38 protein-coding genes and 1 tRNA gene (1 of these 39 running past the window's edge) are annotated in these 57,671 nt (G+C 57.8%); 28 read left to right on the plus strand and 11 right to left on the minus strand.

Going from position 1 to position 57,671, the window contains the following annotated elements; translation table 11 throughout:
• Positions 1-2,064: the 3' portion of an FG-GAP-like repeat-containing protein gene (locus K227x_RS20160; protein WP_145172340.1), read on the plus strand. Its footprint begins 978 nt before the window's first position; only the last 2,064 of its 3,042 coding nucleotides appear in the window; the start codon falls outside the window, past its left edge; it ends in the stop codon at positions 2,062-2,064.
• A gap of 25 nt (positions 2,065-2,089) precedes the next feature.
• Here K227x_RS20160 and K227x_RS20165 read toward each other — a convergent pair whose 3' ends face one another.
• Positions 2,090-5,068, minus strand: a complete 2,979-nt coding sequence (locus K227x_RS20165) for an FG-GAP-like repeat-containing protein (protein ID WP_218933401.1) — start codon at positions 5,066-5,068, stop codon at positions 2,090-2,092.
• On the opposite strand from K227x_RS20165, the gene K227x_RS30730 reads away from it, so the two are divergent.
• Complete coding sequence (locus tag K227x_RS30730) at positions 5,067-5,213, plus strand: hypothetical protein (RefSeq protein WP_218933402.1); 147 nt, start codon at positions 5,067-5,069, stop codon at positions 5,211-5,213. The two genes, K227x_RS20165 and K227x_RS30730, sit on opposite strands and share 2 nt — an antisense overlap.
• A 1-nt stretch (position 5,214) precedes the next feature.
• On the opposite strand, the gene K227x_RS20170 is transcribed toward K227x_RS30730, so the two are convergent.
• Positions 5,215-8,199 carry an FG-GAP-like repeat-containing protein gene (locus K227x_RS20170; protein ID WP_218933403.1) on the minus strand — a complete coding sequence of 995 codons (2,985 nt, stop codon included), beginning with the start codon at positions 8,197-8,199 and terminating at the stop codon, positions 5,215-5,217.
• 458 nt (positions 8,200-8,657) lie between these two features.
• Here K227x_RS20170 and K227x_RS20175 point away from each other — a divergent pair, with 458 nt between their 5' ends.
• Both K227x_RS20175 and K227x_RS20180 read left to right on the plus strand, forming a co-directional pair.
• On the plus strand, positions 8,658-8,843 hold the full coding sequence (locus K227x_RS20175; RefSeq protein ID WP_145172345.1) for a hypothetical protein: 186 nt from the start codon (positions 8,658-8,660) through the stop codon (positions 8,841-8,843).
• A 374-nt stretch (positions 8,844-9,217) separates the two neighbouring features.
• Positions 9,218-10,429: a DUF1559 domain-containing protein gene (locus tag K227x_RS20180; protein ID WP_145172347.1), complete on the plus strand. Its 1,212-nt coding sequence runs from the start codon at positions 9,218-9,220 to the stop codon at positions 10,427-10,429.
• A gap of 222 nt (positions 10,430-10,651) precedes the next feature.
• On the opposite strand, the gene K227x_RS20185 is transcribed toward K227x_RS20180, so the two are convergent.
• Positions 10,652-10,725 (minus strand) — tRNA-Arg (locus K227x_RS20185).
• Between the two features lie 1,656 nt (positions 10,726-12,381).
• On the opposite strand from K227x_RS20185, the gene K227x_RS20190 reads away from it, so the two are divergent.
• From K227x_RS20190 to K227x_RS20210, 5 genes are all read left to right on the plus strand, one after another.
• Positions 12,382-15,384 (plus strand): DUF1553 domain-containing protein, encoded by a 3,003-nt coding sequence (locus K227x_RS20190; RefSeq protein WP_246145990.1) that lies wholly within the window; start codon positions 12,382-12,384, stop codon positions 15,382-15,384.
• Positions 15,374-16,831 (plus strand): DUF1501 domain-containing protein, encoded by a 1,458-nt coding sequence (locus tag K227x_RS20195; RefSeq protein WP_145172349.1) that lies wholly within the window; start codon positions 15,374-15,376, stop codon positions 16,829-16,831. Before K227x_RS20190 ends, K227x_RS20195 begins: the two co-directional genes overlap by 11 nt.
• A 20-nt stretch (positions 16,832-16,851) precedes the next feature.
• Positions 16,852-18,312, plus strand: coding sequence for a sulfatase family protein (locus K227x_RS20200; protein ID WP_145172351.1), 1,461 nt, complete (start codon positions 16,852-16,854; stop codon positions 18,310-18,312).
• Positions 18,313-18,468: 156 nt separating this feature from the next.
• Positions 18,469-19,698, plus strand: a complete 1,230-nt coding sequence (locus K227x_RS20205; RefSeq protein ID WP_145172353.1) for a glucuronyl esterase domain-containing protein — start codon at positions 18,469-18,471, stop codon at positions 19,696-19,698.
• A gap of 97 nt (positions 19,699-19,795) precedes the next feature.
• Positions 19,796-20,890: an anthrax toxin-like adenylyl cyclase domain-containing protein gene (locus K227x_RS20210; protein ID WP_145172355.1), complete on the plus strand. Its 1,095-nt coding sequence runs from the start codon at positions 19,796-19,798 to the stop codon at positions 20,888-20,890.
• Between the two features lie 1,377 nt (positions 20,891-22,267).
• On the opposite strand, the gene K227x_RS20215 is transcribed toward K227x_RS20210, so the two are convergent.
• From K227x_RS20215 to K227x_RS20225, 3 genes are all read right to left on the minus strand, one after another.
• Positions 22,268-22,906 carry a hypothetical protein gene (locus K227x_RS20215; RefSeq protein ID WP_145172357.1) on the minus strand — a complete coding sequence of 213 codons (639 nt, stop codon included), beginning with the start codon at positions 22,904-22,906 and terminating at the stop codon, positions 22,268-22,270.
• Positions 22,907-22,933: 27 nt separating this feature from the next.
• Complete coding sequence (locus K227x_RS20220; RefSeq protein ID WP_145172359.1) at positions 22,934-24,070, minus strand: HlyD family secretion protein; 1,137 nt, start codon at positions 24,068-24,070, stop codon at positions 22,934-22,936.
• 160 nt (positions 24,071-24,230) lie between these two features.
• Entirely contained in the window at positions 24,231-24,560 is a 330-nt protein-coding gene (locus K227x_RS20225; RefSeq protein WP_145172361.1) for a DUF3302 domain-containing protein, read from the minus strand.
• A gap of 420 nt (positions 24,561-24,980) precedes the next feature.
• Here K227x_RS20225 and K227x_RS20230 point away from each other — a divergent pair, with 420 nt between their 5' ends.
• Positions 24,981-26,288, plus strand: a complete 1,308-nt coding sequence (locus K227x_RS20230; RefSeq protein ID WP_145172363.1) for a homoserine dehydrogenase — start codon at positions 24,981-24,983, stop codon at positions 26,286-26,288.
• A 70-nt stretch (positions 26,289-26,358) separates the two neighbouring features.
• On the opposite strand, the gene K227x_RS20235 is transcribed toward K227x_RS20230, so the two are convergent.
• Positions 26,359-27,153, minus strand: a complete 795-nt coding sequence (locus K227x_RS20235; protein ID WP_145172365.1) for a rhomboid family protein — start codon at positions 27,151-27,153, stop codon at positions 26,359-26,361.
• A 105-nt stretch (positions 27,154-27,258) separates the two neighbouring features.
• Positions 27,259-28,326, minus strand: a complete 1,068-nt coding sequence (locus K227x_RS20240) for a tRNA dihydrouridine synthase (protein WP_145172367.1) — start codon at positions 28,324-28,326, stop codon at positions 27,259-27,261.
• 319 nt (positions 28,327-28,645) lie between these two features.
• Between K227x_RS20240 and K227x_RS20245 the strand changes: the two genes are divergently transcribed.
• From K227x_RS20245 to K227x_RS20280, 8 genes are all read left to right on the plus strand, one after another.
• A complete protein-coding gene (locus K227x_RS20245) occupies positions 28,646-29,683 on the plus strand; it encodes an aldose epimerase family protein (RefSeq protein ID WP_145172369.1) in 1,038 nt (345 codons plus the stop codon).
• Positions 29,684-30,504: 821 nt separating this feature from the next.
• Positions 30,505-31,833, plus strand: coding sequence for an IS1182 family transposase (locus K227x_RS20250; RefSeq protein ID WP_145169287.1), 1,329 nt, complete (start codon positions 30,505-30,507; stop codon positions 31,831-31,833).
• A gap of 428 nt (positions 31,834-32,261) precedes the next feature.
• A complete protein-coding gene (locus K227x_RS20255; protein ID WP_145178178.1) occupies positions 32,262-33,056 on the plus strand; it encodes an OmpA/MotB family protein in 795 nt (264 codons plus the stop codon).
• Positions 33,057-33,388: 332 nt separating this feature from the next.
• Entirely contained in the window at positions 33,389-34,588 is a 1,200-nt protein-coding gene (locus K227x_RS20260) for a hypothetical protein (protein ID WP_145172370.1), read from the plus strand.
• Positions 34,504-36,267, plus strand: coding sequence for a dockerin type I domain-containing protein (locus K227x_RS20265; RefSeq protein ID WP_145172372.1), 1,764 nt, complete (start codon positions 34,504-34,506; stop codon positions 36,265-36,267). The genes K227x_RS20260 and K227x_RS20265 overlap by 85 nt, the downstream gene beginning before the upstream one ends.
• A 157-nt stretch (positions 36,268-36,424) precedes the next feature.
• Positions 36,425-38,491, plus strand: coding sequence for a phenylalanine--tRNA ligase subunit beta (pheT, locus tag K227x_RS20270; protein ID WP_145172374.1), 2,067 nt, complete (start codon positions 36,425-36,427; stop codon positions 38,489-38,491).
• A gap of 78 nt (positions 38,492-38,569) precedes the next feature.
• Entirely contained in the window at positions 38,570-39,658 is a 1,089-nt protein-coding gene (locus K227x_RS20275) for an ROK family protein (RefSeq protein ID WP_246145992.1), read from the plus strand.
• Positions 39,659-39,670: 12 nt separating this feature from the next.
• Positions 39,671-41,596 (plus strand): glucosamine-6-phosphate deaminase, encoded by a 1,926-nt coding sequence (locus K227x_RS20280; RefSeq protein WP_145172376.1) that lies wholly within the window; start codon positions 39,671-39,673, stop codon positions 41,594-41,596.
• 48 nt (positions 41,597-41,644) lie between these two features.
• Here the strand turns inward: K227x_RS20280 and K227x_RS20285 are convergent, their stop codons facing one another.
• The 3 genes from K227x_RS20285 to K227x_RS20295 all read right to left on the minus strand — a co-directional run bounded on the left by K227x_RS20285 (position 41,645) and on the right by K227x_RS20295 (position 45,120).
• Positions 41,645-43,471, minus strand: a complete 1,827-nt coding sequence (locus K227x_RS20285; protein WP_145172378.1) for a biotin/lipoyl-containing protein — start codon at positions 43,469-43,471, stop codon at positions 41,645-41,647.
• Positions 43,472-43,624: 153 nt separating this feature from the next.
• Positions 43,625-44,791: a sodium ion-translocating decarboxylase subunit beta gene (locus K227x_RS20290; protein ID WP_145172380.1), complete on the minus strand. Its 1,167-nt coding sequence runs from the start codon at positions 44,789-44,791 to the stop codon at positions 43,625-43,627.
• Positions 44,791-45,120: an OadG family protein gene (locus tag K227x_RS20295; RefSeq protein ID WP_145172381.1), complete on the minus strand. Its 330-nt coding sequence runs from the start codon at positions 45,118-45,120 to the stop codon at positions 44,791-44,793. The genes K227x_RS20290 and K227x_RS20295 overlap by 1 nt, the downstream gene beginning before the upstream one ends.
• Before the next feature lie 213 nt (positions 45,121-45,333).
• On the opposite strand from K227x_RS20295, the gene K227x_RS31470 reads away from it, so the two are divergent.
• The 10 genes from K227x_RS31470 to pckA all read left to right on the plus strand — a co-directional run bounded on the left by K227x_RS31470 (position 45,334) and on the right by pckA (position 56,445).
• The gene (locus K227x_RS31470; protein WP_261343409.1) at positions 45,334-45,456 is read left to right on the plus strand and encodes a hypothetical protein; all 123 of its coding nucleotides are present in this window, start codon (positions 45,334-45,336) and stop codon (positions 45,454-45,456) included.
• Entirely contained in the window at positions 45,453-45,779 is a 327-nt protein-coding gene (locus K227x_RS20300) for a hypothetical protein (RefSeq protein WP_145172383.1), read from the plus strand. The genes K227x_RS31470 and K227x_RS20300 overlap by 4 nt, the downstream gene beginning before the upstream one ends.
• Positions 45,776-48,298: a hypothetical protein gene (locus K227x_RS20305; protein WP_218933404.1), complete on the plus strand. Its 2,523-nt coding sequence runs from the start codon at positions 45,776-45,778 to the stop codon at positions 48,296-48,298. Before K227x_RS20300 ends, K227x_RS20305 begins: the two co-directional genes overlap by 4 nt.
• A gap of 10 nt (positions 48,299-48,308) precedes the next feature.
• Complete coding sequence (locus K227x_RS20310) at positions 48,309-49,334, plus strand: ABC transporter ATP-binding protein (RefSeq protein ID WP_145178182.1); 1,026 nt, start codon at positions 48,309-48,311, stop codon at positions 49,332-49,334.
• Positions 49,331-50,902: an ABC transporter permease gene (locus K227x_RS20315; protein WP_145172387.1), complete on the plus strand. Its 1,572-nt coding sequence runs from the start codon at positions 49,331-49,333 to the stop codon at positions 50,900-50,902. Before K227x_RS20310 ends, K227x_RS20315 begins: the two co-directional genes overlap by 4 nt.
• Positions 50,903-51,206: 304 nt before the next feature.
• Positions 51,207-51,848 carry a DUF3467 domain-containing protein gene (locus K227x_RS20320; RefSeq protein WP_145172389.1) on the plus strand — a complete coding sequence of 214 codons (642 nt, stop codon included), beginning with the start codon at positions 51,207-51,209 and terminating at the stop codon, positions 51,846-51,848.
• 9 nt (positions 51,849-51,857) lie between these two features.
• The gene (locus K227x_RS20325) at positions 51,858-52,562 is read left to right on the plus strand and encodes a Maf family protein (protein WP_145172392.1); all 705 of its coding nucleotides are present in this window, start codon (positions 51,858-51,860) and stop codon (positions 52,560-52,562) included.
• 63 nt (positions 52,563-52,625) lie between these two features.
• Positions 52,626-53,645: a DUF1573 domain-containing protein gene (locus K227x_RS20330; RefSeq protein WP_261343410.1), complete on the plus strand. Its 1,020-nt coding sequence runs from the start codon at positions 52,626-52,628 to the stop codon at positions 53,643-53,645.
• A 107-nt stretch (positions 53,646-53,752) separates the two neighbouring features.
• Positions 53,753-54,796 (plus strand): NHL repeat-containing protein, encoded by a 1,044-nt coding sequence (locus K227x_RS20335; RefSeq protein ID WP_145172394.1) that lies wholly within the window; start codon positions 53,753-53,755, stop codon positions 54,794-54,796.
• A gap of 62 nt (positions 54,797-54,858) precedes the next feature.
• Positions 54,859-56,445: a phosphoenolpyruvate carboxykinase (ATP) gene (gene pckA, locus K227x_RS20340; protein ID WP_145172396.1), complete on the plus strand. Its 1,587-nt coding sequence runs from the start codon at positions 54,859-54,861 to the stop codon at positions 56,443-56,445.
• Positions 56,446-57,671: the final 1,226 nt, after the last annotated feature.

Genomic DNA, 57,671 nt, shown 5'->3' on the forward strand with positions numbered 1-57,671 from the left:
TTCGGCGAGGCGTTGCGCCGCGACCCAACCGACCGCGGTTCGCTGCGGGGTATCGCCCAGCACTTGGATTCGCTCGGACGTGACGAGGAAGCGGTGCCGATCCGCAACCGCCTAGAAACTCTCGACAAGATCTTTCGAATCGCGAAAGATGCCGACCAAGAACAGGCGGGATGGATTGCCGAACAGTTGCAGACCCTGGTTCGCCCTTGGGAATCCGCCGCATGGTTCATGCAAGCCGCTCGGCTGGGCGGCGATTTCCAACAACAAATCCCCGAACTGAATCGACGCCACGCATCGATCGTGGCATGGGAAAGCCAGCCAGGGGCGACCGCCCAAAAAATCGACAACGCTCGCCTCGTAAGCCTGCTGTCGTTCGAGGTGGACGATTGGCCGATGCCAAAGTTTGGAACGGATCCCACGGGTGCAAATTCGAACCAGGTTGCCCAAACCGATCGCGTGTCACGATTCGAAGACATCGCGTCGAAGGTGGGGCTGGTAGCAGCCTTCCAAAGCGGCTTCCCCGACAACGGGCACGGTTTCTATGCGCATCAAGTCAACGGTGGCGGCCTGGCCGCGGTGGACTACGACCTGGACGGACGCTGCGATGTCTATATCGTCCAGTCCGGTGGGTCCCCCAATGACCGCACCGGGTCGGCCGCCAACCAATTGTTTCGTTGCCTTCCCGACGCAAAATTCCAAGAAGTGACCGAACCGTCGGGCAGTGGCGACCGCAGCCTAGGCCAGGGCGTGTGCGCCGGCGACATCAACCAGGACGGATTCCTAGACCTGGTGATCGCCAATATCGGTGCCAATACGGTCCTGATCAATCAAGGTGACGGAACCTTTCGCGAACAGTTCGTTGCCAACATCAGCAACGTCGATAACTGGACTTCGTGTCTGGTACTGGGTGACCTCAGTGGCGACCACTTGCCCGAGCTGATCGAGATCAATTACATCGACGACCCCACGGCCTACACCGTTCGATGCGAAGACGACTACTTGGCCTGCCAACCGCAAAAGTATCAAGCAGCCGCTGACCGAGTTCACCAGATTTCAGCGGACGGTCAATTCCATCCCTGGCAGGCCGCCGAATCGATGACCGAACATCCGAAACTTGGCTTTGGCGTGGTGATCGCGAACTTCGATCGCAAGGACGGCAACGACATGTTTATCGCCAACGATGGTGACCTGAATCATTACTGGACCAGCATCGCGGCGGCGGATGCGGACAACGATCGGTTTGGGATCCATGAATCCGGCATCGTCCGCGGCTGCAGCACTGGGCGCAGCGGCAACAGCCAAGCCTGCATGGGAGTCGCCGCGGGGGATTTCAATCGTGACGGAACTCTTGATTTGCACGTAACCAATTTCTTACGCGAATCAGTCAACCTGTTCATGCAATCAAAGTCCGGTTACTTTTCCGATGAATGCCTTGCGTATCAGTTGGTCGAACCGTCCTATGGTGTCCTGGGTTTTGGAACTCAATCGGCCGACTTTGACAACGATGGATGGCTCGACTTGGCGGTGCTGAACGGCCACGTTTTCAACGCCGATGACGATGCGATTGCGTACAAGATGCAACCGCAAGTGTTGCAGGGCCAACAGGGACGCTTCACCGCATTGGCATCCGAACAGATTGGCCCCTATTGGCAGGAAGATCGGCTGGGACGAACCTTGGCGATGCTGGACTGGAACCACGATGGAAAAATGGATCTGCTGGCCAATCACTTAGATGCGCCCATCGCACTGCTGGAAAACGAATCCGATTCCCAAAACTGGATCCAACTGGAACTGGTGGGAACGACCAGTGAACGCGACGCCATCGGGGCCGAGGTCCAGGTCCGCTGTGGTGATCAGCAATGGACGGGATGGCAATTCGGTGGCGATGGCTTGATGTCGACCAACCAGCCCATCGTTCACTTTGGGCTTGGCAGCAACGAGACGATCGACCAAATCGAGATCCATTGGCCGTCGGGGGATCATCAGACCTTCCAAAACCCCAAGCCAGCACAGCGATACTTGGTCGTTGAAAATGACGACCAGATGTACCCGCGATTGGATTGATCATCGCAGTCGCGGTGGACCGGAATCATTCGACAACGTGGGCGATTCCATGGCCTTCGACCAACAGGTACTGCTGATTCACGCTGAGCCCAGAATAGGTTTCCGTTGTGCCGGCCGGCCACCGCACGGTCACCTCGTCGATGGCATCCGCCTGACCTAGACCGACGTCCAGCACCGATTCGTTGCTGCACAGCAAACCGTCCCCTCCGGTCTGCCATGCAGACCATAGCTGATCACCACAGCGGACCTGAACCTCGGCCCCGATGGCGTCTCGTTCACTGGTCGATCCCACCAATTCGAATCGGATCGCGTTGCCCGTCGCTGTCACGTTCTGAAGCAACGCCGCCGGTCGATCCAAATGATTGACGATCAGGTCAGGTCGGCGATCGCCATTCCAATCGACGATCGCCATCGTTCGCCCCAGTGCCGACGTCGACCAGTAGGGACGATCAGCCGAATCCTTGTCCAACAAATCAAATCCACGCGACGATCCGGCAAAGTACTGGGGCAACATCTGATAGGGCTTCCCACGATGCCGGTGGTCGACAAGGTGACCGTTGACCATGGCAATGTCCAGCCATCCGTTGCGATCAAAATCGACCGACTGTGCGCCCCACCCCACGGTTTGACGCGTGTCTTCGTAGAGCCCCAGTTTGACGCTGGAATTGGTAAAGAAACCACTTGCGTCCAACAGGAACAGATCGGCCGCTTGATCCCAAAAGTTGGTGACCAGCAGATCAAGCGTGCCGGTGCGATCAAAGTCTCCCTGGGCAACTCCCATGCATCCCTGGCGTTGACCAAGCAGCCCCAAACCACAACCTTGCAGCACCGCGTTTTCTCGCAACTGGACGGAACCGGATTCGTCGTCTCGCTGGCTGGTCCAGTATTGGTTCTGTAGCGTATCGTTGGCGACAAACAAATCGTTGCCTTCCTTGCGATCGAAATTCGCAATCACGGCGGCAAAACCGTAGCTAGGCTTGTCGGGCAAAGACTCGAACCCATCCCAATCCACCACGCTTCCGTCGACGCCCACGCGATACACGCGATCGGCTGCCGGACGAAACTTGGATGGGCTGCACAGATCTTCATCAGGCGTACAGGGTGCCGTTAGAACACTGGGATCGTCGATGTAATTGACTTCGAAAATCTCAGGCAATCGGTCACCATCTAGATCTCCACAGGCGATCGAGGTTGTCCAAGATTCCCCAAACGCAGCCGACTCCCGCTCGCCACGACGGAAGGTGCCATCGCCGTTGTTGATCAAGACCACATTCACACCGATGTTCGCGACGACCAAGTCCGCAAATCCGTCTTGGTTCAAATCCGCCACCGCGACACCTTGCCCGTACCCCTGATCCCCCACACCCGCCATGGCCGACACGCTCACGGCCGCGCCGTCCACGTTGCGGAACATTTCATTCGCAAGCGAACCATGCGGATCGTACGCATCGCCACCACCTTGGGTCAGATACAGATCCGATCGTCCGTCCAAGTCAAAGTCGATGACGCCAATCCCACCGCCGGTCAATTGATGAAGAAACCGCTGGTCGCTGGTTGGATCGGTGCCCGAGTCGTACTGAAACACCATCCCGATTTCGTCCGTTACGTCCTGTAGCGGAATGGACGCGGGGTTGGCGGATGCGGGCGATTCCAAGTCGCGGCCAGAAGCCGAGTCCCGGATAGATCGCACAAGCTTGTCCCTGGTCGGTGCGGGCCAATCAGCCAATGAAATTCCGCATACGGTTGCCGTCACGGGGTCACCGAACATGAATGCGGGCCCCGGTTCAGCGGCAACCAGCGCCGATCGCTGTTGCTGGACCCGTTGCAGTTCGCGGTCCGTGCTGCCATGTGTTCGCAGTGCGACTTCACGCCACGCGACCGATTCCCAGGGTCGCCCCAGTTCATCCAATATCGCCGCAACGCGATTGAGTTCCGACCGAGATCCTCGCTGGCGTCCGATGATTCGCATGATCCCAGCCATTTCGTTCAACCGATCGAAATGCTCTGCCACGCACTGCGATGTTTCGGCTTGACCTTGGATCTGCAGCGATCGAGACATTGCGATCATGGAAAACCGATCGGTGGGATCACGTGCAACGGCCTCGGCAAAACAACGGATTGCCATCGGATGTTCGTCGCGGCGCTGCAGCCACATGCCCAACGCGTGCCAGTACTCGGGCTGGACCTCGATCCCTTCGGGCAATCGCGTGGTCCATTCTTCGATGGCACGATCGTCTTCCAGATCCGAATAGATTCGGCCTTCCATTGCGATGATTGCTGTCGAATCGGGAAACCTGCGAGCTAACGTTTCGATCAAACGTCGGGCCTGATCCAAGTGCCCATCGGATCGCACGAACCGGACAAGAGTCAGCAACCCTGGTGACCACTGATCTGGGTTGGTTCCCTGCATCGGCGGCTGATTGCCAAATGCGTCCCCATAGCAGTTCATTGCGAACAGTTCTTTTTCGGTGACATCGCCGCTTCGGGCCAGAGCCCGCAGATGGTCAGCGGCCTCGACGCGACGCCCCTGCTGATTCAACAACGATGCCAGTTGACGATGAACCCGTTTGACGCTGCCCTGCAGATTAAGAATCTCGTTGAACCGCTGCTCGGCGGCTTCGACATTCCCCTCGTCGGCCAACCACTGGGCGGCCAACCAATTTGCTTCGCAGCGAACCTCCACTTCGGAAACCGGAACGGATTCCAGCAACTGTGCCGCTGCCAACTTCTCACCAAGAGCCGCTTGGCACTTTGCAAATAACACGACGGCGCCGAGATCCAACGGCTCGGCGATCAACAACGGTCGCAACAGGTCTTGCGTTTCGGTGTAGTTCGTCTTGCTGAAACTGGCCTGCGCACGCTCCAGAACTGCGGCGGGTGACGAATCTTGGTTGCGATCCGCGATCTGCTGCTGGACCTGACGCTGGCGCAGCTTGGCGTAGGCCGAATCATCATCACCGCCACCGCACCCAACGACAGCCAACACCACCACCGAACCAACCATGCCCCCTGCTCGTTTGACCGAGGCCAGTGTAACCGAGGCCAGCGTGATCGAAGCCTGTTTGACCGAAGCTCGCTTGATCGAAGCTCGCGATATCCAAGCCATCGATTTCCAGCCCGGCCCCATCGTCCAATTCCGCATCGTGTAGGTCATCTTTCCCTCGTCTGGAACGCCGTGTCGAATCCCTCGACAAGGACATAATTCTTGCCCGTCGGCAGGTCCCCAATCTCTTGGACATTGCCCCGCCCCCAATCCACCGACACGTCGCGAACGACCGTTTGATTCCCCACCCCGAATCGAACCCTGCGTTGGTTGCTGGCCATGTAACCATCCCCGGAAAGCAATTGGCCAGCCACCTGACGATCACCGACTTTGGCTCGCACGACCGCGCCGATCGCATCACGCTGGCCGCTGGTCGATTTCAGTTCGAACGTAACCGATGCTCCCGCGCCGTCGGAATCGTTGACAAGCAACGCAACCGGTTCGTACAGATGCGACACGATCGCGTCCGCCTTGCCATCAACGTTGATGTCCGCAATGGCAAGTGCGCGGCCCAGATGGTCTCGTTCAAAGAACGGGCCCAATTGCTGTCGATCGATTTCGTCCCACGATCCGTTTCGGCTGCGATGAAAAACTTGTGTGGGCATGTAGTACGAAACGTCATCGCGGCCGACGTCGTCCACATGCCCATTGGTCAGTATCAATTCCAATTCGCCGTCGTTGTTGAAATCTGCCCACTGCGTTCCAAACCCAAGCAGCTTGATCGATGGCTGGGCAAGCCCGACTTGATGGGATCGATCGGACCAAACACCGGGGCCCACTTGTTCATAGAATGTGTTGTGATCATCGGCAAAGTGGGACAGAAAAAAGTCGATGTCACCGTCGCCATCGGGATCGCCTGCCGCCATCCCCATCGAAGCTTGCGACAGCGACCTAGCGTTCAGCCCAAGTCCGCGGATCGCGCCGATTTCGACCAGTTCGAATTGCCCGGATTGCTGGCTCGCCGACCACAGGTGGTTCACGGTCATGTCATTGGCAACGTACAAATCCAGTCCGGGTGTTTCGTCCAATTGGCCCGCCACGATCCCCAACCCGCGTCCCGGGCTGCGTTGATCCATCCAGCGCTCCGTCACATCGACAAAGGTCCCATCGCCAACTCCTTTCCACACACGGTCGGTCGCAGCCTCGAAATGCAATGGTGGACAAGTCGAGATGCCCTGCGCGTTGTGGCACCCGTCACGGAAAGGCGACTCGCCATCGCAATACGCGACTTCGAATAGGTCTGCGATCCCATCGCTATCGATGTCCGCAATCACAACCGACGTGGTCCACTTTGCACCGCTCAACTTTGCCTGTTCTGTCACATCCGTGAACGTGCCATCGCCATTGTTTCGATACAGACGGTTGCCACCGATGTTGGCGTCGAACAGATCCGGAAATCCATCGTCGTTGTAGTCACCCACAGCAATGCCTTGGCCAAAACCGTGATCCAGGTATCCGGCTGAAACGGTCACGTCGACGAACTGTCCCGCGATGTTCCGATGCAATCCGTTCAGCGATGAATCGGTTGCCAAGGGTTGCCCATCGAGCACTGCCGCTGCGACGTCGGGGTATCCGTCCAAGTCAAAATCGATCACCGCCACACCGCCACCGACGGTCTGGTAGATCCAGTGTCCGTCTTGCTGTGCATCGGGCGCAATGGCACAGGTGTGGTTCAGCCCGCGTTGCTTGGACTGGTCATCGAATCGGATTGGAGTGCTGTCCAGCCGGGCCGCCGAGGCCGCGACGGCAGGCAAAACACCGGGGGATCCCGGGGTCGGATCGACCAGCGCCAGACCGCTTAGATCGATTCGTTGGGCGATATCGAATCCGGACAGTTGCCATGGCGTCTGTTTCGACAATCCCTTTCGAATGGCCAAATAGCGATCTCGCAAATCATCAACGTGATCATCGGGCAACACGGTTGCCAACCTAGCCCAGCCCTCGGCCTCCCAAATCCTTCCCAGTGCGACCAGAGCCTCGGCAACCTTCAAGGCACTCTTTTGCGAATTGCTTTTTCGTTCGAAATGAATCGCCAAGGCATCACGAAGACTGGTTTGCCGGACAATCTGATCGGCGACCAATTCAGCGTCGCTATCGCGCCCCATCTGTTTCAGGCAAACCAACAAAGAGGTCAGCGTTTCGGGGTACCGCATCTGGTCGTGATTGAGGGCCTCCCAGAACGAGCGTGCGGCACTTTCGTATCGCCCCTGGGACTGTGCCCATAACCCCATAGCAATCCAATATTCGGGGAACGTCGGGGCACCATCAGGCATCTGCTTTGCCCAATCCGGAATTTCGTCGTACCGGCCGCTCCTGGCTAGCGCTAACCCGAGCCATGCATACGCCGGTACAAATTCAGGGTGGCGCAGGGATACCTTTCCCAGCCGATCGGCGGCGGCCTGCCAATCCATCTGGGATGCATCCCGTTGCGCCAGGCAAAACTCTGGCCTCCGATCCGTCGGTTCCCGCTGCATCAAATTCAGACACATTTCACTGTCCGGTTCGACACGGCCCGGGTCGGCAAGCACGGCCAATGATTCCGGATCACCATGCCCATGCATCAACAACCATTTCAACGATGGGATGGCTAACTGGGGCAACCCAACCATGGCCGATAACCCGACCAGATCGTAATGACCTTGAATATCATCCGGGTACAGCTCGCTGCTTCGTCGCAGCGTTTCCACCGCCTCGAACGGTCGGTTCGACTTCATCTGCAGTTCGCTGTGCTTTCGAAGCAGAGCCAGCGATGGGCGATCCGACAGGTCGACCGCGGACTGGTACATCGACGAAGCTTCTTGGATGTCGCCTCGCGCAACCGCGATGTCGCCCGCCAATTCGATCGCCACCGCGTCGCCAGGCTGCTGCAGCAAATGTTGGCGAATCGAATTTTGTGCGTTGCCGAGGTCTCCGCGGCCTAGCGCCTGGGAAGCGATCACACGATAGTTTTCAGGCTGCGGGCGGACATCGACTGTTGCATCTCCGGGCGACAACGATCGCACCGGATCGGATGGCGGATCTTCCGAGCCGCAACCAACACACACCAGTGCCAACGCAATCCAAAGGCAATGTATCGTACGACAACGGGTCACTCTTAGATTCTCCCTACCGAACATTCTGGATCCAACATCGCAGGCCGGCTGCACCGCACAAACAACGCAGGTCCCCCCTGCGCATCCAAACCAACTCAACCGTCTGCAAATCGCCGGGGGTCCCAAGCAGCCGGACGAACGCGACCAGGCTTGTTGATCATACTACAGCCACCGCCGCAGTCGCGCTCATCACTGGCCATCCTTTGGGCGTGTTGCGAATTCGCCCACCGCCGGTTTTCTCGCTAGGCGGTGCAGCGAGTTCCCCGGCGCTTTCTCCACCATCGGATTCACTTTTCCAGGCGACCGATCGGGACAGGCCATTGAACCGGATCGAAGATTTTGCTGAAACCCTTGACGATCAGATGCGAGACAAGGACACTCAATTGAGATGCGTTCAAGCGAGCATTTTCATTTGGTAACTTTTCTTAGTATCCCGCGACCTTTCTGAGGACCTATCTATGACGAAATCGATTTTCTGCGTTTTGGCGTTTTGCTTTTGCCTGATCAGCACCACTGGTTGCGGCGGCGGCGGCACCGAGCCTGAATTCAACGAATCGGAAGCTCAAACTGAGACCGAACAAGCTGCTGCAGACGATTACATGAAGCAAATGCAGCAACAGCAAAAAGAGCAGTACGGCAACTAGCTGAACCTCTGCACCGTCAACGACCATGGACATTTTGTCCACCTGCCGGCCACGGATGGCCGCGTCGTTGGACTGGAAACCTCTTGTAGGCTGACCGGAATTCTACCGGCACAGGACCACCCCAATTGCGATATCTACGCTGCGAATGGTGCTCGACAGGCGGATAAGCCGCCATCGGGACCACCATCCGTGGGGGGGTTGGTTCCAGGCACAAACGTCGTAAAAACACAAAAGCAATGAGATCAATTGCATTGACGGATGATTTTGCTACCCTTATCGTTCAGTTATTGTCATACTGAGTGGCAATGTCTGCGGTCCCGGGGCTTCCAGGGCCCGCAATTGCGGTCTTTTCCTCATTCTTAAGGTCTTTGTAAATGAAACGAACAGGCAACTCGCATTCGCGAGCTGGGTTCACGTTGGTAGAACTGCTGGTGGTTATCGCCATCATCGGGGTTTTGGTGGGGCTTCTGTTGCCTGCCGTACAAGCCGCTCGTGAAGCCGCACGCCGAATGAGCTGCAGCAACAACTTCAAGCAAATTGGCTTGGCGCTGCATAACTATCATTCTGCTTACAACATGCTGCCCATGAATCGTGGCGGAACGGCAGACAAGGGACTCGGCGGCGATCACTCCAACTACATGAGCATTAGCTGGTTGGTCGGCATTTTGCCGTACATCGAACAGCAAGGCTTGTGGGAACAAGTTTCAAATCCTTTGGACCTGAAACGTGATGGCCGGACTCGTACCGAGGCCGGGCAGCCGATCTTTCCAGCCATGGGTCCAAACCCGTGGCACGAAGATTACCAACCTTGGTTGACTCAGGTTCCTGGTTACCGCTGTCCAAGCGATCCACCGATTTCGGCGCCTAACCGCGTTGCGTTTTCGAACTACGCTGCCTGTGCTGGCGATGCATACTTCGAACAGCACCACGGTGGGATCAACGACCAAGGTGTCTCCAGTGGCGACGGCACCTGGGGTGACGAAGCTGGTTCCCGTTGGGGTCGGGGTGCATTCCGCAACCGTCACTTCACACGGTTCCGCGACTTCACCGACGGATTGTCCAACACGATCGCCGCTGGCGAGAACGCTGTCGACGATTTGCAACGATCGGCTAAGACGACACCGTATCGGGACAACACCAGCAACATGGCGTTGCCTCCGAACAACTGGGAACAGTACTTGGATCCATTGCGACCCGGTTGGTGGCTTTCCACCGTTGCCAGCAACGCAACGCCTGGACTTGATGACCCAGAAAACCACGGTCGCGGCCGTCGCTGGTCAGACGGACGTCCACAGTTTTCGCAGTTCCACACCATTCGTCCGCCAAACAGTTACAGCGTATTTCGTAACCACGGCGACTTTGGCTATGGATCGGCATCCAGTCGTCACCAAGGTGGCGTCCATATCCTGATGGCTGACGGTGCGATTAAGTTCATCACCGACTCGGTAGACGCTGGTGACCAGAACATCGTTCCTTTTGGCCAAGGGGCCAACGGCAAGGGCGACTCCGGCAAGGCCAGCCCTTACGGCGTCTGGGGCAAGATGGGCACCAAAGCGAACGGCGAAACGTTTGAAGACCCGTTCTAGTCAACGGAATCATCGTTAGTTCAACCAATGCAAAACGGGCGTGACCCAAAAGTCACGTCCGTTTTTTTCGTTGACGCTCAGTGGTTCGGGTGATCACAGTGCTCTGATGCCACGGCGCTCTGACGCCACAAGTGCACTGGTGCCACAGAGGGATGGTCACGGTGGCTTTGAATCTGAAAATTAAATCTCAGACAAAAAAGCCAAAAGGGCCATCCGACAAGATACGCCCGGGAGGACTCGAACCTCCGACCGCCGCATTAGAAGTGCGATGCTCTATCCAGCTGAGCTACGGGCGCAAGACGTCTTTGCGATGTCGTTTACAACCGGGACACAACTTTGAGCCCAGTTTGACGGCAAAAACTTCCCCGACGACGCAAAACAGGCCGAACGGGCATCCAAACCGGGGCTGCTGGGCAGCATCCGGAATGACTAACCACAGTCTATCGGAATCCAAGGCATCCGCGAAGCCGGATAGCCACCCCTCCCCCAGATCCCGCGGAGCCAAGTCCCGCGGAGCCAGATCCCCCAGAGCCCGCGAACGTTTCAAGATGCAACGTTCGCATCGCTGTCGGGATCCCCAGCGGAATCCGGGGATGCCCCCCCAAAAATAACGCAATGAAGAGCCGGGCAAGAACATCGCCCACGCCAGGCAAGCAGGAACAAAGTAGGCCGGATCAAGGAGCGAAGCGACACAAATCCGGCAATCCCCAACAACCAGTCGCGTAGTCCGGCCAACACCCCCATACCCAAACGCGCCGCAGGCAGGGCACAAGGCCAAACGACAGCGGCAGTCATGCACAACGCATACGATCCGTGCGCAAAATCGTTTCACCGCGAGGGCAACGCCCCGTGCGTCCACGTGCTTAGAGCGCGCGGTCAAATGACCGAGGAGCTCATGCACCGAACACGCGATCCGTGCGCAAAATCGTTTAACCGCGTGGGCATCGCCCCGTGCGTCCACGTGCTGAAAAGGCGCGGTCAAACGACTGGGGAGCTCATGCGCCGCGCACGCGATCCGTGCGCTAAATCGTTTACCCGCGAGGGCATCGCCCCGTGCGTCCACGTGCTGAAACGCGCGGCCCGATGGGCACGCGGTTAAACGACAGGGCAACGCACCGGACGTTCACGTGCTTAAAGCGCGCGGTCAAGCGACTGGGGAGCTCATGCGCCGCGCACGCGATCCGTGCGCTAAATCGTTTAACCGCGTGGGCATCGCCCCGTGCGTCCACGTGCTGAAACGCGCGGCCCGATGGGCACGCGGTTAAACGATAGGGCAACGCACCGGACGTCCACGCGCTGAAAGCGCGCAGCCAAACGACTGGGGAGCTCATGCACCGCGCATGCGCTCCGTGCGCTAAATCGTTTAACCGCGTGGGCAACGCCCCGTGCGTCCACGTGCTGAAAACGCGCGGCCCGATGGGCACGCGGTTAAACGATAGCGCAACACACCGGACGTTCACGTGCTTAAAGCGCGCAGCCAAACGACTGGGGAGCTCATGCACCGCGCATCCGATCCGTGCGCAAAATCGTTTAACCGCGTGGGCATCGCCCCGTGCGTCCACGTAACCAAACGCGCAGCCAAACGACTGGGGAGCTCATGTACCGCGCACGCGATCCGTGCGCTAAATCGTTTAACCGCGTGGGCAACGCCCCGTGCGTTCACGTAACCAGACGCGCGGCCCGATGGGCACGCGGTTAAACGATAGGGCATCGCCCCGTGCGTCCACGTGCTGAAAACGCGCGGCCTGGATGGGCACGCGGTTAAACGACGGGGGCATCGCTCCGTGCTCGTGATCGCCATAACGGTTGCCCCCTTGGTTCACCGAACCGGAAATCACCTATCGCACTTCTCGCGACTCCCCCCCACGATCCAGCAAACGACGGTGCCAGATCGCTTGTGTTATGATGGGGCCCCCTCCCCCACCTTCCCACCTGTTTGCCAGGAGTGCCTTGTGCTTCAGGTCTCTCGCCGATGGTCGCTAATTGCGGTGACTCTCCTGTCGGCTCTAAGTTTCATTTGCTGCTCCGCACGATCCGATGGAGCGGAACCGGTTTCTTTCCAGGATGCGATTGCACCTCTGCTTGAAAACCGCTGTCTCCAGTGCCATAACGATGATCTGGCCGAAGGCGGACTGTCGCTAACCACCGCGGCTGACTTGATGGACGGCGGCCATGTCCAACCGGGCGACGCCAGTTCCAGTGATCTGATCCGGTTGGTGACTCCGCACGGGCCACGCGCGGAGATGCCCAAAGACGAACAACCGCTCAGCCAAAACCAGATCGACGTGCTGTCGAAGTGGATTCAAGAGGGAGCCGACTGGCCGGCACAGATCAGGTTGTCCGTACCGGTTGTCAGCGATATGGATTGGTGGTCTCTGCGACCGCTAACCCGTCCGCCCCTGCCGACCGCTGCAACCGCGAAACATCCGGTGGACCAGTTCCTAGAATCGGGTTACGCATCCAAAGGATTGACGCCTGTCGGCACAGCATCGGCACGGAATCTTGTGCGGCGACTGTTTTACGACCTGACCGGGTTACCACCGGGCAGCCAAGAAGTCGACCGCTTTCAAGCTGCCTGGAACCAAGATCCCGACACCGCTTGGACGGAACTGGTGGACCGATTGCTGGCCTCGGTCGAGTACGGTGAAAAATTCGCACACCATTGGCTCGACCTGGCTCGCTATGCCGAAACTCACGGTTACGACAAAGACAAGTTGCGGAACAACGCCTGGCCCTACCGCGATTACGTGATCGATAGTTTCCATGCCGACAAGCCGTATTCTCGGTTCATCCAGGAACAGGTTGCCGGGGACGTGCTATTCCCCGGCCAAGCGGACGGGATCGTGGGATTAGGATTCCTGGCCGCCGGGCCGTGGGACCTGATTGGACACGTCGAAGTCGGCGAAGCCAAACAGGACGGGCGAATTGCCAAACACCTGGATCGGGACGAAATGCTGGCGGCCTGCTTCAACGTGTTCATGAGCACAACGATCCAGTGCGCCCAGTGCCATAACCACAAGTTCGATCCGCTGACGATGCAGGATTACTACCAGGGGCAAGCGATTTTTGCGGCAGTCGACCGTGCCGATCGAATTTACAGCGGACTTTCATCGGACCAGCAGCAGGCGATGGCGGACCTACGAAACGAACTTGCCGACCTAAAAACTGAAACGCAACGACTAACCACCGAAGCGAACAACCGCTTGCCACCCAAGGTCGCCGACATCGATCGGCGGATCGGTATCTTGCAAGATCAGTTTGCCCGGCAACCACCTTCACAGCATGGCTACCACAGCCAGATTTCGAAGTCGCCAACAGCCCCCAAATGGGTCCAGGTCGACTTTGGACAACCGGTCTCGGTCCATCAGATTCGGTTGCGTGCCGCCTTTGACAACTACAATCAGATCGGAGCGGGATTTGGGTTCCCGGTCCGCTTTCGCATCGAAGGATCCCTGGCCCCTTCGTTCGATGATGCATCCGTTCGGTTGCTGCACGACGCAACCCAGGCCGACCAACCGAACCCCGGACTAAAACCCGTTCCGATCTTGGTCGATGATCCTCCTGTGCGATACGTCCGCGTGACAGCCACGCATTTGGCCGAGCGAAATCGTGATTTCATCTTTGCGCTAGCGGAACTGGAATTTGATCTCGACCGTGATGTGAAGGCGTCGATCACCGCATTGGATTCGATTGAATCGGGCGATCGGTGGCGACGAAGCAATCTGATCGACGGGATCTACCACCAAGAACTGAGCGATCCCGCCGCACAACAGGAATTGCGGGAACTGCAACTCACACGGCGGCAGTTGTCCGCCCAAGCCGAAGACCGGCATGCCACCGCTCGACTGTCCGAAATTCACAAGCGCCGCTTGGAACTGGAGACAAAGATCAGTCAGTTTCCCCAGGGCGAATACGTCTACGCCGCGGCCACACAATTCAAATCCGCGGGGAAATTCATCGCGACCGACGGGGCACCGCGAACGATCCGTCTGTTGCATCGAGGCGACATTGGTTCGCCCGGCGACACGATGTTGCCGAACGGACCGAAGTTTTGGACAAACGCGGCGGAACCCTTCGCGGACATTGCCGCCCAGGACGAACAAGCCGCTCGTGCGGCACTCGCGACGTACCTGTCGTCACCCGACAACCCGCTGGCTTGGCGGACGATTGCTAACCGTCTGTGGCAATGGACTTTCGGACAACCACTGGCCGGCACTCCCAACGATTTCGGACGAATGGGAATGCAACCGTCCAACCCTGAATTGCTGGATTACCTTGCCGCGAGATTGCGAGATGATCCACAGCACTCGTTGAAATCAATCGTTCGTTTATTGGTCACCAGCGACGCCTATCGCCTAGCGACGGACACCGATCAAGCGAATGCGAACATCGATGCGGACAATGCCTTTCTTTGGCGATCCAACCGCCGCCGTCTGAGCGCCGAGGAACTGCGTGATTCGATGCTGTCGCTGGCCGGGGTGCTGCAAATGGAACCGCGGGGCGGGCCAAGTTTCCAGGATTTTGTTGTCGAGAAACCTCAGCATTCGCCACACTTCGAATACCACTTGCACGACCCACTTGACCCACGCTCTCATCGCCGCAGCATCTACCGATTTGTGGTCCGTTCCCAGCCACAACCGATGCTGACGACCCTTGACTGCGCCGACCCATCGATCAGTGTTCCAATGCGTGACGAATCCACAACGTCGCTGCAAGCACTGACCCAGTGGAACAGTCGGCTGTCGATCGCGATGGCGGACCAATTCGCCACTCGCCTGGAATCCCAATCGTTTTCGTCTGCACCGTCGGCTGTCCAGTGGGCATGTCGCGAAGCTTGGGGCCGCGGTCCGACGGACAGTGAACGGTCCGTGTTGGTGCCACTGCTTCAGCAACAAGGTGGTTCAACCCTGGGCCGCGTTCTCATGAATTCAAGTCAGTTTACCTATGTCGAATAACTTGCAACCCAATCGACGAACTTGGTTGAAACAGGGCATCGGCGGATTCGCTGGACTTGCGTTGTCGGACATGTTGCGCAAAGAGAAGGCCGTGGGGGCCGGTGCATCCACCGCGTTCCATCACCCGCCTCGCGTGAAGCGGGTCGTGCAGTTATTCATGGCGGGGGCCGCCAGCCACGTCGACACGTTTGACCACAAACCTTATCTGACCAAGAACCATGGCGACCCTTGGGATCCGGGCGAACAGGTCGAACTGTTTCAGAGCACGCCGGGGGCGACCATGGGCAGCCCATGGAAATTCCGCCCCTATGGCGATCAGGGCAAGATGTTAAGCGACATCGTGGCTCCGCTTGGGAAAGTCGCCGATCAGATTGCCTTTGTCCACAACGTGGTCGGCAAGACCGGTGTCCACAGCCAAGGCACGCTGTTGCAGACCACCGGTTTCAACCTGCCCGGATTCCCAAGTGCGGGGTCGTGGGTGTCGTATGGGCTGGGAAGTGAAAACGACAACCTGCCCAGTTTTGTCGTCTTGCCCGACCACCGTGGACTGGCATCCAACGGCGCCAAGAATTGGGGCAGCGCGTTTCTGCCCGCCGAACATCAAGGGACCGTCATCCGACCGGGGCGTGATGATCCCATCGCCAATCTGTTTCCGCCGGCGGACGCCAACATCGATTCCGCCACGGAACTGGCCGGCCGAGACGCGTTAGCCAACCTGAACCAACAATACGCTCAACACCGCCCCGAAGATGACCGATTGGCGGCTCGCGTTCATGCGTACCAATTGGCCGCTGCGATGCAGTTGTCGGCTACCGATGCGTTGGACGTGTCCGCAGAACCTCAATACATCCATGACATGTACGGTCTATCGCCGCATGGGCCCGGAGTCGCTGATGACCAGATCAACGTTGCCGCAGAAACCGAATTCTTTGGCCGCAAGTGTTTGATCGCACGGCGACTACTGGAACGCGGGGTGCGGTTCGTGCAAGTCTGGAGCGGGAACGACAATGGCCACCCACGTCGCAACTGGGACAGCCACGAAAACGTCAAACGGGACCACGAACCGCTGGCGATGGGGATGGCACAAGGAGCATCGGCATTGATCCAGGATCTAGAACAACGCGGACTGCTGGAAGACACGCTGATTTTGTGGACGACCGAGTTTGGCCGAATGCCCTGTTCGCAAGGCAGCCTAGGTCGCGATCACAATCCGTTCGTCTTCACTAACTGGATGTGCGGCGGCGGGATTCGGCCGGGGACTTACGGCGAAAGCGACATCTGGGGCTACAAACCGCAAGAACGAAACAACAAAACCGAGGTCTACGATATCCACGCCACCGTGATGCACTTGTTGGGTGTGGATCACACTCGGTTATCCGTCCGTCACAACGGCATTGATCGTCGATTGACGGATGTCCATGGGCGTGTCCTTACCGACCTGTTGTAGATCTTTCGAAGAGCAAACTGATGAACCTTCCTTGTCGATTCTTGACATCCTATTTACTGATCACCGCGACTGTGATCGCCACGGTGGCCGAAGTTCGTGCCGCTGGTCCGCCCAACATTTTGTTGATCGTTTCGGACGACCAGGGATACAACGACCTGGGTTTACTCGGCAACGGCATCATCACGCCTGCGCTTGATCGACTTGCCAATCAGGGAACTCGGCTAACGAACTTCTACGTTTCTTGGCCAGCCTGTACACCGTCGCGAGCCAGTCTATTGACCGGCCGGTATCCGCAACGCAACGGCATCTATGACATGATCCGCAACGAGGCTCCCGATTACGGACACCGTTATACGCCCGACGAATACGCGGTAACCTTCGAACGAATCGGCGGAATGGACGATCGTGAAATCATCATCCCGGCCGTGCTGAAACCCGCTGGCTACAAGAGTGGCATTTACGGAAAGTGGGACTTGGGTGCACTGCGGCGGATGCTGCCCACGTCGCGCGGCTTCGACGACTTCTACGGCTTCGTCAACACTGGCATCGACTATTTCACGCACCAACGGTACGGCGTGGACTGCATGTTTCGTGGCCTTTCGCCAACGGCAGCCGACAAAGGCACCTACTGCACCTACCTGTTCCAACGCGAAGCCCTGAGGTTCCTGGACGAACACGCAGGCCGTGAACCGTTCTTTCTGTATGTTCCCTTCAACGCCCCACACAATTCATCGTCACTGGATCCCGAAATCCGTTCATCGGTGCAGGCGCCCGATGAGTTCAAAACGTTGTACCCAGCCGTTGACGTGCAGACGAAGGTCACCGACAAGTATCGATACGGGACACCGGCAACGGTTGCGACATCCCAGGCGCGTCGCCGCGACTACCGCGCGGCGGTCACCTGCATGGACGCTGCGATTGGCGAAATGTTGGATGTGTTGGAACAAAGACAGATCCTGGATAACACGATCGTGGTCTTTTTCTCGGACAACGGCGGCAGCGGTGGCGCGGACAATTCACCGCTGCGGGGCCACAAGGCGCAGACTTGGGAAGGAGGCATCCGAGTGCCCTGCATCGTGCGTTGGCCTGCTGGGGACGTAACAGCGGGCGTGGTCAATGACGAGTTGTTGACCAGCCTGGAACTGTTGCCCAGTTTCGCGTCGGCCGCCGGTGCCGAATTACCAGCCGATGTCGTGCTGGATGGATTTGATTGGTGGCCGACGATTCGTGGCCAAACCCCCTCGCCCAGAAAAGAGATGTTCTGGAAACGCCGCGATCAGATCGGTGCGCGAGTGGGCCGGTGGAAATGGGTCAAGATGGGCAACGACACTGGACTGTACGATCTGAGCACCGACATCGCCGAGAAGAATGACCTATCGGAATCACGCCCCGAAATCCTGGCGATGGTCCAAGATCGATACGCCCATTGGCTTGCTGAAATGGACGCCGCCGAACCACGCGGCCCGTTCCGTGACTTCTAAGCCCATCGGCAGCAACGAACAAGCAAGAAGACAAACATGCCTGCTACCGTTTCCCAGACCAGACTTACGAGTTATCTCCCCGGCCGCAAAAACGTAAATGCTTTGAAAGAAGCCGGACAACTTTCTTTCTGTCACCATCGATTGAGTGAGTGAATCATGTTGCGATCCTTCTGTGTGTTTCTTGGGTTGATGACCGGGTCTGCGGCGTTGGCTGCCGAGCCCGCGGACACCAATTACGACGAGAGCAAGGTCCCGCAATTCACGTTGCCGGATCCATTGGTCGACAACGCCGGACAGGCGGTTGGACCAGAGGAATGGGTTGACCATCGCCGCAGCGAAGTGCTGCGAATGTTCGAAGAATCCGTGTACGGAAAGACCCCGGATCAAAAACTGGATGTCCGATATGAAATTAGCGAGTCCGATGCGGATGCACTGAACGGAAAAGCAACTCGAACCCAGATCGCCGCGTACTTTGGAACCGATCCGTACCGCATCGATCTATTGGTCTACACGCCCAACGGTGTGGACGAGCCAGCGCCGGCGTTCGTGGGCATCAACTTCAATGGCAACCACACCGTCCATGCGGATCCTGCGATTCTGCAGCGAGACACCGAATTCGAACGTGGGTCATCGTCGGATCGGTGGCAGTTAGAAACGGTCATCGATCGCGGCTATGCCGTTGCAACACTGGCTCGACATCAGATCGATCCCGACCGTTACAAAGTTAATTTCAGCGACGGCGTCCATCCGCTGTTCTACTCCGATGGGCAAACGTCTCCGCGGGATGACCAATGGGGATCGATCGGAGCCTGGGCGTGGGCTCTGTCACGAACGCTGGATTACTTGGAAACGGTCCCACAGATCGATGCATCGCGAGTGGCGGTGATTGGGCATTCGCGAATGGGAAAATCCGCCTTGTGGGCCGGTGCCCGCGACCCTCGGTTCGCGATGGTCGTCAGCAATGATTCCGGTTGCGGCGGAGCGGCACTCTACCGGCGATGTTATGGCGAACGGATCCACCACATGATGAAACCGATCTCGTATTGGTTCTGCAAAAACCATCGCCAATACGAAAATCGCGAAGACGAATTGCCGGTGGACCAGCATATGTTGTTGGCTCTCATCGCGCCTCGACCGCTCTACGTCGCCAGCGCCACCAACGATCGCTGGGCCGATCCCAAAGGCGAATTCTTGGCTGCAAAGCATGCCAGCCCGGTGTACGAAATGTTCGGCAAGCCGGCCCTGTCCACGCAATCGATGCCCAAGCCGGACCACCCCATCCACACGACGATCGGGTATCATCTGCGAACCGGCGACCACGCGATCACGGCCTACGATTGGCAGCAATACCTGGCTTTTGCCGACACTCAAATGGGAACCCAATGATGGGATCCCCTAGGCCGGGCGTGGGAGTGAGCCCTTCACAAAAAGGGGAAGGGGGCTGGATTGCGGCAGCCTATAACAGCGAATTCACGGATGAAAAATGATCGAAAACACGTTCACAGCGTCCCAGCGGTCCGGGATGCCCCTGTCACACGCTGGGTGCTTTCAGCAAATCGCCAATGCCCTGAACTGCATGATCGCGTCTCGATCGGTGGGCATCTACGCCACCGGATTGATCCTGGAAAATTACGCATCGAAGGGGTTCCAGGTCAAAACGAAATCCTGCAACTGGGGACCAATGGCGGGGTTCGTGCTGAGCGATCCGAGGTTTAGCAAGAACGGCGCCAAAGCGGTTGTCTCGCAGCGCCAATCCACTCACAAGGCCCTGTCGCACGGCGCGGGCGAGATGCCTGTCTACATCACTGACCGGCGACGACAGGAATTGGAATCCTTGGGGTGCATGAATCGCATTGGCGGGAACATCAATGCGATGGTGTACTCGGCCCACCCGCGGGACAGCAGGAATACGATGCAGTTCGTGCTGCAACGAAAAATCAGTGGTGTGCCTGGTTCCAACGGATTGCACATGTGGGCAGTTTGCTACGACCGCAACCAAACGGCGATGCCCAGCTCACCAACGGCCCGATCCTCCGCTGGCAACGACGGTGCGTTGCTACCGGTGATGGCACTGGTCGACCCCGATTGTCCCGCCGGCGTTCGCGGAACCTACCGTTCAGCGATGACGGGCGATTATGACCTATGGGGAATCTGGCCAGCCGCTTCCGATTACAAGCCACGCGGTCTGGACCGTCGACCGGTTCCTGAATCCGAACGAAGGCCCCTTTCGTACAAAACATTCGCAAAGCACGAAGACGCCAACCTGGGAAACATCACCGGCCGCGGGATTCAGGTCAAGGATCGTCTGAACGCGGCGATTCGAGCAGCGGGATACACCGGTGGCAACATGGTTCACCACAGCGACGAGACGGGACGCCCGCAGGTATTCGAAGTGGAGATGGAATTCATCGCTTTCATCCCAGGCCAGGACGGGCAAGCCAGATTCGTGGAAACGATGACGGACTTTCGCGTCCTGATGAAACAGTGCGTCGCCGATTATTCCATCAGCCTAAACGGTGCATGGCAACGAGCACTCGGGTTCGGCGCCTCGGTGGGCGGCAGCTACGAATGGCCCTAGCTGGAAAACGGCTTGTCGCTTTCATGAGCCGATAGGCGATAGCCTCGGTTTCGTCGCGCAATAACCGGGGCTATCGCCCATCGGCTCACCAACCGAAAGAACCCTGGCTAGCTTCAACCAACTTAAACTCGAACTTAAACTCGAACTCGAACTTCTTTTCCACTCCCCAAAAGACGTGGGAGCTCACCTCGATCCGCATCGGCATTCGCGATGCCAATCAAACGGTCGGGTTGCGCGCATCGACGCTGCAATAGGACGAGAGTTCGAGTTTAAGTTCGAGTTCGAGTTCGAGTTTAAGTTTTGGAACTGCTGATTCAGGTCGACCAGGAATGATGAGGGATGCCCCCATTTTGCCGTTTGCCGCTTTCATGAGCCGTTAGGCGATAGCCTCGGTTTCTTCACGCAATAACCGGGGCTATCGCCCATCGGCTCACCGACTGAAAGAACCCTGGCTAGCTTCAACCAACTTAAACTCGAACTTAAACTCGAACTCGAACTTCTTTTCCACTCCCCAAAAGACGCGGGAGCTCACCTCGATCCGCATCGGCATTCGCGATGCCAATCAAACGGTCGGGTTGCGTGCATCGACGCTGCAACAGGACGAAAGTTCGAGTTTAAGTTCGAGTTCGAGTTTAAGTTTTGGAACTGCTGATTCAGGTCGACCAGGAATGATGAGGGATGCCCCCATTTTGCCGTTTGCCGCTTTCATGAGCCGTTAGGCGATAGCCTCGGTTTCTTCACACAATAACCGGGGCTATCGCCCATCGGCTCAACAACTGAAAGAACCCTGGCGACCTGCAACCAACTTAAACTCGAACTTAAACTCGAACTCGAACTTCTTTTCCACTCCCCAAAAGACGTGGGAGCTCACCTCGATCCGAGTCGGCATTCGCGATGCCGATCGAACGGTCGGCTTGCGTGCATCGACGCTGCAACAGGACGAGAGTTCGAGTTTAAGTTCGAGTTCGAGTTTAAGTTTCGGAACGGCTTATTCAGGTCGACCAGGAATGATGGGGATGCCCCAATCGATGTTTGTCGCTTTCATGAGCCGTTAGGCGATAGCCTCGGTTTCTTCACGCAATAACCGGGGCTATCGCCCATCGGCTCAACAACTGAAAGAACCCTGGCGACCTGCAACCAACTTAAACTCGAACTTAAACTCGAACTCGAACTTCTTTTCCACTCCCCAAAAGACGTGGGAGCTCACCTCGATCCGAGTCGGCATTCGCGATGCCAATCAAACGGTCGGCTTGCGCGCATCGACGCTGCAACAGGACGAAAGTTCGAGTTTAAGTTCGAGTTCGAGTTTAAGTTTCGGAACGGCTTATTCAGGTCGACCAGGAATGATGGGGATGCCCCAATCGATGTTTGTCGCTTTCATGAGCCGTTAGGCGATAGCCTCGGTTTCTTCACGCAATAACCGGGGCTATCGCCCATCGTCTCACCAACTGAAAGGACCCTGGCGACCTGCAACAACTTAAACTCGAACTTAAACTCGAACTCGAACTTCTTTTCCACTCCCCAAAGGACGCGGGAGCTCACCTCGATCCGCATCTGCATTCGCGATGCCAATCGAACGGTCGGCTTGCGCGCATCGACGCTGCAATAGGACGAGAGTTCGAGTTCGAGTTTAAGTTTTGGAACTGCTGATTCAGGTCGACCAGGAATGATGAGGATGCCCCCAATCGATGTTTGCCGCTTCAATGAGCCGATAGGCGATGGCCTCGGTTTCGTCGCGTAATAACCGGGGCTATCGCCCATCGGCTCAACAACTGAAAGAACCCTGGCGACCTGCAACAACTTAAACTCGAACTTAAACTCGAACTCGAACTTCTTTTCCACTCCCCAAAGGACGCTGGAGCTCACCTCGATCCGCATCGGCATTCGCGATGCCGATCGAACGGTCGGCTTGCGCGCATCGACGCTGCAATAGGACGAGAGTTCGAGTTCGAGTTTAAGTTTCGGAACTGCTGATTCAGGTCGACCAGACAACTGGGGATGTCCCCAATCGCCCATCGGCTGATCCGAGCCAGCGGTGCCCGGCTAGTGACCGTCGGAGAAGACGTAGTTGGTCCAGGATTTCATTCGCATCAACACTCGTCGCATGACTGAAAGGTGATGCATGTGTTCGCTATAGACGGCGACTTGGCCGGTCGAACCGGGCACGATGGGGAACCCGTCCAGTTCGCCTTCGTCGAACGCGATCCCCACGTTGTAGCGTCCCTCGCCTTGGATCTGATCCGCATCGACAAGGTTCCCGGTCGGTTGCAGTTGTCCTTGGGCGACGGCGGCACTGAGTGTTTGAACGGTGCCTTTGAAAAAGCGGCCGGGCACGGCGGGCAGGATCACCTCGACCTCGGCCCCCAACTCGATCCGTTGGGCGTTGTTCTGCAGGAACGATGCGACAAAAACGTGATCCTCGTCATGGCGGAAGATCATCGCTGGCGCTAGTGGCATCGGCACGGCCATCATGCCCGGTCGCAACATCACTTGCAAAACGGTGCCATCGGTGGGTGCCCGAACAGTCGTTTCGTCGAGGTTGAACTGGGCGATCTGGAGCTGGGCTTCGGCATCAAGCACGTCGGTGTTGACACCATCGATCTTCGACAAGCTGGCGATCTCGGCACGGTCCATTTGCGCCTTCGCTTGGTTGGCGCGGGCATCGGCAGAGAAAAAGCTCTGCTTTGATTGTTCAAATTCGGATCGAGAGACGGCGCTGCTGGTGACCAGTTCCTTGTTTCGGTCGTAAGTATCTTTGGCGGCATCCCGTTCTGCTTTCGCTGCCTGATACGCCTGTTGGTAGGACACCAGATCGACATCCAGTTCGCTGGCCCGCTGCTTGGCGTTGGCGACCAACGACTGTTTCTGCTTCACCGCTGCTTGATAGGGAACCGGATCGATTTTGAACAGCACATCGCCAGCCTTCACATGCTGCGAATCCGTGACGGCGACTTCGATGACCTTGCCTTTCACCTGAGGCACGATCGGGGTGGTATGGAAATAGAACCTGCCAACTTTCGTGTAGGGATGGTTGAAATTCATTAGCAGCAACAGCGTCGCCAGAATCGCACATCCGCCTAAGGCTGCGGTGACAATCGTGTATCCGTTGACCGGGACCTTGAACACTTTAAAAATCGCAAAGACGATCGCCGCGTAGGTCAGAATGATTAACAGGTCCATGAGACTTTGCTGAATGTTAGGGGCGCCGCCACATGGCGAATCGTCGCTGGAGTTCGATTCTAGAACGCTGCGTGGCCGGATTGGGAGGGAAGAAGTCCGTGAATCAAACGTCGGCTCTGTCGCCGTTGCGACGACCAGGAACTCAGGTGCTGGTCAGAGCCTATGTTTTGATCTCAGACTCCAGTTCGGCAATTCTTGCCTTCAGCCGTTTGACTTCACGCTTCTTCTCCGCAGGCGACTCTGCACGGTTGTCGCTGCCGCTGTAGCCCTGGCTGGGGTCGTACGCGGTCGCCCAGATCCACAGCAGCGGCCAGATTGCGTGGAGCGTGAATAGGCTGACCCAACCACCGGTGTGGATCGCCTGCGCGTGCGGGTGGTTGCGGGCTTTGGCGATTTTGTACGGGATGTCGTGAATGGCGACGATGCCGTAGGTCAGAGTCAGGATCACAAAAAAGATGATCGCCAGTGCAAACCAGCTGAGACCGTCCATCGGGAGATCGCTTTCGTTTCAGGGGGTGGGCCAGAGCCAGGGCGGCATGCCAACATCAAAATGGTTCGCCGTTATTACCCATCTGTAGAGGGTATGCAACCTATGGAAAACCAGCCCCGTTGGATCCGCTCCGCCCCCGCAGAAACGGTCGGCAAAAGACCGCTGTTCCGCAGCGACTCTGGCCCCCTTCGCAACGCCCGGCAACCAGCAGTAACTCTCGCCCAGCCGTAACTCTCGCCCAGCAGTTTTTCTCTCACGGCGTGATTGCCGGATCGGCGTCGCTTCGCTCCTTGTTCCGGCCTACTTCGCTGTCCGCGGCGACTCTGCTGTCCGCGGCGACTGGCCGGATTCCCAAAATCAATCAGCGATTCAAACAGGCCCGGGTCGCAGACTTCATTTCGCTTGACTAAGATCCCCAGCATGGAAAAAACCAACATTGCTATCGTCGGAATGGGCACGGTCGGTACCGGAGTCGCCCGTTTATTGCTGGATCATGGCGACCGCACCTCGCGGCATGCCGGTCGGACGCTGTGGCTGAAGAAGGCCGTCGTGCGAGACCTTTCGAAGCCGCGGGATATCGAACTGCCGGACGGTGTGGCGACCGATTCGATCCAGGAAGTCATCGACGATCCAGAAATCACCGTTGTCGCCCAACTGATTGGCGGCCTGGAACCGGCACGACAGATCATGCTGGACCTGATGGAAGCCGGCAAAGACATCGTGACCGCCAACAAGGCTCTGCTGGCCCAGCACGGTCCGGAACTGTTCACGCGGGCTCGGGAACTCGGTCGCAGCATCGCGTTCGAAGCCTCCGTGGCTGGTGGCATCCCGATCATCGCCAACATCAGCCAATGCTTGTCGGCCAACCAGATCGTGTCGCTCGAAGGCATCCTGAACGGCACCAGCAATTTCATCGTCACCCAGATGGACGAACGCGGCGCATCCTACGACGACGTCGTCCGCCAAGCCCAGAAGCTGGGCTACGCCGAAGCCGACCCAGCGATGGATGTCGACGGCACCGACGCGGCACAGAAATTGGCGATCCTGTCGCACCTGGCGTTCGGCGCTACGGTGGACTGGGCCGACATCCCTAAAGTTGGCATCGACGGGCTAGCCGCCGACGATCTGAAATACGCCCGACAACTCGGGTACCGGATCAAACTGATCGGATCGGCCAAGCTTGCCGAAGACGGGCTGGAACTTTCGGTTGGCCCGACGTTGGTCAAAAAGGGCACGCCGCTTGCCGAGGTTCGCGATGCCTACAACGCGATCCGAGTGATCGGCGACGCGGTCGGACCGGTGTTCTATCATGGTCTGGGTGCGGGCCAAATGCCGACGGCTTCGGCCGTGGTAGCCGACCTGATCGACACTGCCGTTGGCCGAACCCGGCTGACTTTCCAAACGCTGGAATATTTTTCGATCGACCAGCCGCCGCGAGTCAAATTGCGCGACGCGGACACGATCGAAGGACGCTACTATTTCCGGTTGCCGGTTTCGAATCATCCTGGCACGCTGGCGGCGATCGCCGCAGTCCTAGCCAAGCACGACATTTCGATCGCGTCGGTGATCCAGCACGAGAACACCGAAGATGGGCCTCAGGTCGACCCGGTCACGCTGGTCATCATGACGCACGCGGCCACCGCGGGCTCGGCACGACGAGCGACCGAAGAGATCGAATCGTTGGAATCGGTCAGCGGCAGCGTCGTCCGATTGCAGGTCAAGGACTAAGAACGCGCTATCCACTTCGATCGTCATGGACTCCGATGCAGGAAACCGTCCTGCAAATCCAATCGGATATCTAGCGTGCGTTTTGGTTGACGTGCTTGTGGTCGCGAAGATGGTCTTGGCAATACGCGTAGTGGCCATCGCATTGGCTACAGTAGCGAAAATCAGCTTCCGGGTTCGTGTTGCTGTCGATTCCGCAGGTGTGACAGACGTGCCGCGGCGTTTTCGTCTGTGCCTTTTCCTTTTTCTTGTGGCTCATGCGGCGGCGGGCATTGGTGCCTTTGCCTAGCAATTCGCGACCAAAGAAGATCAGGTAGTTGCTGACCGATGCAACCACCATCAGTTTGCCGCCCAGCGACGCAGCCACAAAGGTCAACAGGTAGACGAAGATCTGTAGCCAAGCCAGATATTTGATTTTGACCGGCAAGACAAAGAACAACAAGAATTCGAAATTCGGGTTGTAGGTGGCGAAAGCTAAAAAGATCGTGCCATACAAAAACAATCCGGTCGCGACCTGATCATGGGCGACCGCCGCTGCAGCGATGGTTAAAAACACACCGATGTAGATGAACGAACAGTAGCGGACGATCCCCCACTGCTGTTCCAACGCCGTCCCCATCATGTACAGCAGATAGAAGTAAAAGATCGCAAAGATCGGGCTGCTAGTCGGGGCGATCAACAGGAATGTCGCCAACCGCCATACTTCGCCAGCCAGAACGGCGTCCCAAACCAATTGGCCTCTTCCAACCATCGTCGGGTCGACCAGGCTGAAAATCCAGAACACAAACTGGCAACCCACCAATAGCGCCGTCAGATTGGGGATCGCGATCGGTCGCACGATCCGGTCGATACGGTCAAGCAAATTCATAAAACGGAAAAACAGCGTTGGCGGTCATAGGGTTGAAGTTGGCACGCGTGTTTTAGCACAGCCAACGGGATCGGCGGGATTCGCGGACCAAAATCCCCTGCATGTTCAGCATTCTTCTTGCGACCCGTGAACTTCACGCGGCAGGTACTGGCCGGGCCCATCGGTTTGGTAGTGGCGTGCGAGCACGGATTCGAATTCGTCGCGAGTTCGGATGCGGATGAACGATTCACGCACCGTTTTATGATCCGGGTGGCTGGCGGTGTATTTGATACAGAACTTCCGCATCAACAGCGGCGCCCGCTCGGGCGTGTAGGTTTGCTCGCACAGATCAAAATGCTGACGCATGACCCTGGCTTGATCGTGGATTGTCGGCGGTGGCGGCAGGGGATTGCCATCGGCCAATGCGGCACACTGCGAGAAAATCCAGGGGTTGCCGATCGCCCCGCGAGCGACGGTCACGCCATCGATGCCGGTTTCCTGCAGCATGCGAAAGCAATCTTGGGCTTCGAATAGATCGCCGCTGCCCAGGATTTTCAGTCGGTCACCGACGTGGGATTTGACTTCCGAAAGGAATCCCCAACGACTCGGGCCAACGTACCGCTGGACCACCGTTCGACCGTGAACGGTTGCAGCGGCAAGTCCGGCGTCGATCGCTCCGTCCAGGATCTGGAAAAACTGGTCGCGAGATTCCTGCGAATCGTCGATACCCCGCCGCATTTTGACAGTGACGGGGATCGAATCAGGCACAATGTCTCGGGTTCGCCGCAGGATTTCGATGGCGACTTGGGGCTGCGACAGATGGAATCCGCCGCGACAGCGTCCCAGAACCTTTTTGACCGGACAGCCGAAATTGACGTCGATGATGTTGAATCCCGCTTCGGCCAATTTCAACGCCCCGGCCGAAAACTGCTCGGGCTCGGCCCCCATCAATTGTCCGCCGACGGGTGGTTCGTCGGGGTGGATGTCGAGAAAGTGCTTGGTTTTTTCGCGTTTGCTAAGCGACAGCAGAAACTGGTCCAACATGACCTCGCAAACCGTATAGCTGGCCCCGTGTCGCCGCGCGATCACGCGCATCGGCAAATCGCTGTACCCGGACAAAGCGGCCTGCACGATCGGCGAACCGATGACCACGTTTCCGATCTTCAGAGGTGCCGTCACGGTTTCCGGGTTCATGTCGTGGCAGGTTCGGATGGGTTACGCTGTTGCGTCGGCAGCACAGCCGACGTGTTCTATGGTGGCAAGCTTACGCAGTTTTGGAAAAATCGCCATGATGCTTCGATCGATTCAGCGGACTTCCGGCAGGCGATTTCCTGGACGGACGACCTCTTTTTTTGCGACCGGGGTACGGATCGCAGGCCTCTGGATGGTCGCCTGGCCATTGGGCATGATATCCCACCTTGCCGCCCAAGAATCAGCGACGAATCAGCCATCATCGGCCCCGCGGCCACCACAAACAGCTTCTTCCTTGCAACCGACGATTCTGACCAGCACGATGAAAACCCAATCCGAAGATTTTGGCACGACGCCTGATGGCGAGGAAGTGACTCGCTTTACCCTGACCAATTCCCACGGAAATAGCATTGGGCTGACCAATTGGGGCGCCACTCTGATCGACGTCAACGTCCCCGACCGCGACGGAAACATCGCCAACGTGAATCTATGCTTCGATTCGCTGGCCCCCTACCTGAGTGGCCACCCGTACTTTGGCAGCACGGTTGGACGATTCTGCAACCGGATCGATCAAGGCAAGTTTTCGATTCACGGCGTCGACTACCAAGTCACGGTCAACGCCGGCAAGCATCACCTGCACGGTGGTAAAAAGAACTTTACCTACCAGCTGTGGGATGCCGCCACCTACCAAAAGGACGATGTCGTCGGCGTTCAATTCCAATTGACCAGCCCCGACGGTCAAGAAGGATTCCCGGGCACTTTGACAGCCATCGTGGACTACAGCTGGAACGACCACAACGAATTGAAGATCGAGTTCACCGCGACCACCGACGCACCCACGCACGTCAACCTAACCAACCATAGCTATTGGAACCTAGCTGGTGCCGGCTCGGGCACCGCGATGGATCACGTTGCGGTGATCGAAGCCGACGAGATTCTAGATGTCGACGAAGACCTGATTCCGACCGGCAAAATCAACTCGGTCGATGACACCGTGTTCGATTTCCGAAAGCCGACCGCGATTGGCGATCGAGTGGACACATTAAAATCGACCAAGGGATACGACCATTGCTACGTCGTCCGCGGTGCGGCCGGCACGCTGCGGCCGGCGGCGCGCGTGGTGGATCCCAAGTCGGGGCGATTTCTGGAGATCGAAACCACTCAGCCGGGAATGCAGCTGTACACCGCCAACCATTTGCCCGGCAATGAAAAGTCTGCCGGTGCAGGCAGCCACGATGCATTCTGCTTGGAAACCCAACACTATCCAAACGCCCCCAACCGCCCCTCGTTCCCCAGCACGCTGCTGAAGCCCGGCGAAACGATGCGGCAAACGACCGTACATCGATTCGGCGTCCAGTGATCCCACAGCGACAGGCAGCGGAAATGCCGTGCTGACACGAAACCCACGTCTCCCAAGCTGGCGACGTGGGTTTTTCATGCGCGGACTCCCCCCCAGCGATCGTGATTTCACAGCGATGTAGGCCGGATCAAGGAGCGAAGCGACGCTGATCCGGCATTCAAGCAGCCCCAGTACCGCGAAGTGTTCCTCAACGCCGCCTCACCCGGTCCGGGCTAATCCTGTTGTGCAAAAACGCGCGGCCCGATGGGCACGCGGCTAAACGACAGCGCAATAGGCCGGCGCATGCGACGTAGGCCGGATCAAGGAGCGAAGCGACGCTGATCCGGCATTCATGCAGCCCCAGTACCGCGAAGTGTTCCTCAACGCCGCCTCGCCCGGTCCGGGCTAATTCTGTTGTGCGAGAACGCGCGGCCCGATGGGCACGCGGCTAAACGACAGCGCAATAGGCCGGCGCATGCGACGTAGGCCGGATCAAGGAGCGAAGCGACGCTGATCCGGCATTCAAGCAGCCCCGGCAACGCGAAGCCTTCCTCAACGCCGCCTCACCCGGTCCGGGCTAATTCTGTTGTGCAAAAACGCGCGGCCCGATGGGCACGCGGTTAAACGACAACGCAGTAGGCCGGCGCAAGCAACGTAGGCCGGATCAAGGAGCGAAGCGACGCTGATCCGGCATTCAAGCAGCCCCAGCAACGCGAAGCCTTCCTCAACGCCGCCTCACCCGGTCCGGGCTAATTCTGTTGTGCGAGAACGCGCGGCCCGATGAGGCTGTGAATAATTGAGTTTTGGCTTGTTGGATTTCTACATGGGGCTAAATTATTTGCATGAAAATTCCAACCGATGCTCAGCAGCGTGGTTCCGCTCGCACCCACCGCCCCGAACGCAGCCAAGTTGAGATGCGGTTCTATTCGCTCGACCAGATGGTGGCCCGCGAGCACCGCGTTCGTTTGGTATGGCAGTACTGCGAATCGCTCGACCTCGGACCGCTTTACGAGAAGATCAAATCGAAAGTAGATGGTCGTGGTCGTACCCCGATCGATCCGCGAATCCTCTTCGCCCTGTGGTTCTACGCAACGCTCGAAGGGATCAGTAGCGCCCGCCGTTTGAGCGATTTGACCACCCGCGACTTCCACTACCTGTGGATCTGCGGCGATGTCACGGTTAATCATCACACCCTGAGCGACTTTCGCAGCGGCAACGCCGAGTATCTCGAGAAGTTGCTTAGCGACTCGATCGCCGTGCTGCTGAGCGAAAAACTGATCACGTTGGATACCATCGGGCAGGATGGCATGCGGGTGCGTGCCTCGGCCGGCAGCAGTTCGTTTCGGTCCGAATCGACGCTCCAACAGATGCAAGAGGTTGCCGAAGACTATGTAAAGGAACTCGCCGAGCGATCCGACGAGGAAGCTGCCGCGGCAACTCGGGCCGAACAGGCCGCCCGCAAGCGTGCTGCCGACGAACGACTCGAGCGTATCAAGGCGGCTCAAGAGAACCTCAAAGAACTTGAGCGACGTCGTAAAGAGAAACGATCACGCAAAAGCAAGTCGACCCCACGAGCCTCCACAACGGACCCCGAAGCGGCGCGGATGAAGATGGGAGACGGCGGTTTTCGCCCCGCCTATAACGTCCAATTCGCCAGCGACGGCGACTCTCGAATTGTCGTCGGCGTGAGCGTTGACAATCAGGGCAGCGATCAAGGTGAGATGCTTCCGATGTACGAGTCGATCTGCCGCACCTATGGGGTGACGCCGGCACACTACTTGGTCGACGGCGGGTTCACCAAAGCGAGCGATATCGAAGCGATGGACGCTGCGGGGACGGAGGTTTACGGTCCACTGAAGGACATCAAAAGACAAGTCGCTAACGGCAAGGATCCCCATGCGAGCAAGCCGGGCGATAGCGACGCGATGGCGAGGTATCGAAAGAGGATGGGGACACCCGAGGCGCAGGAGATGTTGAGACGACGTCCATCGATAGCTGAATTTCCCAACGCGGAATGTCGTAATCGCGGTCTTCATCAGTTCCGGGTTCGTGGCCAGAAGAAAGCAATGGCCCAAACGCTTTGGCACGTGCTGGTGAACAACTTCAATCGATTGAACAACCTAGGATTTTTACAAACACTGATGAGGCAATCCTGTACTGCGACGCCTTGAGGTTGGCCTCCGGCCTCCAATCGTTGGACGCATCGCGTCCAACGAAGCTTCAAAGCGATCCACCAAGACAAAAGAACCACCGAAGCTTCAACCTGAAACTTTGACGACGACCGGCAATCCAAAATTTTTGAAAAACCACTTCAAAAACACGGCGTCAAGCCACAACCGGCCAATTATTCACAGTCTCGATGGGCACGCGGCTAAACCATATGGATGTAGGCAGGAGCAAATGACGTAACACGCCGGTGAGCGAGGGATCCGCTTCCGCCATTCGCTCCGGACACGACGTTTTCTAAGATTGACCTTGTCGTCAGTGAAACTGCAGGCGTAATGTTCGGTCGTCCGCTGCTATGGCTTGAGGAAAAAACAGGATGTTTTGCGTTTTGCCCAACTTTCGAACATTGCCGACGATCTTTGCTCTTAGCAGCATGATCGCCGCGATGTCGCTGACCGGTTGCAGCCAAAATCCGTACCTCGCGGCGCCTGGTGGTGCAGCCTGGAACTTGCCTCAAAACGCCGCGATCAGCCAAAACGATGCCCGTCTGGCAGAACTGAACCGCCGCGTCCAGCTATTGGATGACAACAACCGGCAACTGCACACCCAGCTGGCTCAAAGCGAGCAGCAGGCCCAGGTGTTCAAGGACGAATCGGCACTGCTGCGGAAACAGCTGGGCGAAGTTTCCAACCAGATGCAATCGACCGCCATCGCCGCTCGCAACGCTCAGGATCAAGTTCGCGGGATGCAGGCATCCACCCAGATTCGCGGTGCAACGATCCAGCCGAACACCAATCTGTCGCAGATGGTCAGCAAGTTGAACTTGGGCGGAATCCCGGTCCAGCAAGACGGCGAAGTGATCCGGATTGCGGTCCCGTCGGACCAATTGTTTGCCCCCGGATCCGGCCAGTTGCATGCCCAGGCCGCGGCGACACTGGACTCGATCGCCACTCAGTTGCTGCGATCGTTCCCTCGACAACGGATTGGCATCGAAGGGTACACCGACAATGCACCGATCTACGGCGGCGGATTTTCCAGCGCCCATCAATTGACCGCTGCCCAGGCGGCGGCCGTCTTGGACCTGTTGACCCGTCGCAACGGAATGCCGCCGAACCAACTGTTCACCGTCGCACAGGGTTCGAACAACCCGCGTCAAACCAACGACACCCCGGCTGGCCGAGCTGCCAATCGGCGAATCGAATTGGTGATCTACCCGGACACGTACTAGTCCGCTGGCAGACCGCTGGACTGTTTTCCCAGCAATCGACCGCGGCACCGATTAGATTGGAACTGCCGCGCCACGGTGAAACGGGGCGACCGACCTAGCTAAAATGGCGTGGTCTCGGCGTCGTGTTTTCGTCAGGACAGGCTGGCACCCGCGTGGGGGGACGGATATTTTGGCCATCATGGGGAACCACCTGAACGTGCCGGTCATCGGACCTGTACGTTTCACGCCCGGATATCTGGCCAACGTGGGCGATGCCCTATGCATTTGTTCAACATCCGTCTTTCAAACGCCAGTCCCAAGACCTTCTATCGGCTTCTTCTGGACAACCGATCATGCGCCCAGACACTCGCAGTTTGAATCTCGAGACACTTGAACGCCGCCAATTGATGGCAGCCGACATCGGCCCCGCGTCAGAGACCTGTTTCGCAGCGCCGCCGACAACCGCAGCACCGGACCAGCCGCTACATCCCACCGGGGCTTCAGGTTTCGGTGAAAATCTATCCACAACTGCCGATGGCTCTGCGGATGCAATCCGTTCCTTTGTCAGTGCGCCGCACACCCGAGCCCCCCTGTCGTTAAGCGACGGGGAAATGGGGCTCGTGCAACAGCATGGTGAACGGTTGTTTGCGGTCGACACCAACGCTTTCACCGACGAATCAACGCTGGTCGTTTATGCTGCCGACAACAGCATCATCACCGAAGTCGCGGTGGATTTTCGAGTCGAGCGAATGGTGGTCGATGGCGATCAAGTTCTGCTACTTAGCACCTCCGATCATGTGATCCCGCCAATGGCCGATCTGGCCGTGATCCAGGCCGACCAGGCAGCCGGGATCGATCCGATCCCCCCGATCCATTTTCCATGGGGTGCCCCGCAGATCATCGCCGTGACCGTCGTGTTGAGTAACACCGAACCGGAAATCGTTCGGCAAACGATTGACGGTCCACTTGGCAGTGTTGCCTACGACGCCGGAAACCTATCGATCGCGGTGGATCCAAACGCCGTCGTCTATTTACCGCACGGCGGTCCGACTTTGTCGATTCCGTCGGTGTTGACATCGTATCGTTGGACCGACGACGGCCTATCGCAACTGGGGACAGTCGACGCATTAGCCCCATTGGTTCCGACCGCACGCGGCAACGATGTGTTTACAGCAACGACCCACTCGAACTATCCGGGCATCTACTTGCCATGGATCGAGAACAGCGGACAGGATGGATCTGCTTTTTCACCGGAATCCTTGGTAACCCGGTACCGCTTGGACGCCAACCAAGTGGAACGAATGGACCAAATTTCCTTGGGCGATGGGCAACTGGTGTCGTTTCAAATTGCCGACGACGGTTTGACCGGAGTCGCTGTCCAAAGAATCGATGATGCGCAAGGCATGTCCACGTACGTGCATCTGCTTGATCTTTCGAATGATCGCATTGCGGTATTTGATACGACCCCTTGCTGGGCATCCAGGCGAACCTCTGGGAGGCCGATTCCGATTTCGTCGTTCTGCAAGACGCCTACTTGGGTCACTTGTTTGTGATTCAGTCAGACCAAACGATCGATATCGATTCCGAAAGCCGTGTGAGCCGTATTGAACTGCCCGCGGACAGTGACCCTTCGGTCCACTGGTTGCGGATGGGCGACACCCTGGTCCTCAGCAGTCAAACCTTCCCCCCCTACACTGCGACGACATCATCCATCGACCATCGGGACGCCCCTGGATCCCAGCCGATCGATCCAACGTCTTCATTGCGACATTGGGTCGATGGATTTGGTCAACCCACTTTGATCACGGTGGACCTGCCGTCCGCTACGATCATTGCCCAAACCGATCTGCCCCGGAACGATCTACCCCGGAACGGCGTTGCCACTGAATTGACGGCCATCGACGCCGACAACCAGAAGTTCGCTTTTATGCAGTTCAACGCGAAGCCGTTCCAAGCGGCTCCGGTGGTTCGATTTGGCCGCATTTCTAGCGATGGTAAATTCCTAGAAGACGGGCACTTTAGTATCACGGCGGCCATCGAATCCACGGTTTCCAGCGACGCTTTCACACAGCGGACCAGCGACACGCTGATTCGATACCCTTGGAACGATTACCTGAACCCAGTGACGCTTCCCTTGGGGCCTGCCACCCCGGTTTCGCTGGCAGTGGACGATACGTTTTCGTTGGTATCATCGGTCAGTGAGAGCGAATTGGACGTGTTGGCAAACGATCAATTGCACGAACTTTTCGGGCCGGCGTTCATTTCGTCACTGCTAGATGCACCGGAGGGAGTTTCGATCCACGGAAGTGGTCGATCCATTCAGGTGACGTCGCAGGCATTGCAGGGTATCGAAAGACTGAGTTTTCGTTACGTGCTGTCATCCAACGGCAAACAATCCATTGCCGACGTCGATGTCGACGTGGTCACCATGACCGAAGACGACGTGACTGCGTTGGTCGAAATGGCGTTGCAGCCAGTGGACGTCCAGGGCAACCCAGTCACCGAGATCGCCAATGGCCAAACGTTCTATCTGGAATGGACGGCCAAAGACTTGCGATCGGCGGGCGAGGGGGTTTATGCCGCTTTCTTTGATCTGGACCTGCCCTCGGACCGCCTGCAACTGACCGGCGAATTCCAACACCTGAATGATTTCAAAGCGCTGGGTGACGGCGGTGGGATGGATGGTGTACTGGATGAAATGGGGGTCTTCAGCAGCGATGTCGAGCATCCCGGAAATGAGCAACAAACGTTGCTGCGAATCGGCGTGATTGCGGTCGGCGTTGGCGATGTGTTGATCACCCCCACCGCAGCAGACGAACCGGGACACGAAATATTGCTACGTGGCCGGGACACCGAAACACCGGCTGAATCCGTACGCTACCTGTCGACCTCATTGACGATCACCGAAGCCCCCGTGTTTGACCCGTTGGACACAGACGAAGACGGTCAGGTCACCGCCGTTGATGCACTAAGGGTTGTCAATTTCCTGGGTCGGTACGGTGTTGCGCCGGTCGATGATCTGCCGCAATTGTTGGCAGCCGAAGAAACCGCCACTGGCATCAGCCTAGAGGAAACACGGCGACTAGATACCAATCAAAATGGCAGCATCACGGCACTCGACGCGTTGGTGATCATCAATCGACTGGGCCGGATTCCGGAAACGAGTGAAGGCGAAACCATCGGGTTGTTCGACGCGATCGATGAAATCAAGCCGATTGCCACTGGCGAATGAAAACCGACACCTGCCGCTGGACATCCGATCCCTGGGGGGCCGCGGGGACCGAATCGGAAAAAGCCCGTTTTCTCACTTGGCTGTTACGATTTTACGTGATCCGATAGATTGTGCGGTCTACCGAACGATCCATCAGATTCCCGCGTAAGTTCCGCCCATGCTTGTTTCACTGAAATGGTTGTCGAAATATATCGACCTTCCGATGAGCCACGAAGAATTGGCCCTACGGCTGAGCCTTTCGGGACTCAATCACGAGGAAACCACGGAAATCGGCGGCGATATCGTCATCGACCTCGAAGTGACCAGCAACCGGGGCGATTGCCTGGGGCATTTGGGCGTGGCTCGTGAAATTGCCGTACTGTACGGATTGGACGTCAAGACACCCGAGCCGAAATTGGCGCCGGGATCGACCAAGGTGGACACGTTGTTGTCGGTCGAGAACCGCTTCGTCGATGCCTGCCCGCGCTACACCGCTCGCGTGATCCAGGGCGTCCAAGTCGGACCGAGCCCAGCGTGGTTGGTCGAAGCCCTGCAGTCGGTGTTCTGGAAAGCGAAGGTCGATGGAACGATCGAACCGTACCAAAGCATCAACAATGTGGTGGATGCAACCAACTTTGTGATGATGGAATGTGGCCAGCCGCTGCATGCGTTCGATTATGCCAAAGTGGCGGATCAAAAGATCATCGTCCGTCCGGCAACCAAGGGCGAAACGATCGAAGCGATCGATCACCACAGCTACGAACTCGATGCGTCCAACTGTGTGATCGCCGATGCCAATTCGCCCCAGGCTGTCGCCGGAGTGATGGGCGGTGCCCAATCGGAAGTCACCGACGCCACCACAGATTTGGTGATCGAAGCAGCGATTTTCACGCCGTTGTCGGTTCGCCGGACAGCCCGTAAATTGAAACTGCACAGCCCTTCGTCGTTCCGTTTCGAACGCAAAGTGGATCCGGTCGGGGTCGATTGGGCATCGCGCCGGGTATGCGAACTGATCGTCCAGATAGCGGGCGGCACCGTTGCCGACGGCATCATCGACACCGCCCCCACGATCCCTGCTAGCCCGCCCGTCGTGCTGCGTTCCAGCCAATTGGAACGGATCCTGGGCATCAAGATCGATGCCGAAGAAGTACAGCGGATTTTGACCAAGCTAGGCTGTGTTGCCCAAGCCGCATCGGATGAATCCGGCACCTACGTGCCGCCGTCGTGGCGTCACGACCTGACGCGTGAAGCCGACTTGATCGAAGAGGTCGCGCGGATTCACGGGTACGACAAGATCCCCGAAGACTCACCGATTCCGGTCGCGCCGAGTTCGAAGCGTGAATTTGATACGGCGATGGAACGCGTGCGTCACGTGTTGACATCGGCAGCGATCAGCGAAGCGATGACGCCTTCGATCGTGACCGCCAAACTGGACGAATCGATCAGCCCGTGGACCGACCGATCTGCCCTGCAGACTGAAACCGCGATGTTGAAAGGAGCCCGGCGGCTGCGCCGAACTCTGCTGCCAAGTTTGATCGAAGGCCGCGCCAAAAACTGGGCATCCGCTTCGATCGCCGCCGACCTGTTTGAAATTGCACACATCTATTTGCCGAGCGAACCTGGCCAGGATGGCGACGACACACTGCCGTCGGAACAGTATTCGTTGGGCATCGTTTCGGGCCGCGACTTTTTCGAAGTCAAAGGAACCCTGGAAACGTTGTGCCTGCGGATGGGGATCGAAGATCGATTGACCGTTGATCCGATCGCACGCGCGGGCCTGGCCAAAGGTGGCGCGGTGGCACTGAAAATCGGCGACACCATGCTGGGCTATTTGGGGATCGTCGACCCCAAAACGCTGAAAGCCTGGAAACTGCCGCCACCGGTCGTGGTTGCCGAAATTTCGCTTCCTGCCCTGCTAGAACTCTCTTCGCTGGTACCGCAGCAAAGAGCGGTCAGCATGTTCCCATCGGTCCAGCGCGATTTGAATTTTGTCGTCGCCGAAGCGGTCCGCTGGGCCGAACTGGAAAACGTCGTCCGCGACGCCGTCGGCGATTCGCTGGCCGATGTGACCTACCGCGAGACGTACCGCGACCCTCAAAAGGATGGTCAGGGACGCAAACGAGTTCTGCTGTCCGTTCAACTGCAGCGTCACGACCAGACCCTCAGTGGTGAACAAGCGGACGCATTGATCGGAAAAGTCGTCGACGAATGCGGCAAAAAGCTGTCCGCTGAACTATTGTCATAGGGGTCGATCCGACGGTCCGGACAGTTCATCGGGCGCCGGACGGACTCTGTGAAAATGACTTTGACGGCGCCTGACTGTATGCAACCTTCGTCCCCCCCTGATATTTCGCCTCGCAATGACCTGCCGTCCGCCGATATGCCTGCCCTAGATCCACCGCCGGTCGCGACCGATCTGTTTCTGGGCATCGACGTGGGCGGAACCAACGTCAAAGTGGGCCTGGTTGACGGATCCGGGGTGCTACACGCCAAAGCGTCCACAGCGACCCCACCGCTGAAGACACCCGATCGAGTGTTTCGATACGCGATCGATTTCGCGATCCGTACGATGCGCCATTGGGACCGTCCGATCGATGATTTGATGGCGGTGGGCCTGGCCGTCCCCGGCGTCCTGGATACACGCGAATTTCAGCTCCGCGAAGTCGTCAATCTGCCCGGTTGGCTTGGTCAGCCGTTGCGAGACATCTTGGTCGATACCTGCCAACGGCCGGCGATGGTGGTCAATGATGCGAACGCCGCTGCGTATGCCGAACACTCGCTTCGCAAACTCGGGGACCAATCACTTGCCCTGGTGACGTTGGGAACCGGCATCGGCGCTGGCGTGGTGACCGCCGGGCGACCGCATGGCGGGGACCATGGTTGTGCGGGGGAAGTCGGACACATTGCAATCGAATTTGGCGACATGGCATTGCCGTGCACCTGCGGCAGTCGCGGGCACTTGGAATCGTATGCGGGTGCCGCTGGCGTGATCGCACGACTGCGGGCATCGATGCCCGAGGACTACCAAACCAACAGCGACCAGATTGATCGCGACCAAATCAGCCGAGACCTTTACGCCGGCCAACCCTGGACACCGCGATCGATCGCGATGGCCGCCGCGGATGGCGATGCACTGTGCCTACAGATCATTGACCAGACCGGTGACTATGTCGGTCGCGCGATCGGCATGTTGGGCCAGACCTTGGATCCGGCCGTCGTGTTGCTGGGCGGCGCGATGACGTTCGGTGGCGACCAAACATCGACCGGACGTGGTTTCCTAGAACGAATTCGACGTTCGGTTACCGACACTACGTTGGTTCAAGTCGGTGGTAACATACAGGTCGAATTCGCATCGCTCGGCAACGACGCCGGCACGCTGGGCGCCGCCATGGTGGCCAAAAATCTAACCTAGACCTAAGCACTGATGACTACCAATCCCAATGAACGGATCGCATGCCGGATTTTCTCGCGTGCCTCCGATGCCTCGGTCGCTGTCGCAGCCGAAATTGCTGACCTGATCCGATCCCAAGCTGCCAGCGGCAAGAATGCAGTGCTGGGGCTAGTGGCCGGTTCATCGCCGGTCAACGTCTATACCGAACTGGTACGCCTGCACCAAAATGGTGAACTGTCGTTTGCGAACGTCGTGACGTTCAATTCCGACGAATACCATCCGATGCAACCAACCGAACTGCAAAGCATTTCGCGGTTCATGCACGAACACCTGTTCGATCATGTCGACATCGATCCAGCCAACGTGCACATCCCCGACGGCACCGTCGCGAAAGAACATTCGCCGACTTACTGTGCCCATTACGAACAACTGATTCGCGATGCCGGCGGGATCGATCTGCAATTGCTGGGGATCAATCGCGCAGGACACATCGGGCTGAACGAACCCGGATCCGATCGCGGATCACGCACTCGATTGATCACCCTGGACCAGCCGACACGGACTGATGCGGCAAGCGATTTCTTTGGTGCCGAAAACGTTCCTCGTCACGCGATCACGATGGGTGTCGGTACTCTGCTGGATGCCCGCCGCGTGCTGTTGTTGGCGTTCGGCGAAGGCAAAGCTGACATCGTCGCACGTACTGTCGAAGGGTATGCCGGCGCCAACGTTCCATCCACGTTTCTGCAGGATCACCCCAGCGTCGAAGCACTGCTGGACGATGCCGCGGCGTCGCGTCTGACGCGGGTCCAGTCCCCATGGCTGCTAGGCGAAGTTGCCTGGGACGACATCACAACACGCCGCGCCGTCATCGATCTGGCCGAAGGCGTGGGCAAAGCGATCCTGAAACTGACCGATGCCGATTACAACGAACACGGACTGCAGGATCTGTTGGCGGCTCACGGCAGCAGTTACGACATCAACCTGCGTGTCTTTCGCAATCTGCAGTCGACCATCATCGGATGGCCCGGTGGCAAACCAGAACACCGCAAACGACCAGGCGACCGCCCCGGGCATCGCGACGACATTTTCCCCAAACGTGTGATCGTGTTCTCGCCGCATCCGGACGACGACGTGATTTCGATGGGCGGCACTTTGATTCGTTTGGTGGACCAGGGGCATGACGTTCACATCGCCTATCAAACGTCCGGCAACATTGCCGTGTTCGACGAAGACGCGTTGCGGTTCGCGGAGTTCGTCGAGGACTTTTGCACCGAATTCGGAATCCAGGCAGGCGGTTTGGAAGCGATCGCTCATCACGTTGACGAATTCCTGCGGAACAAGAAATCCGGGCAACTCGATAGCGAAGAAGTGCTTCGGATCAAGGGTCTGATCCGGCGCGGCGAAGCCAGGCAAGGTGCACGCTGCTGCGGAGTCCCCGATGCCAATCTGCACTACCTTGATTTGCCGTTCTACCAGACCGGACGGATCACCAAGCGACCGCTGTCGGACGAAGACGTCGGCATCACGGTCGACCTGCTGCGTCAGATTGAACCGCACCAAATCTATGCCGCCGGCGACCTGTCGGATCCGCACGGGACGCACCGCACGTGTCTGTCGGCGATTCTGCAGGCCTGTGTGATTTGCCAGAACGATCCCTGGTACGAAGCCTGTGCGGTTTGGATGTACCGCGGTGCATGGCAGGAATGGGCTCCACACCAGATCGAGATGGCGGTCCCGTTGAGTCCGCAGGAAGTGGCCAGAAAGCGAGTGGCAATCTTCAAGCACGAATCGCAAAAGGATCGCGCTCTGTTTCCGGGATCGGATTTACGTGAATTCTGGCAGCGGGCCGAAGCACGCAACGCCGACACCGCCCGTCGCTACGATGAACTCGGGCTGGCGGAGTACGCCGCGATCGAAGGCTTCGTTCGCTGGGACGGAAGCACCGGAATCGAACTGTAGACTTGCTGAACCAGTGGTCCGTCGAGGGCAACGGAGCAGCGCAAGCATCTACCCGATGGTGGCCAATCGCTGGCCTCCGACGACCTGTTCGCCGACCTTGACGTCAATCGACTGGATCGTGCCATCGGCTGGCGATGCGACTTCGATCTCCATCTTCATCGCTTCCAGAATCAGAATCGGGTCTCCCTCGCGGACCACGTCACCAGGCTCGGCGATCAACTTGAAAACCGCTCCTGGCATCTGGGCGGTGACGTTGGTTGCGGTTGCTGATGACGTGCTGGGCGCCGCGGAGGATCCGCTGCTGCGGGGCCGCATTTCGACTCGGTAAACCTTCCCGTCGACGGTTGCCGTGTTGCCTTCGAACGCCATGAAGACTTCTTTGCCGTTCACGGTGACCGTGTATTCCGACGGACCGCCGCTTGTCGGTGCGGCTGTTGGTCCAGCCGGTGCGGGGCCACTCGCTTTGGCAGCGTCCGGATCGATCTTTCGAACGCCAACTTCCGCGTCGCCTTTCAGGAAGCGAATCCCTTTTTCTTTGCAGGCAGCCGCGATGAAGATATTCTCGTCCGTGGTCGGCAGCCCCTCTGCTTCAAGAATCTTTTTCGTCGCAGCGATCCCCTTGTTGGGATCGGCATCGTTCAGCTCCAACACCGGCCGGGTCGTCGGGTCCAATTTCAGTTGTTTCATGGCCAGCCTGACCACATCGGCATCCGGTGCGACCGGCGTCTTGCCGAAATACCCGAGGACCATTTTTCCGTAGGGTTCGGCAATCTTTTTCCACGGACCGAACATGACGTTGTTGAACGCTTGCTGGAAATAGAACTGCGAAACCGGTGTCACCGAAGTTCCATAGCCGCCTTTGCGAACCACATCGCTCATCGCTTGGATGATTTCGGGATACTTGTCCATGATGCCGTTGTCACGCAGCATCTGAGTATTCGCCGTCAACGCGCCACCCGGCATCGGGCTCCATGGGATCAACGGTTCGACCGCGGTCGCTTCGGGCGGCAGAAAGTAGTCCTTCATGCAGTCCTTGAACACTTCCTCGGCCTCGCGAACTTTCTCGACATCGACATCCAACTCGTACTCCGTCCCTCGCAGTGCGTGCCACATCACCAGAATATCCGGTTGGCAGGTTCCGCCGCTGCAGGGTGCCATCGACAGGTCGATCGCATCCGCTCCGGCATCGATGGCGGCCTTGTTGGCAAGCACACTGACGCCAGCGGTTTCGTGAGTGTGGAAGTGGATGAAGGTGTCCTTGGGAAGCATCTTCCGTGCGGCGCGAATGGTTTCATAAACCTTCGACGGCACGGCGGTTCCCGACGCATCTTTGAAACAGACCGCATCAAACGGGATATCGGCATCCAGAATTTGCTGCAGAGTCGACGCATAGAAATCAGCGTCGTGTGCACCGCTGCATCCCGGTGGCAGTTCCATCAACGTCACACAAACCTGATGCTTCAGCCCCGCATCGACGATGCACTGTCCGCTGTAGATCAGATTATTGACGTCGTTGAGCGCATCGAAGTTGCGGATCGTCGTCATGCCGTGTTTTTTGAACAAGTCGGCGTGCAGTTTGACGATATCACTGGACTGCGAATCCAGGCCAACGACGTTCACGCCACGAGCCAGGGTCTGCAGATTCGCATCCGGACCGGCGGTCGCACGGAATGCGTCCATCATGTCGAAGGCGTCTTCGTTGCAATAGAAATACAGCGATTGGAAACGAGCCCCACCGCCAGCTTCCAACCATTGGATCCCCGCATCACGAGCCGCTTCGACCGCTGGCAAAAAATCTTTCGTAAACACTCGGGCGCCATAGACCGACTGGAAGCCGTCGCGAAACGCCGTGCACATGAAGCGAATTTTTTTCATAGCTGGAACAGATGGCGGCGAGGGGGGGGAAGAAGGAATCGATGAAGAAGCAGAAATCAGAGACAAAGATCAGGGCAAGCTTGCTTCGCACTCGCCTAGCGAACTGACACCAGCGAACTGACACCAGCGAACTGCGACATCAACCGGCAACGACTACTGCAGCACCGACCACAGTACACCTGCGGCGATCGCACTGCCGACCACACCGGCAACGTTGGGAGCCATCGCGTGCATCAACAAGAAATTATGCGGGTCTTCTTTCTGACCCACCATTTGAACCACGCGTGCCGAATCCGGCACCGCCGATACTCCGGCGGCACCCACCAACGGGTTGATTTTGTCGGTCAAGAACAGGTTCATGAACTTGGCAAACATCACGCCACCGGCGGTTGCGACGGCGAACGAAAGAGCACCAAGACCAAAGATCAACAGCGACTGAGGTTTCAAGAATGTGTCCGCCTGCGTACTAGCGCCCACACTGAACCCGAGCAAAATTGTGATGATATCGATCAGTGCTGTGCGAGCCGTATTGGCCAATCGCTCGGTGACCGTGCTCTCTTTCAATAGATTGCCGAAGAACAGCATCCCCAGCAGCACGATCGCACCTGGTGCAATCATCGTGGTGATCAAAAACGCCACGACAGGAAAAATCATCCGTTCGCGCTTCGAAACCTGGCGTGGTGGCTTCATGCGAATCAGACGTTCTTCGCGGGTCGTCAGCAACTTCATGATGGGCGGCTGAATGACCGGCACCAGCGCCATGTACGAATATGCTGCGATCGCAATCGCACCCAACAAGTGCGGCGCCAGTTTGGCGGACAAAAAGATCGCCGTCGGGCCGTCCGCCCCGCCGATGATCCCGATCGCACCGGCCTCTTCGAACGTGAAGTCCAAGAACAGCGCCCCAAAGAAGGTCAAGAACACGCCGATTTGTGCAGCGGCACCCAACAACACCAATTTGGGATTGGAAAGCATCGTCGAAAAGTCGGTCATCGCGCCGATGCCCAGGAAGATCAGTGGCGGATAAATGCCTTGCCGCACCCCAAAATACAGATAGCTAAGCACGCTGCCGGGCACGTATTCCACTTGACCATCGCGAAGAATCCATTTGGCGTCTTCGTAGACGCTAAGCGCCATCCCTTCGACAATCGGGATGTTACCGACGATCGCGCCCATACCGATCGGGACCAATAGCAATGGCTCGTAATCTTTGCGGATCGCAAGCGTGATGAAGAACAAGCCGATCACGATCATGATCGCGTTGCCCAGCGTCATCGACGCAAAGCCGGTCGTCTTCAAAAATTCAAACAGGATGTCCATCAGGAATTTTTTGATCCGTCAGTGGATTTTTGGCTGTCGCTGTAATGTTGCAATTCGCTATGCAACACAAATCCGATCGCGGCCAAGACTGCGCCATCGTCGGCGACATGGCTTTCGGGGTGCGACGTTTCGCGGTGACTGTGATCGACTTCTGGCCAGATTCGGTCCAGCAACCGCATCAACGTAGGCAGCGATGCGATGAACAGCGACAACAGGACCAGGGCAGCAAAAACGATCACCAGCCCAGCAATCGCGATTGCCAGCCCGCGACCGTAAACCGATTCAGCCAGGATCGGCACAGGCGTCAGATCCAAAAAAGGTATGGGCACAGCAGGTCATTGGAAGGAGGGTAGGGGGGGCGACCGCAGCCAGCACCCCGCCTGATCCATCGGCGATGGCCGATATCAGCGGGCAACCGGCTGCTTCGGGCGTAGCTGGCCGATCCGTTTTCGTAACGAGGATGGGGTGCGGATCAACGTCTCGGAAGATCGCGTTTACGAGGATATAGCATGGCAGGACGCCGATCATCCCCCACTAGCCCCGTGAACCACTACAATTTTCGAATCGGTGTTGCCGCAGACACGGATCACGCAGATCGAATCGAGCTGACCGCTATCGGTGGTGTCAGCGATTTCTTCTCTCATCTGATTTCGGACCACTCGTGAAGACTCCTTCGTATCAGCCGATCGAACGCAGCCGAATGCTGCCAAGAATATCGTTCCGCTGGATGTTCGCGCTGACGACTTTGGGCGCCATCTTGGCGGCCGTCGCCAAAGCCGCAGGCAGCGGCGCGTCATTCGCCGTCGCGTTGATGGTCACGATCGGATTTATCGGGACCTGCTTTGCACTGTTTGTGTTGATCTTCGCGATCACCTTGGCCGTATCGTCGCTGTGGTACCAACCGGTCGACGATACCCATCAGGGCAGTCCCTTTGCCGCCGACCAATTGCCACCGCAGATTTTGCCACCACGGGAGGGACGTTCATGATTCGCCTAGGATGGTGCCGGAAAAAAGTGTCCACTGCGTTCCTGGTGGGCTTGGCGGTTGCCTTCCTGCTAGCGGCCGGTGTTGTCGGCCTCCCTGCGCAGGCGGCTGATTCGATCATCGGGGACCAAATGCCACCCGTCCAATTTCCCAACTCGGGTGGCAAGACGGCAGGTTTTCGGTGTGACCTAGTCTTCGGACGCGTTCCATCGGTGGGCTACGTCCCCGTCGAAATCACGCTGACGGCCACGGGAACCTTTCCCGCCGATCGCCAATTCGTGATCCGGATCACCACCAGCAAGACCGGAAACGCACCGCCCGCAGGCGGGTTGCGAATCGATCTGCCAATCGGCGTAGACCAAGGGGCCAGGACCGTTTCTGTCAAAAGGTACTTTCCCAAATGGAACGTTGGCGAATCGCTCGACATCGCCGTGCTGGAAAACGGGCGACCGCTCGAAGACTATGCAACTTCGATTGGGCAGAACTTGCCCGGCTCGGCCTACCGGTTTCATCAGGTGTGCGGAACCGAACGGTCGATCAACTGGTGCTTGATCAGTTCCGACGACGTTGTCACGGTCCAAACGATTCCCGACATCCGTCCGGTGATTGTCGATCTCGTGGACAACGGAGACTTTCCAGATAAGGCGGCAGACCCAAGCTTTTGGTCGGAGATGATCAACAACAGCTGGATGTCCGCGATTGGGCAATCCGAACTCCCAACCGATTGGCGATCCTATTCCCAGCATGATGTTGTATTGGTCAGCCCTGAAACGATCGACAGGATTCGATCCAACCGTGATGCCTTTGCCGCGCTTCGCCAATGGGTGCTGATCGGTGGGACCCTGGTCGTTTACGAAGCCCCGACCCCCAAAGCCTGTTTCGAAGCATTGAGGTTCCCGTGGGATCCTGATCCGAGCATGGATCGCCAAGTCAGACTTTACGCCAATCAAGTGCAAGGCCAAGCCAACGGGTCACAAGCGTCCCAAGCATCGGAACTGCAAGCGCTGCAGACGTTGATCCAAGTGCTTCAACGGACCGGGCGAAAGACCTTGAACGTCGCTGATGTCGCTGATGTCGTTCGCCAAAATGCGGCGGCCCCAACGCTCGACAATGACATCGAAATGGATGCGGAGATGGGTGGATTCACTGACCAGATCGGTAACGATCCCGCCGCACCTACCAATGGGATGCTTCCGTCATCGATTCGCGTGGAAAGCAATGGTCAAGAGTATTGGTTTGACAACGATCTGAAATCTGCGATCGAAGCGGAAGCAAAACTAAGCGAGCTTATTCGTGCCGCAAAACAAACCAGCCAGGTACTGAAGGCCGCGGATTCATCGATATATTTCCAACCCGTTGGTGCAGGACGCGTCGTCGCGATCAACGATGGCGTCGACGATCCCGCGTCCAGATTGCGCTGGGCGGTCGTGCGGCGAATGTTGGGGTATCGGATATCGCCCATGCTTCGAAACGGAGTCGATCCGATGCTAGGGGACCAGCGGTTTGACCGTTGGTTGATTCCCGGGGTGGCTCAACCGCCCGTCTATACCTTCATGGGCCTATTGGTTGGATTCGTGATTTTGGTGGGGCCGGTGGCTTACCGTAAAACGGCCAAGGCCGGGCGCAGTTACCTGATGTTTGCGATCGCACCCGTTCTAGCGACACTGACCACGGTCGCCATGTTTTCCTATGGAATCATTTCGGACGGATTCGGTTCGACTGCCCGCGTGCGACAGATCACTCTGGTCACCGGTGACACGGGGGATGGAGGCGAACGGGTTCGCGCCAGCTATTTTGCCGGTGTTCGCCCCAGCGATGGCATCCGCTTCCCAGCCGAATCGGAAGTGATGCAGTATCCCGAAAACTCGGACCGCTCTTGGCGGCAAGCCTTCCGACGATCCGCGTCGATCATCGGCGACGTCACGATCGACGATGTATCCCAGCGATTTGATGCATCGTTTTTGCCGTCGCGTCAACAACGTCAATTTGTGCTGCACCTGCCCCGGCCAGGCATCGGCCGATTGGAATTGAACCGGTTGGACGACACCGGTTCGATGGAAATCAAGAATGGATTCGGTTTCCCACTTTCCATCGCGCTTGCGCGTGGCAGCGACGGCAACTATTGGGCGGCCCTGCGTTTGGCTGCTGGGAAAACACAAGAGGCACGGCCCATCCGAACGCGATTAGCGGCTCAGATCTTGGGAAAAATGTACAACGACTATCGCCCCATTTCGGTCACGAAACAGTCCAACGCGTCTTACCGAAATTACAGCAGCGAAATTTTCGACTTGTTGGCGGACATCAACCGAAGCTTCGAGTCAGGGAACATGACAACCGAGGGCACCTTCGAAAAACAGCTGCAACAAAGTTTGCAAACCGACGGCGAACTGCCCAAGGGTTCCTTCATTGCCTTGGCTGCCCCCAGCAGCGATGTGATCGCGATCCCGAATGCCCAACTGGTCGACAGCGTCCGGTACGTCCTGGGCACTCTGCCATCCGCCCCATCCCCTGATGACAAATAGCCGTTTGACCATGAACGACAACGTGAACTCGGTCACCGCGACCGATACCGTATCCGCATCGACGCCCCGGCGTGCCAATGGCACGCCGGTGCATGTCGGTTCGGATGACTGTATCGAACTGCGCCGGCTGCATCGTTTTTTTGGCAAGACGAAAGCGGTCGAAGACATCTCGTTCAGCGTACGCCGAGGACATGTGTTCGGATACATCGGCCCCAACGGCGCCGGCAAAACGACGTCGATGCGAATTCTGGCAACGCTGGATCTGCCCAGTTATGGGGACGCTTACGTCGATGGTTTCTCGGTCATCAACGACCCCGAACTGGTGCGTGGTCGACTGGGGTTCATGCCCGATTCGTTTGGCACCTATCGCGATGTCAATTGCCAGGAATACCTAGACTTTTTTGCTCGCGCCTATGGGTTGGTCGGTCGACATCGCACCGACCGTTTACGTTGGGTGATGAATTTCACGGGTACCGAGGGGATGGCTGAAAAGCCGATTCGCGGCCTTAGCAAAGGGATGAAGCAGCGTCTTTGTTTAGGTCGGGCGCTGATTCACGACCCCGCGGTGATGATCTTGGACGAACCCGCAGCCGGATTGGACCCGCGAGCCAGGATTCAATTGCGAAAGATGATTCGCGAACTGGCCGATCGCGGAAAAACCGTCTTGATCAGCAGCCACATTTTGACCGAACTGGCCGAAATGTGTGATAGCGTCGGGATCATCGAACAAGGAAAGTTGCTGGCCACCGGCAGCGTCGACGACATCCAACGCCAACGTGAATCCAGCCGCGAACTGAAGATTCGAATCCTGGATCGGGCTGCCGCTGCTAGCGAATGCCTGTCTACGATCGATACGGTTTCCGGCCTGATCGTTGACGGGCAATTGGTCAAGTTCGAATTCGCCGGTGACATTCACGATCAAGCCGCCCTGGTCTCTCAATTGGTCAGCCAGGGGTTTCAGGTTGCCGAGATCGAATCCCACAAAAAGAGTCTCGAGGACGTTTTCCTGCAAGTCACCGAAGGGCTGGTGCAATGACCACTGTCGACACAACATTGCCAACCACGCCATCCGATCCGACGCGGATGGACCGGGTCGATGCGTGGTGCGAACGTATCGGTGACGCGTTGAATCCGATCCTGGTCAAAGAGACCCGCCAAGCGCTGAAAAGTCGCCAATTTGTCGGCACGTTTTCGGTGTTGTTGGTGGCCGCGCTAGCGTGGACCATCATCGGCAGTTTGTCGATGATGCCGCAGATCTATACGTCGCCGTCGGCGCCTCGGATGCTGATCGGATACTACTTGGTGTTGGCTTTGCCGATGCTGATTGTTGTTCCCTTGGCCGCGTTCCGTTCACTCGAAGGCGAAATCGATGACGGCACGCTGGAACTATTGTCGATCACCGTGCTTAGCCCGTGGCAGATCGTGCTGGGGAAATTGGCCAGCGCGATGTTGCAAATGCTGCTGTACTTTGTGGCTCTGTTCCCGTGTGTCGCCTACGCCTACACGCTTCGCGGCGTCGATTTGCCCACGACGTTACTGATGATGGGAATGCTATTGGTAGCCGGTGTGGTGTTGACCATCGTCGCCTTGTTTATGGCACCGCTTGCGCGGACGCGAACCGGTCGGATCACGACCTTGTTGGCCGTCATGATGTTGCTGCTGGGAGCCGAATGGATGGTTGGTTTTCTAGTGATCGGAATGATCCTGGAAGGCAACCCATTGACGTCCGACCAAATGCTGTTCGTCGTGACGGCAACGATCGGTATCTCGATCACCGCGGGGCATCTCTTATTGACGGCAACCGCCGGACAGTTGACGCCCGAAAGCGAAAACCGGTCCACTCATTTACGTGTTTCGTTGATGATTTTGAGCGCGGTAGTCGCCGGACTGGGTGTGTTGGGCGTGCGAATGCTGGGGATGGCCGGGTTTGTAACGTTGACGTTTTTCGCGATCTTCCTGGCCGGTTTGTGGACCTTATGCAGCGCGATGATCGTCGCTGAATCGTCCGTGATGACGCCACGAATTCGGCGTGAACTTCCCAACAGTCTTCTGGCCCGCGCCACGCTGACTTGGTTGACCCCGGGGCCTGCTAGCGGATTGGTTTTTTCGGTGGTCAATATCGTTGTGATCACGACAGGGTTTGTCATATCGATCGACTTGTTGGGTGCTCGCAACGGGACGTTCGGGCCGCCGGTCATGTACATGGCAATGCGGCAGTTGTGCGTCGCTTACGCCGCCTATCTGATCATTTTCCTGGTGGGAAGCCGCTGGCTGGTCGCCCTAATCCGAACTCGCAGCAACCCACGCGTCGAAGTGGGCGTCGCGGCGGTGATTGCGTTGGCGATGCTGTCCGCGTTGATCCCCTATGCCGTCGGCCTGCACTTCAACGATTATCGATCCTTTTCTTATTCCGGTTGGCAAATCACGAACTGGGCTTGGACGCTGGCGGAAATTGGCAATCGCGGAAACCTTGACACGATCGTTTCGATTGTGGTTGTCGTGGCCGCGCTGTCGTTTTTTGCGTCGGTCTTATTGTCACCGTCGTTAGTGATGCCAAGACGGATCGCCACGCCCGAACTCGTCAAAGCGGAAAAAGAAGGTTGATGATCTGCAGATCTCGCAGTGACAACGCGGCCAAGGGATGGCGATCCAACGAACGACGTCGCTTCAAGGACGAAAGTCGTGGTGGTGGGATTCACCTGGTATCGCCGCTGGGAAGAACTTCGGGCGACCGTCGCTGCATCCGAACTCCATTCGGCGATAGCAATCGAATCGGAGCCCCTAGACGGCGGCGTGTTGGGGTGTGGGCATCCCATGGATGCGCCTAGAATGCAGCCACAGCGGGCGACGACGATTAGGTGATCGTCAAATCGGCACAGTTTCTTATCCCCTTCACGCGAAACGTCGTATGTCATCGGATCTTCCCCCACCATCGCAAGATCCTTCGGGATCCTCGGAATCGCAGGACAACAATCCGGCCCTTCGTGCTCGCGTGCCAGACAGCGTCGCCGACGGTTGCTTCAGCACCGGTGCGATCGTCATGACGGGTCCTAGCGAATACATCGTCGATTTCCTGCAGACCATCGGCCGCCCGCACAAAGTCGCCAAGCGAGTGGTGATTCCGCATCCGGTCATGCCGCAGTTTATCGAGGCACTGAAAAAAAACCTGGACCTTTACCAGGGACGATTCGGGGCCCCCACCCCGCCGCCGCAACAACCCCCGAAACCTGGCCAGCGGCGGCCGACTCCGCAGGAAATCTATGACGATCTAAAGATCCCCGACGAAGCACTTAGCGGCGTGTACGCCAATGGTGTGATGATCGGTCACGGGGCCAGCGAGTTTGGGCTCGATTTCTTGACCAGTTTTTTCCCTCAGTCGGCCGTCAGTGCTCGCGTGTTCGTCGCCGCTGGCCAAGTTCCACGACTGTTGGAATCGTTACAGGGCGCCGTCAAACAGTTGGAACAACGCCAACAGGGCAATCCGCCGCCCGCGGATCCGTCATCGGAATCATCCCCCGAACCGCCGGCCAACCCGCCCCCCGAAGCCTAGGCAATTGCAATGACCGATTCGAATGACCTGCCATTGATGCAAAATCTGCCTTGCGCGAGATTGCCGACCGACGAACCCATCGTCCTGGGTAGCGGATCGCCGCGGCGGGCCCAACTGATGACCGCAGCCGGCTATCCGTTCACCGTGCAAGTTGCATCGGACGAAGCCGAGTGCGGGATGTGTAGTCGTGAAACGGCGCCCGAAATGGTGGCTCGATACGCCTATCGAAAAGCGGCCGAGATCGCGACGCGCATGACGGCCGACAAGGACACCGGCCTGATCATCGCCGCCGATACGGTGGCATCCTGTGTGGGACAGATCCTAGGAAAGCCTCGCGACCAGGAACACGCCGAGTCCACTCTGCGCCTGCTCAGCGGACGCCGACATGACGTCTACACCGGCGTTTGCGTCTGGTCCGTGAAACACGGCAAATGCGTGGTCGATGTCGTTCGCACCGAACTGATGATGAAACCGATCAGCGAACCGATGCTGGCCGATTATCTGGACACCATGCTGTGGGAAGGCAAGGCGGGCGCCTTCGGATACCAGGACGGAAATGACTGGCTTTCGATCATTGGCGACGGCAGCGAGAGCAATGTGGTGGGGCTTCCGATGGAGCGATTGGCAGAATTACTGGAAAATTTCGACTCATTAGCCGAAACCGTTATTACCGGAAGTACCGAACCGCTGGGGCAGAGTCGTCGCAATTGTTAAACTGCGGCATTGAAGTAAAAGGTCCTGGTTCATATTCACCTTTCCCCCTTTCACCGGTATGGAATGATGTTGCGACCCGATCGATTTGGATGGCCTGTGCTTGGCCTGGGCCTTGGCTTCGCGATGGCTTGTTTGACCACAGGTGCGTCTGTCGCATCCGCGGACAACTACGCGGACAAGATGTTCAAGGTAAAGTCCCATGACTTCCGCACCGTCGGCCGCGGTACCAAGTCCGAATATCATTTTGAATTCACCAACCCGTACAACGAAGACGTTCACGTCTCGGGGGTTCGAACCAGTTGTGGGTGCACAACACCGACATTGACAAAAGACACGCTGAAGACGCACGAAACCGCCGCCGTCGTGGCGAAGTTCAACACCAGCACGTTCATTGGCCAGAAAGCGGCCACGGTCACGGTCGTCTTTGATCGGCCTAAGTACGCCGAAGTCCAGTTGAAGGTTAGCGGTTTCATTCGGACCGACATTACCTTCGATCCGCCCGAGGTTGCCTTTGGCGAAGTTCCCGCCGGTGCCGAACGCGAGCGTGATATCTTGATCACGCACAACGGCAACACGAACTGGGAAATCATCGACGTCCGAAGCCACTGCAGCAATCTTCGCGTACGACTGGAACCGGCTCAGCGTACCCCTGGGAAAGTTCAATATCGCATGCAAGTGCGAATGGACAGCGAAATGTCCGAAGGCGAAATTCGTGAACGGTTGACTTTGATCAGCAATGATCGCAGCTTCCCAACGACTGAGATGTCGATCTCGGGACGCGTCCGACCAGCGGTCAGCGTTTCACCGGCCGCCGTCAGTTTGGGTACGACCCAATTGGACAGCAAGGTCGAAAAGAAATTGATCGTTCGCGGGGAAGAACCTTTCGAAATCAAAGACGTGCAATGTGCCGACGAACGATTCAAGTTCGAAGTACCGATTGGGTCCAAGAAATTGCACTTGGTCAAGCTGGTCTACAGTGGCGACGGTACGGCCGAGCCGATTTCACAAGAAATCCGCATCGTGACCGACCTGCCCGGCGATCGCGCAGCGTCCTGTATCGTCACCGGGACGATCGCAAACTAGTTCGATCCAGCTGGCATTTTGGCTCAAAGTGCGACTTGCGATCAACTAGAATAGTCGCCTTGGGTCACCCCTGGCTCAAAAGTCGACTATTCGATCACGAGTCCTTTATGCTGATCCGATTCTGTGTCACCGCAATCATGGCCGCCTTGATTTTCGCAAGTGGCTTTGGTTCACGCATCGATGCCGCCATCATCACGCCCGGAAACATCCTGGTCATGGATGTGAACACCGGCAACCTTCGCGAGTATTCACTCAGCGGAGTGTTCGAACAGTCCTTCAGCGTCACCGACGACGCCGAAGCGGCAAGTACCGAACAGCATCGCGACGTTGCGGTCGACGTCTTGGGCAACGCCCATATTTTCAACGGGACCTTCACTCCGTCGCTTTCGACGATCGATACCGCGACCAATACGCAAACCGATCGAACGGGGCCGGATTCCGGCTTCGCAAGCGCGTACACCACCGGTCGGGGCGGAATCGCAGCAATCGGCGAATCGGTTTTTGTGGCGGATGCGCCAGTCGGTGCTCGATCAGACAAAGGCATCATCCGGTTTGACGCAGGGTCTGGATTTGCATCGACGCGGTTTGCGACGGACTTCATTCCCAATGACCTGACCTTTGGCCCGGACGGAAAGCTGTACGCCTTAGGCACGGAGTCATCGGGAGCGACCTCCACCCCAAACCTTGTCAATGTTTATGATCCCACCACACTTTTGAGACTGGATCAATTGACGTTGCCGGCGGCGACGTCCAATGAATCACTCCGCGGTCTCGTCTCGGACGGACAAGGAAACTACTTTGCTGTAGTTTCCGATGGATCGATCATCCGGCTGGATGCGGCGGGCAATATCGTCAACGCGTTTCTGTTTAGCGACGCAACCAGTTCGACACATCTGTTTGATATCGACATCGATGCCATGGGAAATCTGGTCGCCAGCGGTGAAGACGGGCGGGTTTACCTGACCAACACCCATTTCGATACGCAGAGTTCGTTCTTTGCGACGACCGCACCTTTGTCGCCATCCCCGCAATTGTATGTGTCGTTCACGACAGCGGTCGTGGCGGTTCCCGAACCCACTACGATGGTCGCTTTATGCGGCTTTGCGCTGATCGCCGCCTACCGCGGCGGTCGCCGGGTCGCCAGACGATAGCGTCGGCGCTAAACTTGTTGTCTGCCGTTTACCATTCGCAGGCTCTTGTTTGATATGCACCTATGAGCGTCAATCCGATCGACCTATCCCATTACGGCCTTCACCCTACCGAAATCATTCACAACGCGACGCCAGCTCGGCTGTACGAGTTTGCGATTACCGGTGGCCACGCGGTGATTGCCGCCTCTGGCGCCCTGGCCACGCGAAGTGGTGACAAGACGGGCCGCAGTCCGAAAGACAAACGGATCGTCGATCACCCCGATTCATCGGGCGACATCTGGTGGGGCGACATCAACATTCGGTTGACCGAGCGGTCGTTTGCGATCAATCGTCAGCGTGCGATTGACTATCTGAACACGCGCGACCAAATCTTTGTGTTTGACGGTTTCGCCGGCTGGGATCCCAAACACCGATTGAAAGTTCGTGTGATCGCCGAAAGTGCCTATCACGCACTGTTCATGCACAACATGCTGATCCGGCCGACCGACCAACAGTTGGCCGAATTCGGCGAACCCGACGTGGTGATCTTGAACGCCGGATCATTCCCGGCCAATCCCTACACCGCGCAGATGACCAGCACGACCAGCATCGATCTGTCGATCGAACAGGGCGAGTTTGTCATTTTGGGAACACAGTATGCGGGCGAGATGAAGAAGGGCGTCTTCACGGTGATGAACTACTTGATGCCCAAACGCGGTGTGTTGAGCATGCACTGCAGCGCCAACCAAACCGATGCCGGTGACCTAACACTGTTCTTTGGTTTATCCGGCACGGGCAAAACGACGCTATCGACCGATCCGGCACGGCAGCTGATTGGCGATGACGAACATTGTTGGACCGATGACGGTGTCTTCAACATCGAAGGCGGCTGCTACGCCAAGGTGATTCACCTAAGCCAGGAAAGCGAACCCGAAATCTTCAATGCCATCCGATATGGATCGGTGTTGGAGAACGTCGTGTTTGATGAGACGACGCACGAGGTGAATTACGATGATGCTTCGATCACAGAGAATACACGGGTTGCCTACCCGATCGATTTCATCGAAAACGCCAAGATCCCCTGTGTCGGACCTCACCCCAAGAACATCATCTTTCTGACTTGCGATGCCTTTGGCGTGCTGCCACCGGTATCCAAACTTTCCACCGAACAGGCGATGTACCACTTCATCAGCGGTTACACAGCCAAGACGGCTGGCACCGAGATGAACATCGACGAACCTGTGGCAACCTTCAGCGCGTGCTTCGGCGCCGCATTCTTGGTTTGGCACCCCGCGAAGTATGCCGAACTGTTGGCCGAACAGATTCGCAAACACGGCGCGAACACATGGTTGGTCAACACCGGATGGGCAGGCGGCCCGTACGGCGTGGGCAAACGCATGAGTCTGAAACACACGCGATCGATCATCGATGCGATTCACAGCGGTGAATTGGCCGATGGCGAAACGCGAACCGACCCCATGTTCGGCTTGGAAGTGCCCGTGTCATGTTCGGGTGTCCCATCAGAAATCTTGTGGCCCAAGGATTTGTGGGCCGATGGGGAATCGTACGACGGATCCGCACGACGTCTGGCAGACCTGTTTCGCAACAACTTCAAACAGTTCGAATCAGGTGCCAGCGACGCCATCTGCGGTGCCGGCCCCACAGCCTAGTTTCGCGGTGAGTCCACGCGAAGCAAGAATCGATCGTGTCACCAAGTGGGCATCGCCCCCAGCGCAGGATCGTTTCACCGCGTGGGCAACGCCCCGTGCGTCCACGTCATGGAAACGCGCGGCCCGGTGGGCACGCGGTTAAACGACGAGGGGAGAGCACGCTCCGGTCGCTAGATCGTTTCACCGCGTGGGCATCGCCCCGTGCGTCCACGTCCTAGAAACGCGCGGCCCGTTGGGCACGCGGTTAAACGACAGGGGAGAGCACGCCGCGGTCGCTAGATCGTTTCAGCGCGCGGGCATCGCCCCGTGCGTCCACGTACCGAAACGCGCGGCCCGGTGGGCACGCGGTTAAGCGACAAGGGCAGAGCACGCCCCGGTCGCTAGATCGTTTAACCGCGTGGGCAACGCCCCGTGCGTCCACGTCCTGGAAACGCGCGGCCCGGTGGGCACGCGGTTAAACGACAAGGGGAAAGCACGCCGCGGTCGCCAAATCGTTTAACCGCGCGGGCATCGCCCCGTGCGTCCACGTACTGGAAACGCGCGGCCCGGTGGGCACGCGGTTAAACGACGAGGGCAGAGCACGCCCCGGTCGCCAAATCGTTTAACCGCGTGGGCATCGCCCCGCGCGTCCACGTCCTGAAACGCGCGGCCCGGTGGGCACGCGGTTAAACGACAGGGGGAGAGCACGCCCCGGTCGCTGAATCGTTTAACCGCGTGGGCATCGCCCCGTGCGTCCACGTCCTGGAAACGCGCGGCCCGGTGGGCACGCGGTTAAACGACGAGGGCAGAGCACGCCCCGGTGCGTCAGATCGTTTAACCGCGTGGGCATCGCCCCGTGCGTCCACGTCATGGAAACGCGCGGCCCGGTGGGCACGCGGTTAAACGACAGGGGAGAGCACGCCCCGAGCGTCAGATCGTTTCACCGCGTGGGCATCGCCCCGTGCGTCCACGTACCGAAACGCGCGGCCCGGTGGGCACGCGGTTAAACGCCAGGGGAGAGCACGCCCCGGTCGCCAAATCGTTTAACCGCGCGGGCATCGCCCCGTGCGTCCACGTCCTGGAAACGCGCGGCCCGGTGGGCACGCGGTTAAACGATAAGGGGAGAGCACGCCCCGGTCGCTAAATCGTTTAACCGCGTGGGCATCGCCCCGTGCGTCCACGTACCGAAACGCGCGGCCCGGTGGGCACGCGGTTAAACGACAAGGGGAGAGCACGCCACGGTCGCT

Source organism: Rubripirellula lacrimiformis (assembly GCF_007741535.1).
Taxonomy (GTDB): domain Bacteria; phylum Planctomycetota; class Planctomycetia; order Pirellulales; family Pirellulaceae; genus Rubripirellula; species Rubripirellula lacrimiformis.

Bases quoted from the DNA above. Each gene is read 5' to 3' on its own strand.
- K227x_RS30730 (WP_218933402.1), top strand. From the start codon at position 5,067: ATGCCCCCTGCTCGTTTGACCGAGGCCAGTGTAACCGAGGCCAGCGTG.
- K227x_RS20165 (WP_218933401.1), bottom strand. From the start codon at position 5,068: ATGGTTGGTTCGGTGGTGGTGTTGGCTGTCGTTGGGTGCGGTGGCGGT.
- K227x_RS20175 (WP_145172345.1), top strand. From the start codon at position 8,658: ATGACGAAATCGATTTTCTGCGTTTTGGCGTTTTGCTTTTGCCTGATC.
- K227x_RS20180 (WP_145172347.1), top strand. From the start codon at position 9,218: ATGAAACGAACAGGCAACTCGCATTCGCGAGCTGGGTTCACGTTGGTA.
- K227x_RS20195 (WP_145172349.1), top strand. From the start codon at position 15,374: ATGTCGAATAACTTGCAACCCAATCGACGAACTTGGTTGAAACAGGGC.
- K227x_RS20200 (WP_145172351.1), top strand. From the start codon at position 16,852: ATGAACCTTCCTTGTCGATTCTTGACATCCTATTTACTGATCACCGCG.
- K227x_RS20205 (WP_145172353.1), top strand. From the start codon at position 18,469: ATGTTGCGATCCTTCTGTGTGTTTCTTGGGTTGATGACCGGGTCTGCG.
- K227x_RS20210 (WP_145172355.1), top strand. From the start codon at position 19,796: ATGATCGAAAACACGTTCACAGCGTCCCAGCGGTCCGGGATGCCCCTG.
- K227x_RS20215 (WP_145172357.1), bottom strand. From the start codon at position 22,906: ATGGGCGATTGGGGACATCCCCAGTTGTCTGGTCGACCTGAATCAGCA.
- K227x_RS20220 (WP_145172359.1), bottom strand. From the start codon at position 24,070: ATGGACCTGTTAATCATTCTGACCTACGCGGCGATCGTCTTTGCGATT.
- K227x_RS20225 (WP_145172361.1), bottom strand. From the start codon at position 24,560: ATGGACGGTCTCAGCTGGTTTGCACTGGCGATCATCTTTTTTGTGATC.
- K227x_RS20230 (WP_145172363.1), top strand. From the start codon at position 24,981: ATGGAAAAAACCAACATTGCTATCGTCGGAATGGGCACGGTCGGTACC.
- K227x_RS20235 (WP_145172365.1), bottom strand. From the start codon at position 27,153: ATGAATTTGCTTGACCGTATCGACCGGATCGTGCGACCGATCGCGATC.
- K227x_RS20240 (WP_145172367.1), bottom strand. From the start codon at position 28,326: ATGAACCCGGAAACCGTGACGGCACCTCTGAAGATCGGAAACGTGGTC.
- K227x_RS20245 (WP_145172369.1), top strand. From the start codon at position 28,646: ATGAAAACCCAATCCGAAGATTTTGGCACGACGCCTGATGGCGAGGAA.
- K227x_RS20250 (WP_145169287.1), top strand. From the start codon at position 30,505: ATGAAAATTCCAACCGATGCTCAGCAGCGTGGTTCCGCTCGCACCCAC.
- K227x_RS20255 (WP_145178178.1), top strand. From the start codon at position 32,262: ATGATCGCCGCGATGTCGCTGACCGGTTGCAGCCAAAATCCGTACCTC.
- K227x_RS20260 (WP_145172370.1), top strand. From the start codon at position 33,389: ATGCGCCCAGACACTCGCAGTTTGAATCTCGAGACACTTGAACGCCGC.
- pheT (WP_145172374.1), top strand. From the start codon at position 36,425: ATGCTTGTTTCACTGAAATGGTTGTCGAAATATATCGACCTTCCGATG.
- K227x_RS20275 (WP_246145992.1), top strand. From the start codon at position 38,570: ATGCAACCTTCGTCCCCCCCTGATATTTCGCCTCGCAATGACCTGCCG.
- K227x_RS20280 (WP_145172376.1), top strand. From the start codon at position 39,671: ATGACTACCAATCCCAATGAACGGATCGCATGCCGGATTTTCTCGCGT.
- K227x_RS20285 (WP_145172378.1), bottom strand. From the start codon at position 43,471: ATGAAAAAAATTCGCTTCATGTGCACGGCGTTTCGCGACGGCTTCCAG.
- K227x_RS20290 (WP_145172380.1), bottom strand. From the start codon at position 44,791: ATGGACATCCTGTTTGAATTTTTGAAGACGACCGGCTTTGCGTCGATG.
- K227x_RS20305 (WP_218933404.1), top strand. From the start codon at position 45,776: ATGATTCGCCTAGGATGGTGCCGGAAAAAAGTGTCCACTGCGTTCCTG.
- K227x_RS20310 (WP_145178182.1), top strand. From the start codon at position 48,309: ATGAACGACAACGTGAACTCGGTCACCGCGACCGATACCGTATCCGCA.
- K227x_RS20315 (WP_145172387.1), top strand. From the start codon at position 49,331: ATGACCACTGTCGACACAACATTGCCAACCACGCCATCCGATCCGACG.
- K227x_RS20320 (WP_145172389.1), top strand. From the start codon at position 51,207: ATGTCATCGGATCTTCCCCCACCATCGCAAGATCCTTCGGGATCCTCG.
- K227x_RS20325 (WP_145172392.1), top strand. From the start codon at position 51,858: ATGACCGATTCGAATGACCTGCCATTGATGCAAAATCTGCCTTGCGCG.
- K227x_RS20330 (WP_261343410.1), top strand. From the start codon at position 52,626: ATGATGTTGCGACCCGATCGATTTGGATGGCCTGTGCTTGGCCTGGGC.
- K227x_RS20335 (WP_145172394.1), top strand. From the start codon at position 53,753: ATGCTGATCCGATTCTGTGTCACCGCAATCATGGCCGCCTTGATTTTC.
- pckA (WP_145172396.1), top strand. From the start codon at position 54,859: ATGAGCGTCAATCCGATCGACCTATCCCATTACGGCCTTCACCCTACC.